This window comes from Thiolinea disciformis DSM 14473 (assembly GCF_000371925.1).
In the GTDB taxonomy this organism is placed as follows: Bacteria; Pseudomonadota; Gammaproteobacteria; order Thiotrichales; family Thiotrichaceae; genus Thiolinea; species Thiolinea disciformis.
Genome location: NZ_AQVE01000005.1, coordinates 173,014 through 218,164 on the forward strand (window position 1 = coordinate 173,014; position 45,151 = coordinate 218,164).

The window sequence follows — 45,151 nt, forward strand, 5'->3', positions numbered from 1 at the left end:
GCGTTTATCTGCTTAGGCTGGCTAGCCGCATTTGGACCACCCTTATGGTGGGCTGTACTGGTGTGTATCGTTTATGCCTTGGCGGTGTTTCGCTGGGTATAAAATTTGTAACTTAGGAGGAGCTGTTATGAAACTCAAACGCTTAACATTTGCGGTTACAGCTGCGGTGTTATTTTCCTACGGATCACTCGCTTTTGCCGACCTAGAAGCGGCCAAGAAATGGATCGATAGCGAATTCCAACCCTCAACCCTATCTAAAGAAGATCAATTAAAAGAGATGGAGTGGTTTATTAAAGCCGCTGAACCGTTCAAGGGCATGGAAATCAATGTGGTATCTGAAACCATCACCACCCACGAATATGAATCTAAAACCTTAGCGAAAGCTTTCACCGAAATCACGGGCATTAAAGTCACGCACGATCTGATTGGTGAAGGTGATGTGGTTGAAAAACTGCAAACGCAAATGCAATCAGGCAAGAATATTTATGATGCCTTTGTCAATGATTCGGACTTAATCGGTACGCACTGGCGCTACCAGCAAGTGCGTAACTTAAGCGATTGGATGGCGGGTGACGGTAAAGATGTTACCAATCCGGGCTTAGATTTGAAGGATTTCATTGGTTTAAGCTTCACGACCGGCCCTGATAAAAAGCTCTATCAATTACCCGATCAACAATTTGCGAACCTGTATTGGTTCCGCTATGACTGGTTCAACGACGAAAAGAATAAAGCCGATTTCAAAGCGAAATACGGCTATGACCTAGGCGTACCAGTCAACTGGTCTGCTTACGAAGATATTGCCGAGTTCTTCACAGGTCGCGACATTGACGGCAAAAAAGTCTATGGTCACATGGACTACGGTAAAAAAGACCCCTCTTTAGGTTGGCGTTTTACCGATGCGTGGATGTCGATGGCGGGTATGGGCGACAAGGGTGAACCGAATGGTTTGCCCGTGGATGAATGGGGTATTCGTGTTAATGAAAAATCCCAGCCAGTAGGTTCTTGTATGGCGCGTGGTGGTGCGACCAATGATCCCTCAGCAGTTTATGCAATCACCAAGTATGTCGATTGGTTGAAGAAATACGCCCCTCCTGCTGCGGCTGGTATGGTGTTCTCAGAAGCAGGCCCTGTGCCCGCACAAGGTGAAATTGCCCAACAAATGTTCTGGTATACCGCCTTTACCGCTGACATGGTCAAAGAAGGCTTGCCAGTTATGAATGCAGACGGTACGCCAAAATGGCGTATGGCTCCTTCTCCACATGGTGCGTACTGGGAAGAAGGCATGAAAGTCGGTTATCAAGACGCCGGTTCTTGGACTTTAATGAAATCCACTCCAACGGATCGCGCCAAAGCCGCATGGTTATATGCACAATTCGTCACCTCCAAAACTGTGGATGTGAAGAAATCGCAGGTGGGTTTAACCTTCATTCGTGAATCAACCATCAATGACAAGAGTTTCACAGAGCGCGCGCCAAAACTGGGTGGTTTGATAGAGTTTTATCGCTCACCAGCTCGCGTACAGTGGTCGCCAACCGGTACGAATGTGCCTGATTATCCAAAGCTAGCGCAACTTTGGTGGCAAAACATAGGGGATGCTTCCTCTGGCGAAAAAACTGCTCAACAAGCACTCGATGCCTTATGTGAAGCGCAAGAGAAAGTCTTGGAACGCTTGGAAAAGAGCGGTGTGCAGGGTGAGTTGGGACCCAAAATGAACGAACCTAAAGACCCGAAAGAGTGGCTAGATGCGCCCGGCGCTCCCAAAGCGAAGTTAGAAAACGAGAAACCAAAACCTGAAACCATCAACTATGATGAATTGGTAAAATCATGGAGCAAAAGCTAATCTCAATTAGCTAACATTGTAAACTGCTTACGCCGGTAGGCAGTTTGCTTTTCAACCTTAAAGGAGTCGGCTATGGCTTATCTCATTGCAATTGATCAAGGCACAACCTCTACTCGTAGTATTGTGTTTGACGAAAAATTACAAGTGATCGCCAGCGCCCAACAAGAATTTCCACAATATTTCCCCCAGTCCGGCTGGGTGGAACACGATCCAGACGATTTACTGAATACCACACTGAGCACGCTCAAAGACGCACTGGCTAAATCACCATTAAGTGCAAAAGACATTGCGGCGATTGGCATTACCAATCAGCGTGAAACCGTCATTGTGTGGGATAAAACTACGGGTAAAGCCATTTACAATGCGATTGTGTGGCAAGATCGCCGCACCGCCGATTACTGCCAAGAACTAAAAAATAATGGCAGCGAAGCACTCATTCAACAAAAAACGGGCTTACGCGCCGATCCTTATTTTAGTGGCACCGAAGTACGTTGGATTTTAAATCATGTTGCTGGCGCACGCGCTAAAGCCGAAGCGGGACAATTGTGCATGGGCACAGTCGATACTTGGCTAATTTGGCATTTGACCGCTGGCAAAGTACACGCGACCGATGCCACCAATGCTGCACGTACCATGCTGTTCAATATTCACACTGGACAATGGGATGCAGAACTCCTCAAGCTCTTAACTATTCCCGAGACTTTATTGCCGGAAGTAAAAGATTGCGCGGCAGACTTTGGTGTAACTGATCCGGCTATTTTAGGTGCTGCGATTCCAATTACAGGAGTTGCAGGTGATCAACACGCCGCCGTGGTAGGACAAGCTTGCTTCCAAGCCGGTATGATGAAATCAACCTATGGTACGGGTTGTTTTGCCCTGTTAAATACCGGTACACACGCGGTCAACTCGCATAATAACTTGCTCACCACACTGGCCTATCAATTGAATGGGCAACGCACCTACGCGCTAGAAGGCTCGATTTTTATTGCAGGTGCTGCAGTGCAATGGCTGCGTGATGGTCTTAAAATCATTCAAAAGGCCAGCGATACCCAAGCATTAGCCGAAGCTGCTGATCCTCATCAGCATGTATATTTAGTGCCTGCATTTGTAGGTTTGGGTGCACCCTATTGGGATCCAGACGCCCGTGGAGCCTTATATGGCTTAACTCGCAATACCGGCCCCGCCGAGATTTCCAAAGCCACACTCGAAAGTATTGGTTACCAAACCCGCGACCTATTACAAGCCATGAAAGCTGATAGCGCAGGTTTAAAGGAAACCAAAACCGTGCTACGTGTTGATGGTGGCATGACAGCCTCCGAATGGGCAATGCAGTTTCTGGCCGATATTTTAGATAGCTATGTCGATCGTCCCAAAGTTTTAGAATCAACAGCCATCGGCGCTGCCTATTTGGCGGGCTTACAACAAGGCATTTGCCCTAGCCCTGAACAATTTGCGAAAGACTGGGCATTGGACAAACGCTTTGAACCACAGATGGATAGCAGAGTGCGTGAGCAGAAATATCATGCTTGGCTAGAAGCGGTGAAGCGCACACGCTCAAAGTTTTAAACTCACCCTGCTTTCAGCAAATCACTATGAATATAAGTGTGCGACCCTAGATTACCTTGCAAAACGCGACAAGGTTGGTCTGGCTCACCCAAATGATCGATTACGACCAAAGCATTCGTGAAATTTTGTTGGGCTGTGTAATTATTCACAGTCACCACAGTAGGAATACCCGCGCCTAAAGCTGCTTTTAGACCATTTTCCGAATCTTCAAAGGCTAAACACTCGTCTGGTCTTAACTTCAGCTGCTTTAAAGCATATTCATAAATATCAGGAGCTGGTTTTTTCTTGGGCACAATATCGCCTGCCGCAATACACTCAAACCAAGTGAGCGCCTCTTCGCCTAAGCTAGCCTTTAACAGATAAGTGACATTCTCAGGCGTGGTAGTCGTAACAATGGCTAAGCGTAGCCCTGCTGCACGCGCTTCTTGTAGCAAACGTTTAACACCCGTACGCAAAGGAATAGCGCCCGTTTGTAGGAGTTCGAAATAGAAATGGGTTTTGCGCTTATGTAAGTGTGCAATGAGTTGAGACAGGTTAGCTTGCTTGAGTACTGCAGGCTGATAGTGTTCGATGAAAAATAATATCCGCTCTTTACCACCGGTAACCTGTAGTAACTCACCATACAACGTTTCGTCCCAGTGCCAATCCAAACCAGCCTCAGTAAAGGCTTGATTAAAGGCAGGGCGATGACCGTCGCGTTCGGTATCGGCCAGTGTCCCGTCCACATCAAATAGTAGTGCTTTTAGTTGCGTCATAGGCTAATCCTCCTAATGCCAAGCATAGGGGAGCTAGCACTTTTTATTTATCACTCTAGAGAGGTAAGCATGAGCCTTTTAAACTATCCCTTTAGTGATTGCTTTCGCTAGTTTGAATGATCCTAATCTACTAATGAGGCGACTAATTCTTTAAGCAACTGTACATTGATATGCGCGGATCTGTACTTTCCCAAGAAACCTTGAAGCGCTTTACAGGCTTGATCAGGTTCACCTAAAGGGAAATATTATGGCTCTAATACTTCATCCGTTGGGATGATGCGTGTCGCCAAAATCTTATCAATGCGTGTGCCATCCATATCCACGACTTCTAGCTTCCAACCTTCCCACTCACAACTATCAGCCGTTTTCGGCAAGCGCCCCATTAAGACCATCAACATGCCACTCAAGGTGTGATAACGCCCTTTTTCTTCTTCTGGAACTGCCTTTAGTCCCAAGCGATCTTTTAAGGCAGGTATCGGAATTAAGCCATCCAATAACCAACTGCCATCGTCACGCTGAACCGCCCACACATCATCTTGATGTTGTGGCTTAAATTCGCCGGTAATTGCCTCCATCATGTCATACAGGGTGACAATCCCTTGGACTTCGCCATACTCATCGATAATAAACATCATCTTTGCGCCGGTATCTTTGAAGTTTTCTAATAACTCCATGCCAGTGAGTGACTCGGGCACAAAGACTGGAGGACGCAAATCTTCAACTAACTCAAGCTTTTCACCCCGTAACATATGATTTAATAGGCGGCTGGTACTGACCACTCCCAGTACTTCATCCCAATTGCCACGAACCACCGGAAAGCGCGAATAGCGATTCGTCTCAATGCGCAGCAAATTTTCCTCAATGGATTTATCTACATCAAGATAAACGACATCACTACGAGGAACCATAAACGAAGCAATTTGGCGGTCATCCAAACGGAACACATTACGCACCATTTGATGTTCTTGCTGCTCAATCACTCCCGCATCCGAGCCTTCACTCAATAAGAAGTGAATGTCTTCCTCAGTAACTGTAGAGCCATTATCAATTTTTATTCCCAATAATCTTAAAATAAAATGGGTTGACCATGACAATAGCCGAACAAAAGGACGGGTTAAGATACTTAACCACCACATGGGGCGAGCCGCAAAACGTGCAATCGCTTCAGGAAAAGTCTGCCCGATACGCTTGGGTACTAATTCACCTACCACAATGGAAAAATAAGTAATCAAAATAACCGCTAGTGCCGTCGCACTAGGATTAGCAAGATGTTCCGGTACGCCAAATTGGAGTAACCATGAGGCAATATAAGGACTTAAAGCGGACTCACCCACAATCCCGTTCAAAACACCAATTGTGGTAATACCGATTTGTACTGCGGAGAGAAAAAAGGTAGGGTCTTGACCCAGTTTTAAGGCCACTGTTGCAGGAACATCACCTTCTTGCGCTAGATTTTGTAGTCGAGCTTTACGTGCTGCAACCAAGGCAATTTCTGACATTGCAAAAAAGCCATTTAACAAAATCAAACCAAAAAGTACGGCGATCTCCACTGTAAACTATCCTTTATTATTGAAAGGACTGTAGCTTAGCATAAAAAAACCTCGATATTGGATTACCGAGGTTTCTAATTCTGCTTAACAAGTTTTAAATAGCTGGAATAGTGCCATTTTTTGGCGCGGTATGGCGCACATCTTTGCCTTCCACCAAATAAATCACATACTCACAAATATTGCGGCTATGATCACCAATCCGCTCCAAGGCACGCGCACACCAAAGCGTATTCAAACTTTGTTTAATATTACGTGGGTCTTCCATCATATGCGTCAATAATTCACGCGACAAATAATCAAATTCCGCATCAATACGCTCATCACTTTGCCCAACTACTTTCGCTTTTTCCGCATCCATACGCGCCATCGTGTCTAAGGCATCGCGCAACATATCACGTACCTCATTGCCTAAATGACGCAGCGACGAATGTAAAGAAGCCGGGCTGGACGTTCCTTGACTGGTTAAAGCATAACGTGCGATTTTCTCTGCTTCATCACCCATACGCTCCAAATCGGTCACTGATTTAATAATGCTAATCAGTAAGCGTAAATCACTCGCCGCAGGTTGACGGCGCGCAATGATTTTGGCGCATACCTCATCAATCTGTACTTCTAAGCGATTAACCTTATAGTCAGAATTAACCACTTCTTCCGCTAATTGGCTGTCCGACTCCATCAAAGCACGCATCGCCTTATTGAGTTGCTCTTCTACCAAGCCCCCCATTTGTAATGCCATATTGCGCACGTCTTCCAACTCATGGTTATATTGCTGCGACGTGTGATGTCCGATATCCATACAAACTCCGAATTTTTAATAATTAATGGAATTATCCGAAACGACCTGTAATATAATTTTCCGTTAAGCGATGCCCTGGGTTAGTGAACACCGTATTAGTATCGTTCACTTCAACCACATACCCTAAATGGAAATACGCGGTACGCTGCGAAATACGGGCTGCTTGTTGCATGGAATGCGTGACAATACAAATCGTAAAGCTACTGCGTAATTCATCAATCAACTCTTCAATCGTCGCGGTTGCAATCGGGTCAAGCGCTGACGTAGGTTCATCCATCAAAATCACCTCCGGACTCACCGCAATCGCACGCGCAATGCATAAGCGCTGCTGCTGACCACCGGAGAGACCCGTGCCCGGCGAATTGAGACGATCTTTAACTTCATTAAACAAACCTGCTTTGGTCAAGCTCTGCTCAACAATATCATCTAATTCAGAACGATTGACGGCCAAGCCATGCAAACGCGGCCCATACGCCACATTATCATAAATCGACTTCGGGAAAGGGTTAGGCTTTTGGAAAACCATACCGACTCGCGCCCGTAACAACACAGGATCTTGGTCTTTAGCGTAAATATCTTCGCCATCTAAGAGCAAATCGCCCGTTACTTTCGTACCCGGAATTGTGTCATTCATGCGATTTAGACAGCGTAAATACGTGGATTTGCCACAACCAGACGGCCCAATCATAGCAATCACTTCATTTCGACCAATATCTAAACTTGCATTAAAAATAGCTTGTTTAGTTTGGTTATAATACACATTCACATCGCGCGTTTTGAATTTTGGATTATCCAGAAACGGCTTACCAACCGCTTGTTTCGCACGCTTCAACTCCTCGACTACCGAATGAATATCCACATCGGTCTTATTCACTGAGCTGGTGGTCGTCGTACCGCTGCTAGGGAAAGTCATAGAATCATTTGCCAAAGTTACAGTATTCATAGTTTACCAGCGTCTCTCAAACTTTTTACGGAGTAAAACTGCCAGTAAGTTCATTAATATCAAAAAGAATAACAGAACAATAATGGCAGCAGAGGTTTTTTCAACAAAAGCGCGTTCTGGACTATCAGACCAGAGATAAATTTGTACCGGCAGTATCGTCGCAGGATCGGTAATACCTTCTGGTACACTCATAATGAAGGCAACCATTCCCACCATTAATAACGGTGCTGTTTCACCCAGCGCGTGCGCCATGCCTAGAATAGTACCGGTTAAAATGCCGGGCATTGCCAAGGGTAAGGTATGGTGAAATACCGTTTGCATACGTGATGCTCCCATCCCGTAGGCGGCTTGGCGAATCGACGGTGGAACTGCTTTTAAGGCGGCACGCGCGGCAATAATAATAATTGGTAAGGTTTGCAGGCTGAGCACCAAACCACCCACCAAGGGTGTGGAACGTGGCACACCAAAGAATTGGATAAATACCGCTAAGCCTAATAAACCAAAAACAATCGAAGGTACCGCCGCAAGATTATTGATATTGACCTCAATAAAATCCACCAATGGATTGTTTTTAGGAGCAAACTCTTCCAAATAAATGGCGGCTGCAACGGCCAAGGGGAAGGATAAGGCCAAGGTAACAAACATGGTGTAAAACGATCCCATTAATGCACCTAAGACACCAGCCTGCTCTGGCTCACGTGAATCACCCGAAGTAAAAAACACCGTATTAAAACGCTTTTCAATTTGACCTTTCGCTTCCAGATCATCGAGCCAAGCCAATTGAAAATCTTTAATACGACGATCGGCCTCTGGCAAACTCCGATCAATATTGCCTTTTATATACGTATCAATATCATCATTCGCCAAAAACCAAAAATTTTGCTGCGAACCAATCAACTTAGGGTTAGCCAGTACCTGACTTTTCAATTCATTATCAGCACTTTTACTCAGCAAGCCTCTAATGAGGGCCATTTTCTGCTTTCGATCCGTAACCCCAGGAAAACGCTCAATTAACGCTGCCTCAATGGCTTTAGCGTATTTGGCTTTTTGCAAAAGTTCTGGGCTGTCACTCGCATTTACGGCTAACAGAGCAGGATCAAGATTTACTGGTAGCTGAATATAAGTCTGGCGCAAAGCAGGCAAACCTTGCGCGAAAATAGTGATTAATAGGGCTGCTAAAAAAGACAAACTAATCACAATAGAAACCAAACCAAACAGCCGGAAGCGCCGCTCACGGGCATAACGCTTAGTCAATCCAGCCTTAACAATCGCTGTGGCATTACTCATTGACTCACTCCTTAATCGTATTGTTCGCGATACTTACGCACAATGCGCAAGGCGATAATGTTTAAAATCAGCGTCAACACGAATAGCGTTAATCCCAAGGCAAAAGCCGCTAAGGTTTTCGGGCTATCGAACTCTTGGTCACCGGTGAGTAAGGTAACAATTTGCACCGTTACAGTGGTAACGGCTTCCAGAGGATTCGCCGTAAGATTCGCGGACAGTCCCGCAGCCATCACCACCACCATCGTTTCACCTATCGCGCGCGAGGCAGCCAATAAAAATGCACCCACAATGCCAGGCAAGGCGGCAGGAATAATCACTTGTTTAATCGTTTCAGAACGTGTTGCACCCATGCCGTAAGAGCCATCACGCAAGGATTGTGGCACGGCATTAATCACATCATCCGATAATGACGACATGAAGGGGATCAACATAATGCCCATCACTAAACCAGCCGCCAACGCACTTTCAGACGCTACGCTTAACCCTATTGCTTCCCCTAATTGACGAATGAAAGGTGCGACGGTTAACGCTGCAAAGAAACCATAAACGACAGTTGGAATACCCGCCAGAATTTCCAAAGTAGGTTTGGCGATGGCTCTTACTTTCGGTTGGGCGTATTCGGATAAATAAATCGCAGCCATTAAACCTAAAGGGACAGCAATAGCTAAAGCAATCACGGAAATCAGTAAAGTTCCGGCAAATAAGGGAACCGCTCCAAAACTGCCTGAGCCACCCGTTTGATCAGCACGGATCGCCGTTTGCGGGCTCCAGTGCGTTCCGAACAGAAACTCGCTCACCGGTACGACCTGAAAAAAGCGAATCGACTCGAATAAAACCGATAAAATAATGCCCAAAGTGGTCACAATAGCCACCGAAGCAGCCAAAATCATTAGGCCTTTGACCACATTCTCTACTTGATTACGCGCCCGAAATTGAGGCGAGATCATTTTCCAACCTAGATACAAACCACCTAAGGCAATTAATAACACCAACGCGGTTTTAATATTCTGGCTGTTCTTAGCCAAGCTTAGGTAGTGTTGGGCAGCAGCTTGTTGAATAGGATCGGCGGTCGGGTCAATTTTGCCTGCATGAGCCATACTTTCTACCCGATTCATGGTCAGTTCCACTTGGGTAGCACCGGCATTATGAATCTCAGCAGGTAAGGACGCCGCTACGTTCTTCGCAATTAATACTGGACTAATGGCGGACCATAACAACAGAACAATTAAAGCAGGCAACACCGCATAAATCATGGCGGAATAACCATAATAACTAGGCAGTGAGTGAAGTTTATTTGGAGCGCGATAATTGCCGCGATTTCCTTTGGAAACCGCCAGCGAACGTTTGCGTCCTAAGAAAAAGCTAAATAGCGCTAGTACTAAGAGCACTAGCAATAAGGGTAATGTATTCATCCGTTTACCAAGCGTTGAAACGATTAGAATAAAAGCCAAGCAAAGCGGCGCTATGCTATCGGGGTTTTATGACCATTTGGCTACAAGTCTTGTAAAACTTAGCAAGCCCGCCAAAAAAAGAAGGGCGAAAACTGCCCTTCATACTCTTATTATTTTTCTAAACAACATCCTTGTTCTATTTTCCCATTCCCCCTTTCGGTGGTATTAGAGTGCTTCGAGTGCCTTCAGTGACTTAGCAGCCTCAGCAAAACTATCACGCTCGTCTTGTGGCATAGGAATCATACCTTTTTCAGTCAAATAGCCAGTATCGCCCCACGCTTCATCACTAGTGAGTTCAGCTAAAAATTCTTCGATACCTTTGACTGAACCCACATGCTCTTTTTTCACATACAAAAATAAGGGGCGAGACACAGGGTATTTGCCAGAAGCGATATTATCGAAAGAAATATCGACACCATCCACATTGGCTCCCTTCACCTTATCTTCGTTCTGCTCTAAGAAGCTAAAGCCGAAAATACCGACTGCTTTAGGGTTAGCATCCAACTTTTGTACGATCAAATTATCGTTTTCACCCGCTTCGATATATTTACCATCTTCACGCATACTGCCGCAGATGCCTTTGAATTGCTTTTCATCCGTTTTTTCTAAGGCTTTGATGCTAGGAAATTCCTTACAGCCTGCGTCCATTACTAATTCAACAAATGCATCGCGCGTTCCTGAGGTAGGTGGTGGGCCTAATACTTCAATCGGCTCATCTGGTAAAGAGGCATCAATGTCTTTCCAATTTTTATAAGGATTGGCGATCATCTCTACTTTACCATCTTTTTCTACTGGCACGGTTTTGGCTAAGGCCAAGAATAATTGCTTACGGGTAATTTTGAAATTAGGTGCTTTCTTGGAGTTTGCAATCGCAATACCGTCATACCCCATCTTGATTTCAACCGGTGTTATGCCATTCTTTTTGCAATCTGCCAATTCAGTTTCTTTAATACGACGTGATGCGCCTGTCATATCAGGAGACTCAGCACCAGCACTCGCACAGAATAATTTCATGCCGCCACCCGTACCGGTTGACTCAACCTTAGGTGCAACATTACCGCTATTTTTCGCAAAATTTTCAGCCACCATTGTGCTAAAAGGATAAACCGTAGAAGAACCAACGATTTCGATATTGTCACGAGCCTGAGCGACACCCGCTACAGTTAATAAACTAACTGCAATCGCCATAGACAGCTTTTTCATTGAGAAGGTCTCCAGTAAATAAACGCTTAAGTTGCGCGCAGTGTAAGGGGTGAATATGACAGCTCTATGACACACTGCATCAATTTTTAGGCCTCACTATCACAATGATCTTATTGAGCAGAAAGCTTAAGAAATCGGCATGACACGTCAGTGAATTTTTTTTGACACTCCGTTGAACGTAAAACGGCCTAGGTTTAGTAAACTAGGCCGTTACAGCGCAAGCGTTCAGGCTTGAGGGGCTTTAACTACACTGGCGGAGGTGTGAATTTTTTTGCGTATCATTACAGCAATGCCAAAAATACCAATCCCTGCCACAATCAACGCCATGAAGGCTCCGCGCAGACCCCAAGCATGTGCTAGCCCGCCAATTAAAGAAGGTCCTAACATAAAACCGGCATAGCCCAAAATGGTAATCACGGAAATCACTTCACCGGCTTGGCTGGGTGCTCGATCACCTGCCAACGAAAATACAATCGGTACAATGGCTGCCAACGATAATCCGGCCAACAGAAAACCCAGCAAAATAATACTAGGATTTAAGGTCACTACCGCTAGAAACATCCCGAGCGAAGCCAATACCCCTGAGACAATTAATACATTCAAGCGATCAAAATAGCGTAATACCCAGCCTGAACTCAGTCTTCCTGTCATCATGGCAAAATGAAAAATCGCAGGGCCCGCCGCACCAATCAGTACGGGCAAATCCAACGAAGAGCGCAGATAAGCCGCTGACCAAAGTTCTAAACTGCCCTCCGAAAAAAAACACAGCACAATAACGGCTGATAGCCACAAAATAATCGGTTGGCGCAACAGGTGTAAACGACCTGTGGTAGGGGCTTTTTCAGTGTTTGCTAGGGTTTTCTGTTGATGAATTAAGTTATCCAAACTGCGCACACGCCAGAAAATAAAACTTAGGATTAAAAAGGCTAAGCTAATCGTCGGGTAAATCCAGCGAAAGGGCACCCCTGAAAACAAGGCAAATCCGGTCATCATCGCCGCAAAACTTGCCATGCCACTATAACCTGCATGAAAAAAGCTCATTTTTTTATCTTGGGTATTTTGCTCATAATTAACCGCTGCGGCATTAATAGCGACATCCAAAGCCCCTGCTGCCCCTAACATAAAAAATACAACTAAAACTAAACTAAAAAAATCATTCACGAGGGCTAATAAAGCATAGGCGATGGCGCATAGCACACAACTAATGAGCATCAGATAGCGTGCACCCCACCGATCTGCCCAACGCCCAACATAAAACATAGCTGGAAAAGAACCCACTACGCCACATGTTAAGGCAAAACCAAAACGCCCCTCAGAAATCCCTAAGGCACGTTGTAAATCTGGAATCATGACCTGCCAAGCACCAAACATAATGCCCAAGGCAAAAAAACCGGCGATAACCAACCAAAACGCTGCGCGTTGCTGTGATGACTGCATAATTTTCCTCATTAGACCGCAAGAATAACAACATGACTAGACGCTTATAAGAATCGGCATTATCCTCCCTAAAAACGATTGGACGGTTTAAGAGGACACATGAATCTCAAGGAGTTATCTCAAAAATTAGGTTTGTCTCAAACCACGGTGAGCCGTGCATTAAATGGCTATCCGGAAGTCGGGGAAAACACACGTTTACGCGTGTTAAAGATGGCTAAGGAGCTAAATTACCAGCCCAACCGCTTCGCTAAATCCCTAGCCACTGGCAAAAGTGGGCATGTGGGTATTGTGTTACCACTTGAAAACAACCTATTGGTTACTCCTCTGTTTAATGACTTTTTACGGGGTTTTACGAGCTCGTTGGTCGAAAAAAATATGGACCTAACGATTATGCCCGTTCCTGCGGAGCAAGAATTGCAAACCTATCGCCAATTGGCGCATTCAGGACGGGTCGATGGCATCGCCGTCATCAAGCCGCTACGCAATGATCCACGTATTGAACACCTCACGGATATGGGATTGCCCTTTATCTTGCATGGCCGTCTACAACCCAATGATGGCCCTGAAGTATTTAAAGATATGCCCTTCGCCTATTTGGATATTGATAATAAAGGCGCTTTCGAGCGCGCCACCAATCTATTACTCAATATGGGACATCAACGCATCGTACTCATCAATGACGACTCGCGTTATACCTTTGCCTATCATCGCCTACTCGGTTACCAATGCGCCTTAGGAAAAAAAGGCACTAGCTTTGATCCCAAGTTGGTCTATGAAGTAGAAATGACCGAGGAAAAAGGCTATCAGGCAGCCAAACACGCCTTAGAATACCTTAAACCTAGTGCTTTCCTCGTTTCCAGCTTGATCTTGGCATTGGGCGTAAAACGCGCGATTCGTGAACTCGATTTGCAATTGGGGAAAGACATTTCGCTCATCACCCATGATGATGAACTTCCCTATTTACAGACCGCCAAATTTAACCCACCACTGACCGCTGTGAGTTCCTCCTTAACACAAGCCGGTTACCTCTTAGGTCATCACCTGCACAAGATTATTGAATCTGGCAATCAATTACGTCCCCAACAAGTCTTAGAGGTTGATTTAATCGTGCGCGGCTCCACCACCATGGCAAGCGCTTGACAGTATTAAGGCTTGCCGTACTCCGAAGACACCATCGCTAAACGCAGCACATTAGTGGTGCCCGGCTTACCAAAGGGCACGCCCGCTGTGACGACAATACGATCGCCTTGCTCAGCAAAACCTTTACGTTGCACCATACGCACCGCTTTACCTACCATATCTGAGAACGAAACGACATCACGCGTTTGCACACTATAAACACCCCATACTAAGGCTAATTTGCGCGATACCTGTAAGGAAGGCGTTAACCCTAAAATCGGTACATCACCACGCACCCGTGCAGCACGCACTGTGGTAGAACCCGTGCTGGTAAAGGTCACAATGGCTTTACAATGGCGTACTGAGGCAATTTGTGAGGCCGCATAAGCGATCACATCCGCATCGGTTGACTCTTCATCACTTAAAGGATCAGCTTTCAAGACATGGCGACTACGCAAATCTTTTTCAGTCTCGCTAATAATACGCCCCATGACTTCAACTGCTTCTAGCGGATATTTACCAGCCGCTGTTTCCGCCGACAACATGACTGCATCCGCCCCATCATAAATCGCTGTTGCAACATCAGAGGCCTCAGCGCGTGTTGGAACCGGCGCGTTAATCATCGACTCTAACATCTGAGTCGCTACGATAACCGGGCGACCATGATGGCGCGCCAAACTGACAATACGCTTTTGAATCATAGGCACGCGCTCGGGTGGCAGCTCCACACCTAAATCACCACGAGCCACCATCACCGCATCCGATAACTCAATGATTTCCTCCAAATTATCCAAAGCAGATGGCTTTTCTAATTTTGCTAAAACGCCCGCACGATCCCCAATTAATTGCTTCGCCTCAATAATATCTTCAGGGCGTTGTACGAAAGATAAAGCGACCCAATCAACTCCCAACTCCAAACCGAAGGCCAAATCAGCACGGTCTTTTTCTGTTAAAGCACTAATGGGTAATTGCGTTTGTGGCACATTCACACCTTTGCGATCTGATAATGCGCCACCCACTAAAACTTCGGTGACGGCCACGCCTGGCTCAGCGGTATTGGTAACTTTAAGCCGCAGTTTGCCATCATCCAAGAGCAACTCATGCCCTGAGCGCAGTACCTCAAAAATCTCAGGATGTGGCAGCGTTACCCCCTCCTTATCCCCCTTACGTGCATTCAAATATAAGGTAAAGGTAGCGCCGGTTTGCAGATGAATCGGCCCTTCTGCAAAGGTTCCAATGCGCAATTTGGGTCCCTGCAAATCCATCAGAATACTAAGTGGGCGACCAATCTCGGCTTCAATCTGGCGTACTGTCTCGTATAAAGCTCGCTGAGCCTCGCGTGTACCATGACTAAAATTCAAACGGAATACATTGACGCCAGCTTCCACCAAACGGCGCATCACCGCTGGCTCTTGTGACGCAGGCCCTAAGGTGGCAACGATCTTGGTGCGACGATCTAATTTAAATGGTGATAAATTCATTATTATAAATCCTAAAGTTTAAGCTTTGCGCGTACCTAAGGTTTGAGTGGCTTCAGCTAAGGCCGCAATGCTATCCCATAGCCCTGCTTGAACTAAATCCTCGGGCGCAAGCCACGATCCCCCCACACACATCACATTCGGCAAGGCTAAATAATCAGCCGCATTACGGGGACTAATGCCACCCGTGGGGCAAAATGAAACTGCTGGCAAAGGGCCATATAAGGACTTCAACATACCAATACCCCCTACCGACTCCGCAGGAAAGAACTTCAAAGCTGTATACTGGCGCTCTAGCAAATACATCACTTCAGAAGCTGTAGAAGCCCCTGGTAAAAGGGCTAATTGCTCAGTCTCAGCGGCTGCTAATAAGCTCTCAGTTGCGCCGGGGGAAACAGCAAAAGTAGCACCTGCTTGCTTAGCCGCCTGTACATCTTGGGCATTCAGTACTGTCCCTGCTCCCACTATCGCACCTTGCACTGTACTCATGGCACGAATTACCTCTAGGGCAGCGGGCGTGCGTAAAGTAACCTCCAGTACATGCAAGCCGCCACTCACTAAAGCCTCGGCTAGTGGTACAGCATGTGCAACGTCCTTCACAACCAACACCGGAATAACCGGTACTTGTTGGCAAATTTCTTTGATGGCTAACATTGATTTAATCCTTGTAACTGACAGGTTTAGCGGCGTAACTGATTAATATGGTTTAATGCGCCTGCGCTAGCACTATCAATATCATTAGGTACTACTCGTTTTTGTACAAAACTCAATAAAGCATTCGCGAGCTTTTTCCCTAACTCCACGCCCCATTGGTCATAAGAATTGATATTCCAAATAATACCTTGTACGAATACCTTATGTTCAAAAAGCGCCACTAAACGCCCCAAGGTCTCGGGTGTTAATTGGCGATAAATCAACATACTGGAAGGTCGATTACCTTGAAAAGTGCGCGGTGCTGCTAATGGATCGATTTGTTCAGGCGTTAAACCTGCCGCTTGCATATCCGCACGCACAGTCGCTTCATCACGTCCAAAGGCCAAGGCTTGTGCTTGCGCTAAGACATTGGTGAGCAAGCTATCTTGGTGGGCTTGAGCATCGGCAAAATCGGCGCTGGAACTAGGATTTGCTGCCACCATAAAATCCACCGGAATCACATCACTGCCTTGGTGGATCAATTGGAAAAAAGAATGCTGGGCATTAGTCCCTGGTTCGCCCCAAATCACCGGCCCCGTTTGCTGAGCAATCGACTGCCCCGTGCGAGTGACTGACTTGCCATTCGACTCCATATCCAATTGTTGAACATAAGCGGGAAAACGTGCCAAATGCTGATCGTAAGGAATCAACGCAACGGTTGGATAATTTAATAAATTACGTCGCCAAATACCCACTAAAGCAAAGAGCACTGGCAGATTTTGCGCCAAGGGTGCAGAACGAAAATGCTCATCCATTGCTTTCGCACCGGCCAAAAATGCTTCAAACTGCACTTTTCCAATCGCGATAGCCAGTGGCAACCCAATCGCCGACCAAATGGAATAACGTCCGCCAACCCAATCCCAAAAGCCAAATACGCGTGAATCATCAATCTGGTACGAACGTGTAGCTGCTAAATTAGTTGAAACTGCCGCTAAGTGTTTCCCTGCTTGGTCGCCTAAGGATTGCTTAAGCCACGCTAAGGCGGTGCCAAAATTCTGCATGGTCTCAGCGGTAGTAAAGGTTTTGGAAGCCACAATCACCAAGGTGCTAGCGGGATTCAGTGGCTTCAAGGTATCAATAATATGGGCCCCATCAACATTCGAGACAAAATGTAGACGCGGCCCATCGTGCCAAGGATGTAACGCCAAGGTCGCCATGACTGGCCCTAAATCCGAACCACCAATCCCTAGATTCACCACATCAGTGAACTTCTGACCATCGGCGCTCGCATAAGTCCCAGTGCGCACCGATTCAGCGAATTGCAGAAAACGCTCACGCACCTCGTGCACCTTGTCTGCTACCACTTCCCCATCAACTTGTACATTAGCTGATGCCCCGTCGCGCAAGGCCATATGCAGCACGGCACGCGATTCCGTATTATTAATCTTTTCGCCGCTCGCTAATTTCTCACGCCATTGTTCCACACCCGCAGCTTGCGCCAAGTTCAATAAATCGGCAATCACCGCCTGATCTATTTTTTCGCGCGAATAATCAAATAATAAATCGTCTTGGTTAGCACTTAATTCGTCAAACCGCTTTGGATTTTGAGCAAATAAATCGCGTAATGTTGTTTGGCTCAGACGCTCCGCGTGCTGGCGCAATGTCGCCCAATGGGACTCTACACTCATGACACTGCTCCTTCGTTAAATAATGAAATCGCTCCATTAGAGGCTGTACCAACAGCTTGGCGAAATACTTGGAATAATTCGCGACCCATCCCGCAATCATTGGCAGATAAATCCGCTTTAACGGGACTGCGCTGAGCAAAATTAGGGGCTAACACCTCTAAAATGCCATTATCTGCATCGAGTCGAATCATATCGCCATCTTGAATACAGGCGATGGCACCGCCATCAGCCGCTTCTGGGCTTAAATGAATGGCAGCAGGCACTTTGCCACTTGCACCAGACATACGTCCATCCGTCACTAAAGCCACTTTAAAACCTTTTTCTTGGAGCACACTTAATGGTGGCGTAAGGCTATGTAACTCGGGCATTCCATTGGCTTTTGGCCCTTGGAAACGCACTACACAAACACAGTCCTGATTCAATTCACCCGCTTCAAACGCTTTTTTGACATCCTGTTGGTCATGAAAAACGCGCGCTGGTGCTTCCACAAAACGCTTTTCAGGCTTTACCGCTGAGACTTTTATTACGGCCTCACCCATATTGCCCTGCAAACGCTCCAAGCCGCCAGACGGCTGGAAGGCATCATGATAAGGGCGCAAGATGTCATGATCATGACTCACGCTCGCCCCCTCACGCCATTCCACTGTTCCATCGGCATTCAAAAACGCTTCTTGGGCGTAATGTGTTAACCCCCTGCCTGCCACCGTTTCCACATCTTCGTGCAATAAGCCAGCCGCCAACAATTCACGAATCACAAACTGCAAACCACCGGCAGCATGGAAATGATTTACATCGGCAGAACCATTCGGATAAACCCTTGCCATCAGCGGTGTCATACGCGATAAATCAGCAAAATCTTCCGGGCGAATCAACCACCCTGCTGCACGTGCCATAGCCACAATATGCAGCACTAAATTGGTAGAGCCTCCGGTCGCATTTAAGCCAACCATCCCATTTACAAAGGCTTCAGCACTTAAAATCTCACTGACTGGTTTATAAGAGCCACTTTGGCGTGTCATCGCCAAGGCACGCTGTATCCCTGCCACCGTTAAAGCTTCGCGTAGCGGTGTATTAGGATTAATAAAGCTACTGCCAGGCAATTGTAAGCCCATGAATTCCATCAGCATTTGATTGGTATTGGCCGTACCGTAAAAGGTACAAGTGCCTACACTGTGATAGGACTGCATCTCAACATCGAGTAATTCTTTACGCCCGACCTGCCCCGTGACATAAAGCTGACGTACTTTGGACTTGGCATCATTCGAAATCCCCGAGGTCATAGGGCCTGCGGGTAAAAAGATACAAGGTAAATGTCCAAACGTCGCTGCCGCTATCACTAAGCCGGGCACGATTTTGTCACAAACCCCTAAAAATACCGCAGCATCAAACACATCATGACTTAAAGCAATACCGGCTGCCATCGCAATCACATCGCGTGAAAACAGCGATAGCTCCATCCCCGGTTGCCCTTGGGTAACCCCATCACACATCGCAGGCACACCACCCGCCACTTGGGCGGTGCCACCAGCCTTACGCGCCGTTTGACGTATTAATTCAGGGTATTTTTCAAACGGCTGATGCGCAGACAGCATGTCATTGTAAGCAGTAACAATACCAATATTACCTGCTGTCCATTCAACAATACGCAATTTGTCCAATTCAGGCACAGCAGCAACAGCATGAGCCAAATTGCCACAACTTAATGGGCGCTGGCGGCTACGCTGGGCTGCTTGTTGCACCGTATCTAGATAATGTGCACGCGTCTTATGGCTGCGCTGTTTGATACGTTCGGTGACAGCACGCAGGGTAGGATGAGATTCACTCATGGTTTATAGCTCCTCTTGGCAATGCCAAAAGCAAGACTAAGGCGCATAATGAGTGACTAATTTATCACCCGCCTCAGCCAATAAATAATCAATCGGCAAAACACGTTGCTGTTGCTCAACCCGAGCAAGCGCTTGTTGCCACACCGCCAATTTTTCTGCCCCGCTAATTAAAAGATGTAGAGACTTAGCACTTAACAACGCTGCTAAACTGAGACTTAAGCGGGTCTCGGGAATGTTTGGCGCTTCCATTACCAATAGCGCTTGTGGTTGCTGCAAATCCAGACCAAGCGCTAATTGCTTAGCTTGGGGAAACAAAGAAGCAAAATGCCCATCGGTGCCCATCCCCAATACACACGTGGTGAATGGCAAAACTTGTTGTGTTAAGCGCTCCGAGATCTGCTGAATAGCGCCTGTTTCATATAAAGGAATAAACCTTAAATCGGGCACAAATTGCAGTAAGTTCTCGCGTAATAACAATGCATTAGAACGCTCGTGCTCAGGAGGTACTTGGCGCTCATCGGTCAAAGTCACGGTGAGCCTCGACCAATCGAGCGCATGTTGAGCCAAGGCTTGCATAAAAGGTGCAGGTGTTGTGCCCCCCGGAACAGCAAAGCTCGCTGACGGTTTTAGCCTTAACGCTTGGCCTAATTCTTGCGCCACCAAAGCAGCTAAACCCTTGGCTTGGCTTGCGCGATCTGGCCAAGTTTGCAAACGAGTCATTAATCGTGCTCCTTGGCCTCAATCTCGCGCCAACGCCGACCATCTAAGGCCATCATTTCGACCGAAGCAATGGGACCACGACTCCCTGGCTCATAATGATCAGGGCGCGTACCAGAGGCATCCCACGCCGCAATAATCGGATCAATCCATGCCCACGCGGCTTCAACTTCATCGCCACGCATGAAAAGCGTCTGATTGCCACGTACCACGTCCATAATCAGCCGTTCATAAGCGTCCGGCATCCGCCAATTGGCAGCGCGTCCCTCCGCAAAGGTCATGTCCAAAGGAATATCACGTAAGCGGAAGCCACCCGGCCCCGGATCTTTGGTCATAATATTCAAGCGCAAACCCTCATCAGGCTGCAAACGAATACTCAATACATTCGGCATCATAGGGGTTTCAATTTCACCGAAAACCGAATGTGTAGGCTCTTTGAAAACAATGGCAATTTCAGTCATTTGTGCACGTAGTTTCTTGCCAGTGCGTAAATAAAATGGCACACCTGACCAACGCCAATTATCAATCTCTGCCTTGATGGCTACATAACATTCGGTGCGGCTATCAGGATTCCCTGCTTCTTGTACGTAAGAAGGAGAGTCGTGACTGGCTTGATATTGACCACGCACAGTATTGGCTAATACCGCGCGCCCTTGTAATGGGCGTAAGGAACGCAGCACTTTTAATTTTTCGTCGCGTACTGCATCCGCATTAAAGGTGTAAGGCGGCTCCATCGCAATCAGGCACAATAACTGAATCAAGTGATTCTGCACCATATCACGTACCGCGCCCGCTTTATCATAATACTCACCGCGTGACCCTACCCCTAAGGACTCGGCGGCGGTAATTTGCACATGATCTACGCAATGCGCATTCCAAATGGGTTCAAATAAAGCATTCGCAAAGCGCAGCGCCATGAGGTTTTGCACCGTTTCTTTGCCAAGATAATGATCAATGCGATAAATACGCGACTCATCAAATACCGCACCAATTGCTTGGTTGAGCTTACGCGCGCTGGCTAAATCATGCCCCAATGGCTTTTCGACGACTAAACGTGATTGGCCATTCGACAAGCCAACCTTTGCCAGACCATTTGCAATGACGCCAAATAAACTGGGACTCACAGCCAGATAATAAACACGAATATGATTAGGCTGTTCATTTAGTAGTGCTACCAAATCGCCCCAGCCTTCAGGATGTGTTACATCATTATGTAGATAGGCCAAACGCTTAATAAAACGCTCAAGCGCTTCAGCTTGAAGTTCTTGCGCCGGAATATGTTTTTGTAAGGCTTCGCGCGCTTCTTGACGAAAATCGTCGGTGGTTTGATCCGCACGCGCCAAACCAATAATGCGCGCTGGAGGGGGGATCTGCCCATCGGCATCGCGCCGATACAAAGCAGGTAATAATTTACGCATTGATAAATCGCCAGTTCCACCAAAAATGACCAAGTCAAACGGTTCGACTGGAATAACGATACTACTCATTCCATCTATTCCATGCATTAAGAGGCATTAAGCTGTGCCTCAACTTCAGCACGCTTAGGTAAATCTGCGCCGCGTCGTGAACAGGTAATTGCCGCTGCAGTAGCAGCAAAGCGCCCAATTTTTTCTAAGGTATGGGCTGTTAAGTGCTTATCCCATGCATCCAAAGAAGCATCTCGCAGGGTTAACACCGCATCAATAAGCGCTGTTTGGAAGGTATCTCCCGCCCCCACCGTATCAACCACTTTAATCGTGGGCGCAGCAATATCTACGCGCGCCTGTTGACTCCACAAACTTGCGCCTTTACTACCACGCGTTAAGACTAAAAGTTTTAAGCCCTTGCCTAACCAGTCTTGCATCACTACTTCGGGATCTTGATCAGGATATAAAAGACCAATATCTTCATCACTGACTTTAACCATATCCACCAGCGGCAATAAATCCGCCACACGCTCACGCCAAATAGCTTTATTTGGCTCTACATTGAGGCGAATATTGGGATCAATCGAAATGAGCTTCTTGCCCGCCGCTTGCTGAATCAGTTGGTGATAGGCTTGCGCTGCACTATCCACTACCAGCGAATACGACCCTACATGCAAGCCACTAATCTGGCTCAAATCGAAAGCTGCCACATCACTAGGCGCTAGCACCCGATCGGCGGCACCATTACCATAAAAGGCATAGGCAGGCACGCCATCCTCACCGTGCTGGACAAACCCTAAGGTCGTAGGCGCTGGTTTGCGTGTAATCCAATGCGTAGCAACCTGTTCGGATTGCAGTACAGCCATCAAACGCTCACCTAGAAAATCACTCGATAGACCGGTTAACATGGCAACGGAGCGATCCAAGCGCGCTAAGCCAATCGCCACATTAAAAGGTGATCCGCCCACACGTGCTTCAAACTTGAGCGTGGTCTCTGTTAATTTAGTGCCATGCTCAAGAAACACATCAAATAATGCCTCACCACACACAACAAACATGCCATCCTCCTAGCCTTTATTGATTGCCTACTCATTCTATGACTAAAATCAAGCTGGCGTTATGGCTGCCTATATTATTTCAGCTACTGAAAAAAAACGAGATACCCTCTAGCAAAAACTGATACGCGCTTGCAACTTTCTTTATTAAGCAATTTTTGTGCCAAATTACTCACAGATTAAATACATAACAATTTGTAGATACTTGCATTAAAATTGATTGCTTTTTTGTTAAATCTAATATTATAATATTCTTATATTAACCAATATGACTTTTACGGAGGATTCATGTATGAAATTATCTAAGATCGCTTTAGCTATCGTCTTACTAAGCAGCACTGGCCTAGCTTCCGCTGATTTCTTTGATGGCTTCAATAACGGCACTGGTAGTGGTCAAGGCGTAGGTTCAGGCCAAGGTAACACCAGTGGTTATGGTCAAGGCTCAGGTATGGGCGCTGGTAACGCAGATGGTTGGGGACGCGGACAAGGCGATGCTGATGGTGAAATGGATTTCAATATCACCTTCAAAGGCAAAGGCAAGAGCAATATGGCTTCCGATATGGCAGGTCGTGGCGCAGGTAATACAGCCGGTAATTTATACGGTCAAGGCTCTGGCTACGGCACTGGCTACAATAATTTGTATGGTAATACCCAGCAATACGGTGGCGGCAATAATCCTTGGGGTGGATACAATCCTTGGGGTGGCTATGGCTATCAACAACCCATGATGATGTATCCGCCAATGCCAGCACCACAAGCGCAAGCACCTGCTGCACCAGCACCAACGATGCAAGCCCCCGGCATGTATGCTTACCCTATGCCAATGATGCAGCCACAACCGATGATGGCGCCTAATTTTGCACAGATGCAACAGCAAATGCAGCAACAAATGGCCGCACAACGCGCACAATTTGATGCTTATGTCAAGCAGATGCAAGAACAGCAAAAAGCAGCTCAAGCTCAAATGCCTGCTCCTGCTGTCAACACACCTGCACCAGCCGCTAATGCAGCAGCGCCTGCACAACCAGCAGCACCTGCTGCACCAAAGCAATAATCCTTTAAGCGTTAACCAAGCTCCTCGGGGGCTTGGTTAGTGGCCTTCACACACTGCTTAACCAAGCCTAAACCCCGATAAATTAATCCACTATAGACCTGCACTAAACTCGCGCCCGCTTCTAACTTGGCTTGTGCATCTGCCCCCGTCATAATGCCACCTACCCCAATAATCGGCACTTGTCCTGCTAAGGCTTTATGAAAGGCACGAATCACGCGTGTGGAAGATTCGGTCAGGGGTGCACCACTTAAGCCACCCTGCTCTGCACCATATTTCGAGGTGGCGACTACTGTTTTATCCAACGTCGTATTGGTTGCGATGACTGCATCCATTTGTGTTTCAAGAATCACTTGCGCCATCGACTGAATAGCGGCTTGATCCAAATCCGGTGCAAGCTTAACCGCTAGGGGCACATAGCGCTGCGTTTGATCGGCTAATATTTTTTGTTCTTGTTTTAGCCGACGGAGGAGTTGCTGCAACTCTTCACCGTATTGCAGAGAACGTAATCCGGGCGTATTGGGGGATGAAATATTAATCGTTATATAATCAGCGTATTTATAAACTTTATGCAAGCCTAATAAATAATCATGCACAGCTCGCTCTACCGGCGTGTCAACATTTTTACCGATATTAATTCCCAAAATTCCTTGATAACGCGCACGATTTACCTGCTTAAGCAAATAATCAACGCCCTGATTATTGAAACCCATTCGGTTAATAATTGCTTTATGCTCAGGGAGACGGAATAGACGTGGTTTGGGATTGCCTGCTTGGGGACGGGGCGTAATCGTACCAATCTCAAGAAAACCGAAGCCAGCCGTTGCTAAGGCATCGATATAATCGCCATTTTTATCTAAACCCGCCGCTAGACCAATTGGATTAGGAAAATCCAACCCCATGACTTTAACGGTTTGACCTGGGATAGCGTGTGATTTCTCGCCAGTATTTAAATAACTCACCACTTTCAGAGCACTTAAGGCAAGGTTATGCGAAGCTTCGGGTGGTAAGGCAAATAATAATGGGCGGATTAAGCTATACACGTGAAAATCCCCGATTTGGACACAAACCGAGGATTATGCAAAAACTCTTCGTCACTCACAACCACCTTTACTAGCGGTGATGACGTAAAGCACTTGGATTTATTTAGCTTTTTTAGCTGATTTTTTTTCTGACTTCTTTTCTTTCTTCTCAGCTTTTTTAGCTTTTTTCTCTTTCTTTGCTTTTTTCTCAGCCTTGTCTTTCTTGTCTTTCTTGTCTTTCTTATTTTTTTTCTCAGGCTTTTTCTTAGCGTCTTCTTTCACTTTAGCCTTTTTCTCTTTCTTCTTGGCATCATCGTCTTGATCTTTTAACTTTTTAACAATACCTTTAGCAGCCTTCTTTTGCTCTTTTTTCTTCTTTTCCTGTTTCGCTGCAACAGTATCTAAAAAGTCAGACAGCAAAGGATTGACTGCTGTTGGCTTAGAGGCCACCTCTTCCTTAGCAGCTTTCACAGGTGATTTTTTCTCGGATTTCGGTGCTTTTGCTTTGGTTGATGTTGTTACCGTAGGCTTAGCTTCAGGAGCCGCTGCAACAGCGGGTTTCTTAGCTTTTGCTACGCTGGCTTTTGGTGCTGCTACTTTTTCACTAGACGTTTTTTTGGCACGAGTCTTTTTCGCTTCAGTGTCTGCAGGTTTATCTTCTGCAGCCGCATTAGCTTCTGGCTGTTTTTCAAGTTTCGGCTTAGCGACTTTAGGAGCACGCAGTGCTTTAGGCTTAGGTGCTTCGTCCGCTAAAACAGCTTGCGCACTGGCTAGAATTTTTGGCGCTAACTTACCGACGCCCGGAATGGCACTCAGTGTTTCGACCGATGCTGCTGCGACTTGTTCTACGCTTGTAATTTGATGTTCTGCTAAACGTTGCTGTAAGGATGGACCGACATACTTCACCATCGAAAGGTCTTTTTCCATGAGCCTATCTTCCTGTTATTAGAGGTATTGATTAAAAGTGTAAGGTTGTTCCAAATATTGTCATCAAAGTTTAACATTTAAGCTAGCCCCCAATGATGACAAAAAAGATCAAAAATTAATCAAATTTATCGTTTCAGTGATTTTCACATTTGTTTAATAATTATAAAGACTAATTTCATCAATTCATCACGTATTCTTACGCTACATAGTATGCAACAACTTCCTTGTGTTAGCGTATCCGTATAGGATGTATGGTCGATTGCTAGCTTGGTCACTCACTTTTTTAGGGGTTATCAAGCGACTAAGCAAGTTCAAATAGCAAAAACAATTTTCAGCGAAAGGAGATGGGACGTGGAAGCGATTGAACGCGATGTCATGGAATTTGATGTGGTCATTGTCGGCGGTGGACCAGCTGGTTTGAGTGCGGCTATCCGTTTAAAACAATTAGCTGCAGAGTACAACCATGAGGTGTCGGTATGCTTAGTGGATAAAGGTTCGGAAATCGGTGCACATATCTTATCGGGAGCCGTATTAGAACCCACTGCCCTGAATGAATTAATTCCTGATTGGAAAGAGAAAGATGCGCCACTGAATACCCCCGTTAGTGAAGAGCAAATTCTGTTTTTAACGGAAACCAGTAGCTTACGCACCCCCCAAGCATTTTTGCCACCTGCTATGCATAACAGTGGTAATTACATTATCAGTCTGGGTAACTTCTGTCGTTGGCTAGCTGAGCAAGCAGAAGCACTGGGCGTAGAAATCTATCCGGGCTTTGCGGCGGCTGATATACTTTATGATGAAAACGGCGCAGTAAAAGGCATTGTAACCGGTGATATGGGAATTGAGAAAAACGGCGAGGCTGGTTCCAATTACACGCCGGGTATGGAATTACATGCCTGTTATACCTTCTTTGCCGAGGGTTGCCGTGGTCATTTAGGCAAGCGTCTAAAAGCGAAATTTAATCTCGAACAAGCGGTAGAGCCACAAACGTATGGCATTGGTATCAAAGAACTCTGGGAAGTCGAACCCGATCAGCATAAACGAGGCTTAGTGATTCATACCGCTGGCTGGCCTTTACCGAGTGATACTTATGGCGGCTCTTTCCTTTATCATTTGGAAAACAATCAAGTTGCCGTGGGCTTTGTCGTCGGTTTAGATTATAAAAACCCTTATCTCAGCCCATTCGAAGAATTCCAACGTTTTAAAACTCACCCTCATATTCGCGATACCTTCAAAGGCGGCAGACGTATTTCCTATGGTGCACGCGCTTTGAATGAAGGGGGGTTACAGTGCCTACCGAAACTTACTTTCCCCGGTGGTGTATTGATTGGCTGCGATGCGGGCACCCTGAATATGCCCAAAATCAAAGGAACCCATACCGCCATGAAGTCCGGTATGTTAGCAGCAGAAGCGGCTTTCCAAGCTTTACAAAACACCGACAGTAGTCCTGAGCTAAGTGCCTATACTGAGGCCTTCAAAAACTCATGGGTGCAAACTGAATTACATGCTGCACGCAATGTACGCCCTTCATTCAAATGGGGTTTGTGGGTCGGTACACTCTATACCGGTATTGATCAAATTCTCTTCCGTGGCAAAGCACCATGGACTTTAAAACACGGTCACAAAGACAATGAAACCCTGCTCAACAAAGAGCAAGCCACGCCGATTGTGTACCCTAAACCTGATGGGGTTTTAACCTTTGATCGTTTGTCCTCGGTGTATATCTCAGGCACCAATCACGAAGAGAACCAACCAGCACACTTAAAACTGTCTGATCCTAGCATTCCAGTGGATGTGAATTTGGCACTTTATGATGGCCCTGAGCAACGTTACTGTCCGGCTGGGGTTTATGAGTTTGTCGAAGAGTCTGGTTCAAAGCGCTTACAGATTAATGCACAAAACTGTGTTCACTGCAAGACTTGTGATATTAAAGACCCGCGCCAGAATATTACGTGGGTAACGCCCGAGGGCAGTGGTGGCCCCAATTATCCGAATATGTAAGGCGTCAAATCCTAGCTTAGGGTTAAGGCTAAGCTAGGCTGTTCTTACGGAAATATCAGCGGATGAAAAGCTTTGTGTTTCACCGCTGTTTAATCTAACAGATAACTGTCCTTGCGCATCCAAACCAAGCACTAAACCTTGCAACTGCTGGTTATTATTAAAAATATTCACAGATTTATTCGCTAAATAGTCCCAACGCTGCCACTGTTGTAAAAAATCAGGCTGATTAAAATGCAGAAATTGTTGCAAGCTCGGCACTAAACGATTCAGTAGCAATGCAATTAAACGATTACGATCAATCGTGTGCGCTAGTAACTGCCCTAAATCACACCACGCTTGGTCTATTGGCGTTTGGTGAGCGGACATACCCGTATTGATACCAATACCAATGACCACCTGCTGTAAAGGCTGTGCGGTTTGCAGCAAAATACCAGCGAGTTTTTTACCATGCATATACACATCATTCGGCCATTTGATTTGATGATGGTGTAAACCATAATTGGCTAGTGCTTCCGCTACTGCTACCCCCACGACTAAGCCTAACCAAGCATAATACTGGGGCGTTTCGGTGAAACACCAACGTAAGGAAAAATAAATATTACCACTGGGGGGCGACTCCCACACACGCCCTCGCCTGCCCCGCCCTGCACTTTGCTGTTCTGCGAGACATACATGGCCACAAGTTTGATCTTGTTCTAATAGCCATTCATTAGTCGATGGCAAGGTGTCAAAAATATGGATAGCTGGAATGGCAGCTTGCACCCTTGGCACAAGCTGTTGAAAAATCTGGGCTTGATCCAGCTTGATCATATTTAAGCTTTACCGTCTTGAATGCGACGTGCCAACCACCAAGCGGCTATACCACCGGCTATTGCACCGAATAAATGCCCATCCCACGATACACCATCTTGAAAAGGCATCATGCCAGCAATCAAGCTAGAACCGTACAGAAAGCCCACGACGACAGCGACAATAATGGGCACGAAACGTCGCTCAAAAAAGCCCGAAGCAATTAAAAATATAGCTAGTCCAAACACCAAACCACTAGCGCCGATATGGATTGCATCACCGCGCCCTAATAGCCACAATAGGCCATTACCAATCACGATAATCATAAACACCACTGTCCAGCTATTCGCCCGCGAACCTGCTAATAAAATCATTAAGACAAACAGTGGAAATGTATTGCTTAGGATATGTGACAAGCTGCCATGCAGAAAAGGCATCGTCAGAATACCTGTCAAACCCTCAGGGGTGCGCGGAATCAGACCATACTGGGTCAGGGAAGGCATAAAGTATTCGAGGCCAAACACTACCCAGATACTCGCAATAAATAGCAGTACCCACGGCAATTCTTCGCGGATTTGATGAACATGCTGCCCCATAAATCAACCTCGTTGAATACGATGAAGCAAAGATTGTAGCGCATTAACGCCAAGCTGTTGCATAAGCTCAATATTCCGTGCAGGAATAGCGTCAGGATCGGGATAATGCTGGAGTGCTTTAGCTAAACTTTCCTCACGAATCAAGTGCAGCATGGGAAAGGGCGAACGATTGGTATAATGACTAGGATCTAAGGGATCGACACCGGCAAAACAATACTCGGGATGAAAACTTGCGATCTGAATAATCCCCTTAAAGCCCTCGCGCTTCAGCAAGTGCTCAGCAAGGGCTAAAAAGTCATGGTAATCGTGGAAAACCTGCAATATCAAGGGATGTATTAGGAGTGTTGTTTCGAGCTGCTTAACTGAAAGGGTATCTAAATACCGCAGCTCACATAACAAATCGCCCAGTAATTGTTCCGGACGAGTCGCTTCACTGACTATAAAGCGCACTCTGCCCTGCTCATAAGGGAGTTTCGCAAAAGGGCAGAGATTTTTTGCAATAACAAGTTGTTCTACCCACGCTTGCGTTTGGCGCACCACCTCGTCATGCGCCAACTTAGCCATTGCTTGAACCGGTAATAAATCGTCAGTCACGTTTTTCCATTGCCATTAGACAAACGCTTAGTCACGATTACTACGCCACTGTCATGTTCACTTTTGCGCTTTTCAAACCCAAGGCGCTCCATGAGCTTTAACATGCCCGTATTTTCAGCCAATACTTCACCCATAATCACGCGTAAGCCACGTTGACGTGCGACATCAATTAGGGTTTGCATCAACAAGCCCCCCAAACCACGATTCTGCCATGAATCTGCAATGACTAAGGCAAACTCGCAACTCGCACGATCAGGATTAATTGAATACCGACTCACGCCTACCTGTACATCCTTGCCATCCTCACGCGCAATCCCTAAGAACGCGACCTCACGATCATAATCAATTTGGGTAAAGCGCACTAACATATCGGGCGTCAATTCGCGCAATGACTGCATAAAACGCATATAACGCGACTGCTTAGAGAGATTGCGCACGAATTCTTGTTCCATTTCCGCATCTTCTGGTCGAATCGGGCGAATCAGAATATTCGTGCCATCCGCGAGCTGCTGATGTTTAACCAGATTATTCGGATAAGGATGAATCGCCATGTGATCATAAGGCTGTGCTGCACCTTTAGGGTAGCCAATACTAAAACGCGCATCCACCGCCACCACACCGTCAGGATTGGCCATCAGCGGATTAATGTCCATTTCAATAATTTCTGGCAATTCACAGACCATTTCTGACACCCGCTGCAAGACTTGACGCAAAGCAGGGAAATTAATTTCCGGCATATTGCGGAATTCAACCAACATTTTCGCAGAGCGCGTGCGACAGATGGTTTTCTTAATCATGTAATCGTTTAGAGGCGGCAAAGCTACCGCTCGATCACGATGTACTTCAACGGCTGTACCACCGGTACCAAAGCTAATCACGGGGCCAAATACGGGATCGCGCACCACGCCGATCATTAATTCACGCCCATTACTGCCGCGATACATGGGCTCTACGGTAACCCCTTCAATACGAGCCTCTGGTGCATTACGTCCGGTATCTTCCAATAATTCTTGATACACACTACGCACACGACGCGCACTATTAATGTTTAAACGTACCCCGTTCACATCAGATTTGTGAATAATATCCGGTGAACTAATTTTCATAACGACTGGAAAGTTAACCGATTCAGCCGCTACTAATGCTTCCGCCGGGCTACGCGTCAGAATAGTGGGCACAGAAGGAATGCGGAAAGCCGATAAAATCGCCCGTGATTCTGTGATAGACAGCATACGTCGACCTTGCGCCAGCACACTTTCGATAATGAGGCGCGCACCCTCCACATCTGGTTCTGAGGCTTGCTGCTCTACAGAAGCAGGCACTTGCATCAACATTTTCTGGTTACTACGATATTTTGCGAGATACGAGAAAGCTTCTACCGCTGCATCCGGCGTGCGGAAATTCGGCACATTACCCGCCGATAAAATTTCGCGCCCCAAAATCACTTGGTCTTCGCCCATCCAACAAGCAATGATGGGCTTCTTGGACTGCTCATGGCAACGCATAACAGCTTGTGCCACACCAGTAGCATCGGTTAGCGCTTGCGGTGCCAAAATGACCAAGACACCATCAATATTTTCATCCATCAAACAGATATTTAATACAGCTTCATAACGCTCGGGTGTAGCGCTGGCCAAAATATCGACAGGATTATCTTGTGACCATGGCAAAGGTAATAATTTATTTAATGCGCTTAGTGTGGCTTCGCTAAGCTTTGGTATACGCAAGCCTACCTCTATCGCACGATCAGTCGCCATGACACCAGGGCCACCACCATTGCTGATAATCAGTAGGCGATTTTGATTAACCGAAATGCCTGAAGACAAAATTTCAGCGGCTGAGAATAATTGGGCAATTGATTTAACATGCACCACGCCAGCCCTTTCTAAGGCGGCATCAAAGGCATCATCACCTCCTACAATCGCCCCTGTATGGGAACTAGCAGCACGCGAACCCTCTTCATAACGCCCGGCTTTTAGCACAATCACCGGCTTCATGCGTGAAGCTGCACGTAATCCACTCATGAAACCGCGCGCGTCGTGAATCCCTTCGATGTAAAGCAGAATACTATGCGTTTGTGGATCAAGTGCTAAATAATCTAGCACATCGCCGAAATCTACATCCACCGCATCGCCTAAGTTGACTACCGCAGAGAAACCGACTTGACGCGATGCTGCCCAATCCACAATCGCATTACCGATAGCACTGGATTGAGTAACCAATGCAATTTTACCGGCACGCGCTTGACCTCGACTATAAGAGGCATTGAAACCTGCTGAAGGACGCATGACGCCGGTGCAATGGGGGCCTATGAGGTGAATATTGTATTGACGTGCCACTTCAAGCACATCTTTCTCTAAACGCTTGCCCCGAGCGCCACCATCGCTAAATCCACCTGATAAAATAAGAGCGCCCTTCACACCGTGATCACTGCACTGGTGCAAAATGTCTACAATCGTTTTCGCGGGCGTGGCAATAACAACCAGATCAATTGGCTCGCTAATATGCGATAAATTAGGATGGCAGTTGAGACCTTGCACTGAAGTATACTTAGGATTAATAGGGTAAATATTGCCTTTAAACCCTGCTTCTAACATATTTTTCAGCACTAAGGTTCCCACGGACTCTGGATTTTCGCTGGCACCGAAAATAGCAACACTTTCGGGGGCGAATAGTTGATTTAAGTAATGGTGACCCATTTTAAAAACCTCTATACTTTTTATTTACCGGTCAGATTGTCGACCGACCAGCCGCTAGCAATATATTTGTGCATTGCAGCATATTGTATAACAGAGCTTGTGAAAACACCATGACAGCAGCCGTAATTAGTCACATCAAATGCTCCCTTCATGATAATGGCACGCCCGATCACCCAGAGTCACCCGAGCGTTTAGATGCTATTAATAATCGCATGATCACTTCAGGCGTCGACTGGATTACTCGTCATTATGACGCGACTCCAGCCACCCGTGAGCACTTATTGCGTGTACATGATGAATTTCATGTCAATAAAGTATTTGACCTAGCTCCTAAGGATGAGCGCACAGTGGTATTTGATGGTGATACCGCTATGAACTGTCATAGTTTAGATGCTGCTTTATTAGCTGCTGGAGCAGCCGTACAAGCTGTCGATTTAGTCATGACTGAAGATCCCATGCACAAGCATGTATTTTGTGCCATACGCCCACCTGGCCATCATGCAGGACACGGACATTCAGCAGGCTTCTGTATTTTTAATAATGTCGCCGTTGGCGCTGCACATGCCATGGATCACTATGGTATTCAACGGGTAGCTATCATTGATTTCGACGTGCACCATGGTGATGGAACTGAACAAATCTTCCGTGACGATCTGCGCGTTCTATTCTGCTCTTCTTTTCAGCACCCCTACTATCCCTTCACCGGCGCGGATACCCATTCACCTAATATTATAAATCTTCCTATGCCAGCAGGAACTCGCTCTGCCGAGTGGCGTGAAAAAGTGCGTGAGCGTTGGCTGCCTGCTTTAGAAGCGTTTCGTCCAGAATTAATCATGATTTCGGCTGGTTTCGACTCCCACTTAGAAGATGACATGGGTGGGTTTAATTTAGTTGAAGCGGATTTTGTTTGGATCACGCATGAACTTTGTCGTATTGCACGCGACTATGGAGGTGGGCGAGTTGTCTCTTGTTTGGAAGGTGGATATGACCCTTCATCTCTTGGTCGCAGTGTTGCAGCGCATGTTAAGGAACTAGCTGAATTTCACTAAACCCTTATAGCGCCAATCAGCAACCCTTAGCAGTTGCTGATTAAAACCTAAACTATCCACTCAAACCTACTTGTGACACGGTTTTTCGCTCATTGATTCAGTTAAATGTATCATTTAAGATAAATTTTATTATCATTGAGTTAGGATAGTTAGGTAAAAGGCATCACAACCATGAAAAACGCGTCGACTAAAAAATCAACACCCGCCCCCTTCAATCTTGATGCAGTTAATGACAGTACTGCCTTTATACGACGCTTAAGACCTGATCACCGTATTTCAGAACCGGTTTATCGCCAACTACAGCGCCAAATCATTCAGATGATTCAAAAAGGCGAACTAGGCGATGGCGATAGCTTGCCCTCGGAGCGAACCTTGGCTGAAGCCTTGAACCTAAGTCGCACCACGGTACGCCGTTGTTATGATGAATTGCGTTCACAAGATTACATTAGCACACATGGCCGTGCTGGAGTCATGGTAAAAGCGCCACCGCGTATCAATCCTGAAATTGGGCGTTTAAAAGGTTTCAGCGAAGAAATGCGCGAATTAGGTTTGGAACCATCCACTCAATTAATCGAGCGTAAAATTGTCCCTGATCGCACGATTGCCTCTTTTTTCAATCGTCCGTCTAATACACGCTTTTTAAAGTTAGTACGTTTACGCTTAGCCGATGGCCTGCCCATGACCCGCGAAGTGGCTTGGTATGATCTAACCGTTGCACCCGCTTTAGCTAAATGGGATGTCGAAGGCTCAGTCTATAACTATTTGCAAGAACAATGCTGCTTAACGCTGTCGGATGCAGAGCAAAGCATGGAAGCCGCTATGAGTAATGAAGAGGAAATGAGAGTCTTTGGCTTTACTGAGCCAACCCCTTGCTTATTACTAAAGCGCAAAACCTATGCTACCACAGGACAAATGGTGGAATATGCCGAAGGTACTTTCCGTGGCGACTCTTATACGTATCGCATTACCTTACGTAGTGGCCGTCCTGTGTCCTGAGTCGCACTTAGTACAACGCACGAAAACGCATTAACTCCTCTACCTTTGGTAAGGCCGCCAATACGCCAAGGCGGCTTACGACCTGTGCACCACAGGCATTAGCCAGCTTTAAACATTCTAACCACTCGAAACCTGCACCATGTGCCCACACAAACCCCGCACTAAACGCATCGCCTGCGCCTGTTGCGTCGCTTACCTGTACTGGATAGCTCGCTATATGACAAGGTTCACTGTCCCCCCGTCGCCAAGCAATACAGCCCTGCTCGCCTAAAGTAACAATACAAACTTGCCCCGACCAATGCTCAAATGGCTGCAATTGCCTCAATAGATTAAGCCAAAGCTGGGGACTTTCTGGCAAACTGCTTAAATTTAACCAGCAAGCTGCCTCGCGTTCATTCACAATCAAATAATCGGTTACTTGCAACAAGGCTTGACTAGGTAAACGCCACGGTGAAGGATTCAATAATGTTTTTGTGCCACTAGCACGAGCCAATTCAAACGCTGCCAAAATAGGCGCTTCAGGAATCTCGAATTGTGCGTACACTAACTGCGCTTGCTGGAGTGTTTGAGCGACTGCTTGGATATGCTGGGGGTTTAATAAACCATTAGCACCCGCACAAATAGCAATCCAGTTTTGTGCATTCGGTCCGATTAGTCCAATGCCAAATCCCGATCGACCAGGAAAACTCATGACATAGTCGGCATTCATTCCTTCTTGTAGCAAGACTTCGCGCAGGTTACGCCCTTCTTGATCTTGACCGGTGGCAATCAAAACAGCAACTTCCACACCCAAACGGTGCAAACCGACCGCTACATTTAGGCCTTTACCGCCATGCTCACTCCACACCGCTAACGCCTCTAAAGACTCACCTAATTGCGGTAGGCGTGACAATGTTAAGCTATGGGCACTCACATAGCTGCCTAATACAAAGACCTTCATCTTGACACCCTCGCAATCAAATCAGCAAAATGCTCTAAGCTACTGTAAATATGGCATCCTATAAGGATAATCTAACTTATAGCTAAGATTGAAGGCTAATATGGATGGATACCGAGACTGAGTTAAACGCTGTTTTGCAAGCGTGCGAAAATTTTAAAAGTCAATTTGACAGCCTGATTTTGGCAACCGTTAATCCTCAAGGCGAAGCGGAAGCAAGCTATGCCCCTTATCTCGCCCAACAACAGCGTTATTATATTTATATCAGCACACTCGCTAGCCATACCCACAATCTCCTAGCGAAGCCTAAGTGCCAGATTTTATTCTTGGAAAATGAAGCCGACACCAAAAATCTATTTGCGCGCCAACGCTTCAGCTTGAATTGTGAAGTTAGCGAACTCGCTAGAGATACCCCTGATTTCACCAGTTGCTTAGATCAATTTGAGAAAAAATTTGGCAAAATGTTTAGCTTGCTGCGCGAACTCAAGGACTTTCGTTTATTTGAACTCACGCCTGTAAATGGCAAATATGTAGCAGGTTTTGGCAAGACCTATGAGCTAACGGGAGTCAATCTGAGCCAAATTCAAGCTATAAGCGCTGACGTACTTAAAAACCGAAAATAATTTATATTACTTTGTCTCCAAAAATGTTATTTATTAAAATTAATAATTATAAATAAATTAATTTTAATTAGAAAAATTTATAATAAAAAGATAGCAGTTCGTCGCTAATTAAACCGCAATAATCCTATGATGGATTCTCGAATTCAATCACTTACGTTAAATATTCAGTCATGAGTTTCCTCGGAGGCTCATCATTAAGGAATAAAGCATATTGATTAATCTGCTTTATAGAAGCAAAAACATTAATGGAATAAGGAGATAAACTCATGGCCTATCCTTTATACGGCGCTTATCGCCCAGCACCAGCAGTTTGTGGTTATGACGCTTGGGGACCTGTAAGCTGCAATAATCATTGGAATCGCCCAGCTTGGGGACACGACCGTCCTTGGGGTCGTTATAACACTTGGGATCGCCCTTGGGGTTACAATAACTGGAATAGCTATCGTCCATGGAATGCTAATAACTGGGGTAATAATAATCGCCCTTGGGGCCCTCGCGCTTGGAATGAACCACAAGATGTTAACATCATTAACATCATTAATAGATTATCTAACCAAGCTAATGCTGAATCTACCTCTAATTCTAATCAGCGTACTGTAGTATAAAGTTAAGTTTCAGTTAAATTATAAGGCTGACTTATGTCAGCCTTATTTTTTTTATCATTCAAAAATTACAAGCTCAACAAAACTACCAGCTTAATAGTAATTGCTTACTCATAATACTATTGACTGTTCATCGTTAATTAACGCTCGGCAATCACTGCTCTAATTCCCCAGCGCACTAATTTGTTGAAAATCAACACGTGGACAACAAATTCAGTTCACCTATTTATGTAGATAGCAATTGATTAATCTGCCTTATATTAAGGCGACAAAACTAATGCAATAAGGAGAGATACTCATGGCTACACCAGCACCGGCTCCAGCGCCCGCACCCCGTCCAGATCGTGATCATCGTTGGGAAGGTCCTAACCATTGGGGTCACAACCGTTGGGGCGGCCCTAACCATTGGGGTTATCCAGGCCCATGGCGCAATCCTTGGGCTTATGCGCCTAATCCTTGGGCTTATAACCCCTATGCTGCACCATACGCGCCAGCCTATGCACCTAACCCTTGGGCTTATAACCCCTATGCTGCACCGTACGCGCCAGCCTATGCACCTAACCCTTGGGCTTATCCTGCTGCACCTTACAATCCATGGGGCGCAGGTTTAGTTGGCAATTTGCTTAGAGCCGTTTTCTAATTAATTAGAATCAAATTTTTTCGGCTTTACTAAAGGCTAGCACTTATTTAGCTAGCCTTTTTTCTTTCCGTGATCCACGCTCAATCCAAGCGACTATATCGCTAATCACCTTATCCCCTTGTAGATCACGTGACAGCATGTGCCACCCATTCTCATAACGAATCTGCTGCGTGTTTGACGTTTTCGGTAAACGTTCCCACAATAAATTAATCGGTCTTTCTGGTACTAACTCGTCTTTTTGCCCATACAACAGCAAGGTAGGCAGTTTAATCTCATCTGCTGCCTCAAATCCCTTATCCATCAAATCGACTAAGCCTGCCAAGGTATCCACACGCGCTTTACGCAACATCCAAGGATCACGCCCCAACGCTGTGAGCATCGCAATATTATCGGAAGCTTGTATTTTCAAACCTTCACCAGAAGGTGACCAGCCTGGCGTAAATTTCAAGGTAAAATCTAAAGCCCAACGCTGATAAAAAGGCTGTGTAGCGCGCGTCCAAACCGCCGGCGCTTCTAGGATCAGACCGTCTGCCGCTAAACCTGTGTTGCGCCCCGCAGCGAGTAAACTGACCGCGCCCCCCATCGACATCCCCATCACATACAAGGGTGTGTCTGGATAAGTGCTACGCAGTAAACGAGTCATTTCGCGAGCATCTTGCGCCATACGTTCCGCACTAGACCACAAGCCGCGATAGGGCGAACGTCCAAAGCCACGCTGATCAAACGCCCACATCGCAATACCTTGTTTGGCAAAACGTTTACCAACCTGATCAAATGCGCCAGCATATTCATTAAAGCCATGAAATAGTAAAATGTGCGCACGCGCTTTACCTTCAGGTTGCCAATGATTGCCATATAACAGTGTACCATCACTGGCTTTAAAAACAGGCTGATTCAGCAATTGAATGGGCTGCTTAGCTTCCCCGACAGGTACTTGCAAGGAGGCACACGCACTTAGTCCAAAACTCATAACCAATATCCATACGATTTGATAAAAGTAGATAACATACCTTTGCTTCACTGCTGATAGTCCTATTAGCCCCAATAGCGTATTGCAACACCCTAGCAGGACTTAGACCTTTCCGCTACCATATAAAATTCAGGTGCAAACCCACTTTTAACTAATCCTTAGAGGGAGACTGTGATGAGTCAGACCAAAGATCCGCTGGGTGTTGTTGTGCAATTGCGTCAAAGCGAGGGTTATAGTTGCACCATTCAAGCAGGCAATCATCAACTGATCGCGGATGAACCCATTCCACTCGGTGGCAATGACGCAGGCCCAGCCCCCTATCAATACCTCAAGGCCGCCTTGGGTGCTTGCACGGCCATGACCATCAAAATGTACGCTGAGCGCAAAAAATGGCCGTTAGAGAATGCGATTGTTTCACTCAGGCATAGCCGAGATGCTAATAAGAACAGTGTGTTTGAGCGCGATATTAAGCTACTCGGCAACTTAGATGAAGAACAACGCCAACGCTTATTAGACATTGCAGATCGCTGCCCAGTCCATAAAACCTTAAGCCAAGGTGCTAGCATCTTGACTAAGCTAGTCGACTAACCTCTTCCCCAAAACTGTCTAAAAATCAAAATCATGTTGAATATTTATAATAGCCTCACCAACCGTAAAGAAGTCTTTATCCCGATTGAGCCCCATAAAATTCGTATGTATGTGTGCGGCATGACGGTATATGACTATTGTCATTTGGGACACGCGCGCGTGATGGTGGTATTCGACATGGTGTACCGCTACCTACAAGCCGCTGGCTATCAAGTCACTTATGTGCGTAATATTACGGACATTGACGATAAAATTATCAAGCGGGCGAATGAAAATGGGGAACCCTTTCAAGCCCTCACGTCACGCTTTATTGATGCTATGCACGAAGATGAGCGCGCACTGAAAATTCTGCCACCCACGCATGAACCGCGAGCCACACAAAGTATTGCAGGCATGATTCAAATCATCGAAACCCTGATTGAAAAAGGTTTTGCATATGTGGGACGCAATCAGGATGTGTATTACGATGTGTCGCAATTCGAAGGGTATGGCAAATTATCGGGGCGAAAACTAGAAGATCTGCGTGCGGGCGAACGCATTGCGATTGATGAAGTGAAGGATGATCCCTTGGATTTCGTGTTATGGAAAGCGGCTAAGGCTGGCGAGCCTGCTTGGGATTCTCCTTGGGGCAACGGTCGCCCTGGCTGGCATATTGAATGCTCAGCCATGTCGATGGAGTTGCTGGGGCATCATTTTGATATTCACGGGGGTGGGCATGACTTACAGTTCCCACATCATGAAAATGAGATTGCTCAAAGCGAAGCCTGCCACGGACATACTTATGTCAATGTATGGATGCACAACGGTTTTATCCGGATCAATGATGAAAAGATGTCTAAGTCCTTAAATAATTTCTTCACGATTCGCGATGTGTTGCAAAGCTACAAAGCAGAAGAAATTCGCTATTTCATGCTGAATAGCCATTATCGTAGCCCACTGAATTATAGCAATGAGTCCTTGGACAATGCCCGTGCCGCCTTGACACGTTTGTATACAGCCTTGCGCGATTTGCCAGTCGGTACAGTATTAGCACGCAGTGACTATGAACAGCGTTTCCGCGCTGCCATGGACGATGATTTTAATACCTCAGAAGCCATCTCAGTATTATTTGAATTAGCACGTGAGATTAATCGTGTACGCCAAGAAGACCTAAGCCAAGCTGCAAATTTAGGGGCAACCTTAAAGTATCTGGCTGGTATTTTAGGCTTGCTGGATGAAGAGGCAGAAGCTTGGTTGCGGGGTGGAAGCCAAACCACTGGCTTGTCAGATGCTACGATTGATAACTTGATTAGACAAAGGCTGGAAGCACGCACCAACAAAAACTGGGCTGAATCAGATCGCATTCGGGATGAATTAAAGGCTCAGGGCGTTATTTTGGAAGATAAGGCAGGTCACACGACATGGCGACGGGCATGAATAGCGATACTACTAAACCACATGGGCATTTATTGTTAAGAACCTTAGCGATGCCCGGTGATACCAATCCCAATGGGGATATTTTCGGTGGTTGGATTTTATCGCAAATGGACATTGCCGGCGGCATTTTAGCAAAAGAATTGGCTAAAGGCCGCGTGGTGACCATTGGTATTAATGCTATGAAATTTATGCATCCTGTGCATGTGGGAGACACAGTGGGTTGCTATGGCAAACTACTTCATACGGGTACTACCTCTATTACCCTACACCTACAAGTCTGGGTAAAAACCTCTCAAGGCGAGCATTATCAAGTAACTGAAGCCGACTTCACCTATGTCGCTATTGATGCGGACGGCAAAAAGCGCCCTTTAGCCTCCAATCCATAACTCTTTGAAATTATGTTATTCTTTGCTCAGTTTCTAGCAAGGTCGTGTGTTTAATACTAAACCTGCTTGCAAAAGTAACGCTGACATCAAGAGACCGGGCAGAGTGAATGACTCCTCCTAGCATCAAGACGCCGTCTCCTCGTCTTCTCTGCCCGGCCACTCTTTAATCTTTACGCCAAAGAAGCTTCATCGCCTTAGACCTACCATTAATAACCCACGACTTTGCTCAACATCTTTTGTTAGCGCTAAGCTTCAACCCTGAGATAGTAAATTTTGACCTCTCAATAAACTTTAATGTAATGCGCTCAAAGTTTTCTTGAATTTAGCTAGGGTCACCATCCAAAAATAATTATCGAACACAATACAACGCAAATACTCATCGTGACTTATATCAAACTCTAGAAAGCTCAAGTGCCTGTACTTAGAGACGCTTGGTAAAATCACTTAGAGGAATAAAACATTATGAGCGGGATTTTTAATTACGAAATTCCACGTACCCGTGGTTATGCACCTAACCATCGCGACCTAGCTGATAGACCACGCCATCGCCCAATCGACGACCATCGTTATGGCTGCAACGACTTTTTCTGCGGGCCATTTGGCGGCGCTCATCGCTACCTGCCACCTATGTATAAAGATTGGCTACGCTGCATTCGCAATGGTGATTGTGAGCCGCGTGTGACGACTCAAGCTCTTGGCGAAGAGGATGGTGGGCTTCCTCCAAGACCACCTATGGCAACCACTTTTGCGGTTGGTGAAGAGGATGGAGGATTTCATCCAACCCCGATTTGGTCTACTCGCGCTCACGGTGAGGAAGAGAGCAGTAGTCTACCACCTTCGCGCCATATAGGAACTCTAGCTGCTTTTGGCGAAAATTAGGCTTGCCCCTAACTCATGATAAGCTTATCCCGTGCTTAGATAAAACGCGGGATAAGCAATTAGCCGTAAACTTGTCATACGGATTTTTGAGACAGCTATCTATTGTTTTTTGAAACAAACCTTCAACCGAGGTCTTAACTTCCCCTTAGTAAGATTTTTGTTCAGTCTAGCCTTAGCATTACTTTGCTTTAATAGAGCCTTCATCCATTACCTGACACCTTGTTTATGACTGAGCCACTCATTTTAGTAGTTGGTTATGCCAACCAACCACAAACTGCACATCAAATTAATATGTTGTTGGCTCGTGGCGCACGCGTGGTCAATCTTGACCCTTATGGTCGGAATGGTGAGTATGCCCCTTTAGTTTGGAGCGATGATTATATTACATGGGCTGACTACCCCATTCCTGCTAACCACGTGCAGGGTGTCATACTCAGTGCTAATGCTCCTGAATTTCCAACCGAAGAGGCTTTTTATAAGCACCCCCATGGCAGCATTAATTGGGAAGAATGGTATCAACAGTTTGGTTTACAACGCGACCGCTCCGATACGCTATTAGGCTTATTACTTCATCTGGAGCAACATGGCGTGAAAATGCTAAATGCACCGAGCAAAAGTATTATTTCGCGCCGCAAAGCCTTCCAAATTCAGGCGATGCGAAGAGCTGGTTGTACCCTGCCCGCTACCCTAATCACCAATGATGCAAAAGCTGCACGTGCCTTTATTAACAATTACCCCGAATGTATCGCCAAACCAGCGGCGGGAGGCTCGTTAACCGTCTCAGCCAATCACCTATTAGAACAAGGTATTCTCGAGCGCCTACATGCCGCCCCTGCCATCTTTCAAGAACGCATCATCGGTAAAGACGTACGCGTGACCATTGTGAATGGCGAAATTGTCTCTAGCGTCATCATCAATGTACCGGAAGGCTTGCTCGACTTCCGTAATGCCCCCGGCTACCAAGAGGGGTTGACACAATATGTTGAACAACCTTTACCCGAGGCAGTCGCCGAACAATGCCGCAATGCTGTAAAAGCACTCGGCCTTACCTTCTCCGGCATTGATCTACGCCTAACATCTGAAGGTAAGTACGTTATGCTGGAGTGCAACTCAAGCCCTATCTATCTGGATGTCGAATATAAAACTAAACACTCCATCACAAAAAAAATCTGTGATTATTTTTTAGCGATCCCTGCCAGCGAAATCGGATAGCCTAAGAAGCGAAATGTAACTAACGTGAGTTTTGCATAAGAGTCACACACAAAGCATGTGTAATTCAGTAGCCCATTGTAGGAAATGGCTTTTTAGGTTGCCAGGTATAAGCAATGAGCGCACAGAGGAGATTGAACATAAAGTTAGCGACACTGCGATGCCGCGTGTGTTCTAGCTGTGAAATATTGTTGAGCTGATCATTGACGGTTTCAATTAAGGCGCGTTTACGCAGGAGGATTTTATCCTCTACGGGCATCAGTTGGTTTTTCATATTACGTTTTACACGAGTAATGAGCTGTAAGACTTGTTCAATCAAGGTTTCAAAGAGTTTTTTAGACAAATAGCCTTTGTCGCCAAACAGCTTGCCGGTCAGCCCCTGAGTGAGTTTAGGAACTGTTCTGGTCTACTAGAACCGGACACTTTGTTAAGAGGTGTTTTACGATCAGTAATGATGCCATCTAGGAAATTTCAGATGAAACAGAAACATCAATACGATACAGTTTTTAAGAAAGCGGCGGTGTTGTTAGTCATGGAGCAAGGGTATGGCATATGGCATGACGCAAGCCGCCGAAGCGGTGGGCACGAGTGTGAAGAATCGGCAACGTTGGAAGCAGCAGTATACACAGACTGGTAGTGTGAATGAGGTATTAAAGACGGAGGAGCGTACGGAACGCTTACGCCGTGAAGTAAAACAACTTCAGTGGGAGAAAGACATTCTAAAAAAGGCGAGCGCCTTCTTGGCGCGAGACATGTAGTAAAGTATCGTTTTATTAAACGGTTATCGAAGCCTTATCCGACCCACTTAGCCTGTCGGGTGATGGGTGTTAGCCGTAGTGCCTATTATGCCTGGCGGACATCGTTAGCACAGTCGAAGCCGTTAAACTCCACCGTCTGGCGTTTACGTCTTCGGTTGAAGACCTTATTTGACGAGAGTCGGGACAGTTTGGGTTCTCGTGGTTTAGTAAAACCCTTGCGCCAAGAAGGCTTTACGGTGGGACGCTATCGGGTTCGTACCCTGATGAAAATCTTGAATCTGACGGTTCAGCAACGACGGGCAGACAAAGCGACCACCGTGCGTGATCCGTCACACGGCGTCGTCGATAATCACCTGCATCGGGTATTTAATCCCCACCGTATCAATCAGGCGTGGGCGGGGGACATCACCTATCTGCGTACCTGTGAAGGCTGGCACTACCTGGCTATCGTGATGGATTTACATTCCCGACGCCTCATTGGCTGGGCATTGTCGGTGCATATCACCACCGATTTAGTGTTACAAGCGTTGCACCACGCCTTAGTATTACGACAACCCAACCATTCGTCAGGGCTGATGTTTCATTCGGATCGGGGATCACAATACACCAGCCAGCGATTTCAGCAAACACGCGCGTTACACGGGATTCAACCATCCATAAGTGGCAAAGGCGCTTGTTATCATAATGCCGTGGTCGAACGTTTCTTCGACAGCCTGAAACACGAGTGGTTAAAAAATATAACTTACCCCACACGTTCAGCAATGACTCAGGATGTACAAGCCTATATTTGCTACTATAACCACCAACGATTACATACCGCCAATGGCGATTTATCGCCAGTGGCTTTTGAACAAATGACTCTTAAACAGGTGTCCTAAATCACTTGACCAGAACAAACGCTTTGCCACCCGTGAACACATTAAGCAAACTGTGTTTGAATATATTGAAATAGGCTACAACCGTAACCGCCTGCACAGTCCACTTGGCTATCTTAGTCCCGTGGACTTTGAGGCTAAAGCTCTCGCATCTTGAGGTGTCCGAGATTATCTGGCCAGATCAAACCATTTCAGAGTGTTCTGGATGTCTTATTCAAAGAAGACGATGCCCGTGTCCGAGCGGGATATGGCGCTAATAACATGACCATCGTGCGGCATGTCATCACCAACCTACTACGGCAAGTATCTGGCAAGACCCGTTTAAAGTCAGACGCAAACAGGCCACTTGGTCGATTGATTTCTTGGAGCAGGTCTTGTGAAATCAGACGTGATTTTTTCAAGCGATTGCCCTGCCCTGCCCTGTATAAAGTTGTACTTCCAAATTTTTACAAAAAATGGCATCATAACATGTGAAAAGTTCATATAATGTTAAAAGTAATAAGTTAGCTTAATTTTTTGGGTCATGATTTAAAGGAGTTGAAGAAGCGTCTTTCGATACAGGTTCCAATGACTTTGTCATGAATCTCGATAGACTTAGAAAAACAGATCGTCTTGCGTGCTAGACGTTTAATCCAAATCCTCAAATTCAGGTTTTGCCGTTCAATGCTTTGTGTGTAGCGCTTAGTGATTAAATGCTTATCTTCAGGCAATAAACGCTCATAAGCGCCCCAATCATCCGTGCAATACAATGCCAGTTTGAAAGGTGTCAACCGTTCCAAGAGTTGCTTCAAGGT

At 46.2% G+C, this 45,151-nt stretch carries 40 protein-coding genes and 3 pseudogenes (1 of these 43 cut by a window edge); 18 read left to right on the plus strand and 25 right to left on the minus strand.

Going from position 1 to position 45,151, the window contains the following annotated elements; all coding sequences use genetic code 11:
• From A3IE_RS0105890 to glpK, 3 genes are all read left to right on the plus strand, one after another.
• On the plus strand, window positions 1-102 hold the 3' end of the coding sequence (locus A3IE_RS0105890) for a DUF2160 domain-containing protein (RefSeq protein ID WP_020394675.1). It extends 177 nt beyond the left edge of the window; the window shows 102 of its 279 coding nt (coding positions 178-279); its start codon lies beyond the left edge, outside the window; its stop codon occupies window positions 100-102.
• A 25-nt stretch (window positions 103-127) separates the two neighbouring features.
• Window positions 128-1,840: an ABC transporter substrate-binding protein gene (locus A3IE_RS0105895; protein ID WP_020394676.1), complete on the plus strand. Its 1,713-nt coding sequence runs from the start codon at window positions 128-130 to the stop codon at window positions 1,838-1,840.
• 72 nt (window positions 1,841-1,912) lie between these two features.
• Window positions 1,913-3,406 carry a glycerol kinase GlpK gene (glpK, locus tag A3IE_RS0105900; protein ID WP_020394677.1) on the plus strand — a complete coding sequence of 498 codons (1,494 nt, stop codon included), beginning with the start codon at window positions 1,913-1,915 and terminating at the stop codon, window positions 3,404-3,406.
• 2 nt (window positions 3,407-3,408) lie between these two features.
• Here glpK and A3IE_RS0105905 read toward each other — a convergent pair whose 3' ends face one another.
• The 8 genes from A3IE_RS0105905 to A3IE_RS0105940 form a co-directional block, all read right to left on the minus strand.
• Window positions 3,409-4,161, minus strand: coding sequence for an HAD family hydrolase (locus A3IE_RS0105905; RefSeq protein WP_020394678.1), 753 nt, complete (start codon window positions 4,159-4,161; stop codon window positions 3,409-3,411).
• Window positions 4,162-4,406: 245 nt separating this feature from the next.
• Complete coding sequence (locus A3IE_RS0105910) at window positions 4,407-5,711, minus strand: hemolysin family protein (protein WP_020394679.1); 1,305 nt, start codon at window positions 5,709-5,711, stop codon at window positions 4,407-4,409.
• A 94-nt stretch (window positions 5,712-5,805) separates the two neighbouring features.
• Entirely contained in the window at window positions 5,806-6,507 is a 702-nt protein-coding gene (gene phoU, locus A3IE_RS0105915) for a phosphate signaling complex protein PhoU (RefSeq protein ID WP_020394680.1), read from the minus strand.
• A 31-nt stretch (window positions 6,508-6,538) separates the two neighbouring features.
• Window positions 6,539-7,450 (minus strand): phosphate ABC transporter ATP-binding protein PstB, encoded by a 912-nt coding sequence (gene pstB, locus A3IE_RS0105920; RefSeq protein WP_020394681.1) that lies wholly within the window; start codon window positions 7,448-7,450, stop codon window positions 6,539-6,541.
• 3 nt (window positions 7,451-7,453) lie between these two features.
• A complete protein-coding gene (pstA, locus tag A3IE_RS0105925) occupies window positions 7,454-8,737 on the minus strand; it encodes a phosphate ABC transporter permease PstA (protein WP_020394682.1) in 1,284 nt (427 codons plus the stop codon).
• Between the two features lie 11 nt (window positions 8,738-8,748).
• A complete protein-coding gene (gene pstC, locus A3IE_RS0105930; RefSeq protein WP_020394683.1) occupies window positions 8,749-10,149 on the minus strand; it encodes a phosphate ABC transporter permease subunit PstC in 1,401 nt (466 codons plus the stop codon).
• 204 nt (window positions 10,150-10,353) lie between these two features.
• Entirely contained in the window at window positions 10,354-11,391 is a 1,038-nt protein-coding gene (locus A3IE_RS0105935; protein ID WP_020394684.1) for a PstS family phosphate ABC transporter substrate-binding protein, read from the minus strand.
• Window positions 11,392-11,616: 225 nt separating this feature from the next.
• A complete protein-coding gene (locus A3IE_RS0105940) occupies window positions 11,617-12,828 on the minus strand; it encodes an MFS transporter (protein WP_020394685.1) in 1,212 nt (403 codons plus the stop codon).
• A 99-nt stretch (window positions 12,829-12,927) separates the two neighbouring features.
• Between A3IE_RS0105940 and A3IE_RS0105945 the strand changes: the two genes are divergently transcribed.
• Window positions 12,928-13,968 (plus strand): substrate-binding domain-containing protein, encoded by a 1,041-nt coding sequence (locus tag A3IE_RS0105945; protein ID WP_020394686.1) that lies wholly within the window; start codon window positions 12,928-12,930, stop codon window positions 13,966-13,968.
• Window positions 13,969-13,973: 5 nt separating this feature from the next.
• Here the strand turns inward: A3IE_RS0105945 and pyk are convergent, their stop codons facing one another.
• Genes pyk through A3IE_RS0105980 form a run of 7 tightly spaced genes read right to left on the minus strand, consistent with a single transcriptional unit; the run spans window position 13,974 to window position 22,753 of the window.
• Window positions 13,974-15,428: a pyruvate kinase gene (gene pyk / locus A3IE_RS0105950; protein ID WP_020394687.1), complete on the minus strand. Its 1,455-nt coding sequence runs from the start codon at window positions 15,426-15,428 to the stop codon at window positions 13,974-13,976.
• An 18-nt stretch (window positions 15,429-15,446) separates the two neighbouring features.
• Window positions 15,447-16,079 (minus strand): bifunctional 4-hydroxy-2-oxoglutarate aldolase/2-dehydro-3-deoxy-phosphogluconate aldolase, encoded by a 633-nt coding sequence (gene eda / locus A3IE_RS0105955; protein ID WP_020394688.1) that lies wholly within the window; start codon window positions 16,077-16,079, stop codon window positions 15,447-15,449.
• A 26-nt stretch (window positions 16,080-16,105) separates the two neighbouring features.
• Entirely contained in the window at window positions 16,106-17,746 is a 1,641-nt protein-coding gene (gene pgi, locus A3IE_RS0105960) for a glucose-6-phosphate isomerase (protein WP_020394689.1), read from the minus strand.
• Window positions 17,743-19,572 (minus strand): phosphogluconate dehydratase, encoded by a 1,830-nt coding sequence (gene edd / locus A3IE_RS0105965; RefSeq protein ID WP_020394690.1) that lies wholly within the window; start codon window positions 19,570-19,572, stop codon window positions 17,743-17,745. The genes pgi and edd overlap by 4 nt, the downstream gene beginning before the upstream one ends.
• 36 nt (window positions 19,573-19,608) lie before the next feature.
• On the minus strand, window positions 19,609-20,292 hold the full coding sequence (gene pgl, locus A3IE_RS0105970; protein ID WP_020394691.1) for a 6-phosphogluconolactonase: 684 nt from the start codon (window positions 20,290-20,292) through the stop codon (window positions 19,609-19,611).
• A complete protein-coding gene (gene zwf / locus A3IE_RS0105975; protein WP_020394692.1) occupies window positions 20,292-21,776 on the minus strand; it encodes a glucose-6-phosphate dehydrogenase in 1,485 nt (494 codons plus the stop codon). The genes pgl and zwf overlap by 1 nt, the downstream gene beginning before the upstream one ends.
• A gap of 17 nt (window positions 21,777-21,793) precedes the next feature.
• Entirely contained in the window at window positions 21,794-22,753 is a 960-nt protein-coding gene (locus A3IE_RS0105980; RefSeq protein ID WP_020394693.1) for a carbohydrate kinase family protein, read from the minus strand.
• Window positions 22,754-23,042: 289 nt separating this feature from the next.
• On the opposite strand from A3IE_RS0105980, the gene A3IE_RS0105985 reads away from it, so the two are divergent.
• Complete coding sequence (locus A3IE_RS0105985) at window positions 23,043-23,804, plus strand: hypothetical protein (protein WP_020394694.1); 762 nt, start codon at window positions 23,043-23,045, stop codon at window positions 23,802-23,804.
• A gap of 11 nt (window positions 23,805-23,815) precedes the next feature.
• On the opposite strand, the gene A3IE_RS0105990 is transcribed toward A3IE_RS0105985, so the two are convergent.
• Together A3IE_RS0105990 and A3IE_RS21930 are read right to left on the minus strand one after the other, a co-directional pair.
• A complete protein-coding gene (locus A3IE_RS0105990) occupies window positions 23,816-24,844 on the minus strand; it encodes a quinone-dependent dihydroorotate dehydrogenase (RefSeq protein ID WP_020394695.1) in 1,029 nt (342 codons plus the stop codon).
• A 99-nt stretch (window positions 24,845-24,943) separates the two neighbouring features.
• Window positions 24,944-25,750: a helix-hairpin-helix domain-containing protein gene (locus tag A3IE_RS21930; RefSeq protein ID WP_020394696.1), complete on the minus strand. Its 807-nt coding sequence runs from the start codon at window positions 25,748-25,750 to the stop codon at window positions 24,944-24,946.
• 351 nt (window positions 25,751-26,101) lie between these two features.
• Here A3IE_RS21930 and A3IE_RS0106000 point away from each other — a divergent pair, with 351 nt between their 5' ends.
• Entirely contained in the window at window positions 26,102-27,751 is a 1,650-nt protein-coding gene (locus A3IE_RS0106000) for an electron transfer flavoprotein-ubiquinone oxidoreductase (protein ID WP_020394697.1), read from the plus strand.
• A gap of 33 nt (window positions 27,752-27,784) precedes the next feature.
• Here A3IE_RS0106000 and A3IE_RS20025 read toward each other — a convergent pair whose 3' ends face one another.
• Genes A3IE_RS20025 through A3IE_RS0106020 form a run of 4 tightly spaced genes read right to left on the minus strand, consistent with a single transcriptional unit; the run spans window position 27,785 to window position 32,429 of the window.
• The gene (locus A3IE_RS20025) at window positions 27,785-28,561 is read right to left on the minus strand and encodes a biotin--[acetyl-CoA-carboxylase] ligase (protein ID WP_020394698.1); all 777 of its coding nucleotides are present in this window, start codon (window positions 28,559-28,561) and stop codon (window positions 27,785-27,787) included.
• Between the two features lie 2 nt (window positions 28,562-28,563).
• On the minus strand, window positions 28,564-29,136 hold the full coding sequence (locus tag A3IE_RS0106010; RefSeq protein ID WP_020394699.1) for a rhomboid family intramembrane serine protease: 573 nt from the start codon (window positions 29,134-29,136) through the stop codon (window positions 28,564-28,566).
• Window positions 29,137-29,139: 3 nt separating this feature from the next.
• Window positions 29,140-29,691 carry a DUF1415 family protein gene (locus A3IE_RS0106015; RefSeq protein WP_169333050.1) on the minus strand — a complete coding sequence of 184 codons (552 nt, stop codon included), beginning with the start codon at window positions 29,689-29,691 and terminating at the stop codon, window positions 29,140-29,142.
• Between the two features lie 35 nt (window positions 29,692-29,726).
• On the minus strand, window positions 29,727-32,429 hold the full coding sequence (locus A3IE_RS0106020) for a bifunctional acetate--CoA ligase family protein/GNAT family N-acetyltransferase (RefSeq protein ID WP_020394701.1): 2,703 nt from the start codon (window positions 32,427-32,429) through the stop codon (window positions 29,727-29,729).
• Window positions 32,430-32,539: 110 nt separating this feature from the next.
• Between A3IE_RS0106020 and A3IE_RS0106025 the strand changes: the two genes are divergently transcribed.
• Together A3IE_RS0106025 and A3IE_RS0106030 are read left to right on the plus strand one after the other, a co-directional pair.
• Window positions 32,540-33,478 carry a histone deacetylase family protein gene (locus tag A3IE_RS0106025; protein WP_020394702.1) on the plus strand — a complete coding sequence of 313 codons (939 nt, stop codon included), beginning with the start codon at window positions 32,540-32,542 and terminating at the stop codon, window positions 33,476-33,478.
• A 171-nt stretch (window positions 33,479-33,649) separates the two neighbouring features.
• Complete coding sequence (locus A3IE_RS0106030) at window positions 33,650-34,474, plus strand: GntR family transcriptional regulator (RefSeq protein WP_020394703.1); 825 nt, start codon at window positions 33,650-33,652, stop codon at window positions 34,472-34,474.
• A 7-nt stretch (window positions 34,475-34,481) separates the two neighbouring features.
• On the opposite strand, the gene A3IE_RS0106035 is transcribed toward A3IE_RS0106030, so the two are convergent.
• Complete coding sequence (locus A3IE_RS0106035; RefSeq protein WP_020394704.1) at window positions 34,482-35,414, minus strand: ribokinase; 933 nt, start codon at window positions 35,412-35,414, stop codon at window positions 34,482-34,484.
• A gap of 104 nt (window positions 35,415-35,518) precedes the next feature.
• Here A3IE_RS0106035 and A3IE_RS20030 point away from each other — a divergent pair, with 104 nt between their 5' ends.
• From A3IE_RS20030 to A3IE_RS0106055, 3 genes are all read left to right on the plus strand, one after another.
• Entirely contained in the window at window positions 35,519-36,034 is a 516-nt protein-coding gene (locus A3IE_RS20030; RefSeq protein WP_020394705.1) for a HugZ family pyridoxamine 5'-phosphate oxidase, read from the plus strand.
• A 266-nt stretch (window positions 36,035-36,300) separates the two neighbouring features.
• Window positions 36,301-36,639 carry a hypothetical protein gene (locus A3IE_RS0106050; RefSeq protein ID WP_020394707.1) on the plus strand — a complete coding sequence of 113 codons (339 nt, stop codon included), beginning with the start codon at window positions 36,301-36,303 and terminating at the stop codon, window positions 36,637-36,639.
• 295 nt (window positions 36,640-36,934) lie between these two features.
• Window positions 36,935-37,276: a hypothetical protein gene (locus A3IE_RS0106055; RefSeq protein ID WP_020394708.1), complete on the plus strand. Its 342-nt coding sequence runs from the start codon at window positions 36,935-36,937 to the stop codon at window positions 37,274-37,276.
• Between the two features lie 43 nt (window positions 37,277-37,319).
• On the opposite strand, the gene A3IE_RS0106060 is transcribed toward A3IE_RS0106055, so the two are convergent.
• A complete protein-coding gene (locus tag A3IE_RS0106060; protein WP_020394709.1) occupies window positions 37,320-38,246 on the minus strand; it encodes an alpha/beta hydrolase in 927 nt (308 codons plus the stop codon).
• Between the two features lie 174 nt (window positions 38,247-38,420).
• Between A3IE_RS0106060 and A3IE_RS0106065 the strand changes: the two genes are divergently transcribed.
• The 5 genes from A3IE_RS0106065 (at window position 38,421) to A3IE_RS20035 (ending at window position 42,727) form a co-directional block, all read left to right on the plus strand.
• Complete coding sequence (locus A3IE_RS0106065; RefSeq protein WP_020394710.1) at window positions 38,421-38,834, plus strand: OsmC family protein; 414 nt, start codon at window positions 38,421-38,423, stop codon at window positions 38,832-38,834.
• Between the two features lie 33 nt (window positions 38,835-38,867).
• Complete coding sequence (gene cysS / locus A3IE_RS0106070) at window positions 38,868-40,250, plus strand: cysteine--tRNA ligase (RefSeq protein ID WP_020394711.1); 1,383 nt, start codon at window positions 38,868-38,870, stop codon at window positions 40,248-40,250.
• Window positions 40,247-40,636 carry an acyl-CoA thioester hydrolase YciA gene (gene yciA, locus A3IE_RS0106075; RefSeq protein ID WP_020394712.1) on the plus strand — a complete coding sequence of 130 codons (390 nt, stop codon included), beginning with the start codon at window positions 40,247-40,249 and terminating at the stop codon, window positions 40,634-40,636. Before cysS ends, yciA begins: the two co-directional genes overlap by 4 nt.
• A 462-nt stretch (window positions 40,637-41,098) precedes the next feature.
• Window positions 41,099-41,515, plus strand: a complete 417-nt coding sequence (locus tag A3IE_RS0106080) for a hypothetical protein (RefSeq protein ID WP_020394713.1) — start codon at window positions 41,099-41,101, stop codon at window positions 41,513-41,515.
• 225 nt (window positions 41,516-41,740) lie between these two features.
• Window positions 41,741-42,727 (plus strand): ATP-grasp domain-containing protein, encoded by a 987-nt coding sequence (locus A3IE_RS20035; protein ID WP_020394715.1) that lies wholly within the window; start codon window positions 41,741-41,743, stop codon window positions 42,725-42,727.
• A 42-nt stretch (window positions 42,728-42,769) separates the two neighbouring features.
• Here the strand turns inward: A3IE_RS20035 and A3IE_RS0106095 are convergent.
• Window positions 42,770-43,112, minus strand: a pseudogene (locus tag A3IE_RS0106095) (transposase); the annotation flags it as partial.
• Window positions 43,113-43,178: 66 nt separating this feature from the next.
• On the opposite strand from A3IE_RS0106095, the pseudogene A3IE_RS0106105 reads away from it, so the two are divergent.
• Window positions 43,179-44,360 (plus strand): annotated as a pseudogene (locus A3IE_RS0106105) (IS3 family transposase).
• 25 nt (window positions 44,361-44,385) lie between these two features.
• Window positions 44,386-44,514, plus strand: a pseudogene (locus A3IE_RS22430) (IS3 family transposase); the annotation flags it as partial.
• A 364-nt stretch (window positions 44,515-44,878) separates the two neighbouring features.
• Here the strand turns inward: A3IE_RS22430 and A3IE_RS0106110 are convergent.
• Window positions 44,879-45,151, minus strand: a 273-nt coding sequence (locus A3IE_RS0106110; protein WP_020394719.1) for an IS1 family transposase, incomplete at its 5' end; no start/stop codon positions are given.

Excerpts from the sequence above, each read along its gene's own strand:
- A3IE_RS0105895 (WP_020394676.1), top strand. The coding sequence starts at position 128 with ATGAAACTCAAACGCTTAACATTTGCGGTTACAGCTGCGGTGTTATTT.
- glpK (WP_020394677.1), top strand. The coding sequence starts at position 1,913 with ATGGCTTATCTCATTGCAATTGATCAAGGCACAACCTCTACTCGTAGT.
- A3IE_RS0105905 (WP_020394678.1), bottom strand. The coding sequence starts at position 4,161 with ATGACGCAACTAAAAGCACTACTATTTGATGTGGACGGGACACTGGCC.
- phoU (WP_020394680.1), bottom strand. The coding sequence starts at position 6,507 with ATGGATATCGGACATCACACGTCGCAGCAATATAACCATGAGTTGGAA.
- pstB (WP_020394681.1), bottom strand. The coding sequence starts at position 7,450 with ATGAATACTGTAACTTTGGCAAATGATTCTATGACTTTCCCTAGCAGC.
- pstA (WP_020394682.1), bottom strand. The coding sequence starts at position 8,737 with ATGAGTAATGCCACAGCGATTGTTAAGGCTGGATTGACTAAGCGTTAT.
- pstC (WP_020394683.1), bottom strand. The coding sequence starts at position 10,149 with ATGAATACATTACCCTTATTGCTAGTGCTCTTAGTACTAGCGCTATTT.
- A3IE_RS0105935 (WP_020394684.1), bottom strand. The coding sequence starts at position 11,391 with ATGAAAAAGCTGTCTATGGCGATTGCAGTTAGTTTATTAACTGTAGCG.
- A3IE_RS0105940 (WP_020394685.1), bottom strand. The coding sequence starts at position 12,828 with ATGCAGTCATCACAGCAACGCGCAGCGTTTTGGTTGGTTATCGCCGGT.
- A3IE_RS0105945 (WP_020394686.1), top strand. The coding sequence starts at position 12,928 with ATGAATCTCAAGGAGTTATCTCAAAAATTAGGTTTGTCTCAAACCACG.
- pyk (WP_020394687.1), bottom strand. The coding sequence starts at position 15,428 with ATGAATTTATCACCATTTAAATTAGATCGTCGCACCAAGATCGTTGCC.
- eda (WP_020394688.1), bottom strand. The coding sequence starts at position 16,079 with ATGTTAGCCATCAAAGAAATTTGCCAACAAGTACCGGTTATTCCGGTG.
- pgi (WP_020394689.1), bottom strand. The coding sequence starts at position 17,746 with ATGAGTGTAGAGTCCCATTGGGCGACATTGCGCCAGCACGCGGAGCGT.
- edd (WP_020394690.1), bottom strand. The coding sequence starts at position 19,572 with ATGAGTGAATCTCATCCTACCCTGCGTGCTGTCACCGAACGTATCAAA.
- pgl (WP_020394691.1), bottom strand. The coding sequence starts at position 20,292 with ATGACTCGTTTGCAAACTTGGCCAGATCGCGCAAGCCAAGCCAAGGGT.
- zwf (WP_020394692.1), bottom strand. The coding sequence starts at position 21,776 with ATGAGTAGTATCGTTATTCCAGTCGAACCGTTTGACTTGGTCATTTTT.
- A3IE_RS0105980 (WP_020394693.1), bottom strand. The coding sequence starts at position 22,753 with ATGTTTGTTGTGTGTGGTGAGGCATTATTTGATGTGTTTCTTGAGCAT.
- A3IE_RS0105985 (WP_020394694.1), top strand. The coding sequence starts at position 23,043 with ATGAAATTATCTAAGATCGCTTTAGCTATCGTCTTACTAAGCAGCACT.
- A3IE_RS21930 (WP_020394696.1), bottom strand. The coding sequence starts at position 25,750 with ATGGAAAAAGACCTTTCGATGGTGAAGTATGTCGGTCCATCCTTACAG.
- A3IE_RS20025 (WP_020394698.1), bottom strand. The coding sequence starts at position 28,561 with ATGATCAAGCTGGATCAAGCCCAGATTTTTCAACAGCTTGTGCCAAGG.
- A3IE_RS0106010 (WP_020394699.1), bottom strand. The coding sequence starts at position 29,136 with ATGGGGCAGCATGTTCATCAAATCCGCGAAGAATTGCCGTGGGTACTG.
- A3IE_RS0106020 (WP_020394701.1), bottom strand. The coding sequence starts at position 32,429 with ATGGGTCACCATTACTTAAATCAACTATTCGCCCCCGAAAGTGTTGCT.
- A3IE_RS0106025 (WP_020394702.1), top strand. The coding sequence starts at position 32,540 with ATGACAGCAGCCGTAATTAGTCACATCAAATGCTCCCTTCATGATAAT.
- A3IE_RS0106030 (WP_020394703.1), top strand. The coding sequence starts at position 33,650 with ATGAAAAACGCGTCGACTAAAAAATCAACACCCGCCCCCTTCAATCTT.
- A3IE_RS0106035 (WP_020394704.1), bottom strand. The coding sequence starts at position 35,414 with ATGAAGGTCTTTGTATTAGGCAGCTATGTGAGTGCCCATAGCTTAACA.
- A3IE_RS20030 (WP_020394705.1), top strand. The coding sequence starts at position 35,519 with ATGGATACCGAGACTGAGTTAAACGCTGTTTTGCAAGCGTGCGAAAAT.
- A3IE_RS0106050 (WP_020394707.1), top strand. The coding sequence starts at position 36,301 with ATGGCCTATCCTTTATACGGCGCTTATCGCCCAGCACCAGCAGTTTGT.
- A3IE_RS0106055 (WP_020394708.1), top strand. The coding sequence starts at position 36,935 with ATGGCTACACCAGCACCGGCTCCAGCGCCCGCACCCCGTCCAGATCGT.
- A3IE_RS0106060 (WP_020394709.1), bottom strand. The coding sequence starts at position 38,246 with ATGAGTTTTGGACTAAGTGCGTGTGCCTCCTTGCAAGTACCTGTCGGG.
- A3IE_RS0106065 (WP_020394710.1), top strand. The coding sequence starts at position 38,421 with ATGAGTCAGACCAAAGATCCGCTGGGTGTTGTTGTGCAATTGCGTCAA.
- cysS (WP_020394711.1), top strand. The coding sequence starts at position 38,868 with ATGTTGAATATTTATAATAGCCTCACCAACCGTAAAGAAGTCTTTATC.
- yciA (WP_020394712.1), top strand. The coding sequence starts at position 40,247 with ATGAATAGCGATACTACTAAACCACATGGGCATTTATTGTTAAGAACC.
- A3IE_RS0106080 (WP_020394713.1), top strand. The coding sequence starts at position 41,099 with ATGAGCGGGATTTTTAATTACGAAATTCCACGTACCCGTGGTTATGCA.
- A3IE_RS20035 (WP_020394715.1), top strand. The coding sequence starts at position 41,741 with ATGACTGAGCCACTCATTTTAGTAGTTGGTTATGCCAACCAACCACAA.